The sequence below is a fragment of the Exiguobacterium sp. TDN 0502 genome, assembly GCF_050846835.1.
In the GTDB taxonomy this organism is placed as follows: Bacteria; Bacillota; Bacilli; order Exiguobacteriales; family Exiguobacteriaceae; genus Exiguobacterium_A.
Map to the genome: position 1 here is coordinate 114711 of NZ_JBOZGJ010000001.1, position 57671 is coordinate 172381.

Consider the following 57671-nt stretch of genomic DNA (forward strand, 5'->3'; position numbering starts at 1 on the left):
TCCGGAAGCGTGACCTACTACTTCCTTGACGACGGCGTTTCCATGAATGACATCAACCATCCGTTTGGCTTCCGTATCCGTCATTTTCATGAATTCCGGATCAAACGCATTTTTCAGTTCCTCGAATGGTTTTTCTTCCACCCACATGCCTTGCATGAGGTATATCGGTTGTTCCGCCCGTTCATTGTATGCTTTTAACGCATCATAGAAAGCAGGCGGGTGTAACGTATAGATCCGAATCGTATTAACGCCCATCGCTCCGATTTCCTTCAGCCAACGGTCGTATTCATTCCGGCTGATGGCATGTTCCCCAGGAAATGCACCCGGTCGTCCAAGTCCAACGTTGACACCCTTGACGAAATACGGTTTCCATTCGCCATCCTGATACATCTCGAGTGTGTCCTGTCCTTCGCGTGCCCGGGTCCGTAACTCCTGCCCATCGACTTTTGTTTGAGCGAGCGGTTTGACCTTTGCTGCTTGAGTCGAGACACGTTTTGTATCCTCAAGGATTCGCGTCAATGTCGGGGCATAAATTTTCCAAAAGAATGCTGATTCACTGTCTGCACTATCGAGGATGAACTGTTTGCGGAACCAATCGAGTCCACTGTATCGGTAATAACGCGGAATATCCGCGACGTCCGTATAGTCACCGGCAAAATAGTGACCGCTCCCTTGTGTGACGTATGCCGGGAATTCCAGCGGCAACTGGTATTTCCGAAGCATCGCTTGTGTCTGTTTCGACGGTTTCCAAGAGAAATGGGCTTGTTGCTCGCCACCATCTAGCTCTAAAATCTCAAACCAGTAGTTATACCGGACCTCATCTTTTGCACTGCCCTTGTTTTTATCCCATTTATAAAGTAATGGTGTGTCATCATTAACAAAGAATGCTTTTTCCGTTGAGTCATTGATGAAGACATAACCTGGACCAGATAGTTTGAATTCTTTTTCTTTTGCCTGCGCTTTTAATTGAGCTACGACGTTCTTCTCAAGACCTTGCAACTTTGTTAAATCCGGGAAAAAACGACCAATCCATCCTGTCCAAGCCGTTCCGAACAATTGACGAAACGCATTGGATCGTTCGACTGACGTCGGACTTGCCGCCGTATTGAACTCCGCCACGACGGTTTTTCCTTGCGAAATCGCTTCAGTCGCGAGCTCGACGTCTTCCGTCGTCAAGCCACCACGATGTTCTTTTTTCCCGTTGACGTCATATGACTTTCCATACGTATCCGTAAACAACAGCACATCTGCTTTCGAGGCTTGTTGTAACATGTTTTCGCCTTGTGTACCGTCATAACGGTTGATGTAGTCCGAATATGCATAATCCTGCCCTTGCGTATTTCGGATCTTTAAGTGATTCAATAACCACGTTGTTCCGGCGTGCTCCCGCTCTTCCGTTCCGTTCGTGTAATCAAATAATGCAATGTTTAATGTCTTTTCCTGCTTCAAGAACCAAATGGCAAATGGTGTCAGAATGAGCAGGACGACGATCGCGAATGTCCATTTATACCGCCTCATATTGGCATAGCCTCCCACTAGAACAATTTGTTCCTATCATTGTAACGTGAATCAAATGATGTTCATATAATGGAAATCAAAAAGGATGGAAGGAAATGATTAGATGATACTTATGGATTATTTTACCCTAACAAAAAAACGTTCCGCTCTCCTATTGCCGGAGAACAGAACGTTTCGTTATTTTACAGGAGACGATAAATCGCTTCCCATGCCGCATCGACGCCTTCTCCTGTCTCAGATGAGAAAGGAATCAAGGTATCTTGACCATCAAATTGCAACTTACGTTTGATTGCCGCGATGTGTTTATCGCGTTGACTCTTTTTGATTTTATCGAGTTTTGTTGCCACGACGATGACCGGTAGGTCGTAATACTTCAAGAAATCATACATCGTCACATCATCCGCAGACGGATCATGACGGATATCAACGAGCTGTACGACACCTTTCAGGATTTCGCGTTGTGTGAAGTACTTCTCCATCATCTTGCCCCACGCTTCGCGTTCCGTCTTCGAGACTTTCGCATAGCCATAACCAGGTACGTCGACGAACATGACTTCATCATTGATGTTGAAGAAGTTCAAGGTTTGTGTCTTACCTGGTTTTGAAGACGTCCGCGCGAGCGCTTTACGCTGGACCAGTTTGTTGATGAACGAGGACTTTCCGACGTTCGATCGCCCTGCGAGTGCCACTTCCGGCAACAATGGTTCCGGATAATGTTCCGGATTGACGCCACTCGTAATAAAATCAGCTTTATAAATTTTCATGTTACTCTCCTTTTAATGCATGTTCGAGCACTTGCTCCATCGTCGCGACCGGAATGAATTCTATTCCTGCGCGGACGCTTTCCGGGATATCATCGATGTCCCGCGTATTGTCTTGCGGTAGCAGAACAGTCGTCAAGCCCGCACGGTGTGCTGCGAGTGATTTCTCCTTTAGTCCACCGATTGGTAAGACACGTCCACGCAACGTGATTTCACCCGTCATTCCGACGTCTCGGCGAACCGGACGTTTTGTTAAAGCGGAAATCAATGCCGTCGCGAGTGTGATCCCAGCAGATGGACCATCTTTTGGTACGGCACCCTCAGGAACGTGGATGTGGATGTCTTGCGTTTCGTAGAAGTTCGGTTCGATGCCAAGGGACGTCGCATTCGCTCGGACGAAGCTGTACGCGGTCTGAGCCGACTCTTGCATGACATCCCCGAGTTTCCCAGTTAACTGCAATTTCCCTTTACCTGGAGCAAGGCTGACTTCGATCGTCAACGTATCGCCCCCAAAAGCAGTATACGCTAAACCAGTCACCGCGCCAATCATATCTTCGAGCTCGCCTTGACCATAGCGGTAGATCGGTTTGCCTAGGAAATCGTCCAGATTGCGCTTCGTCACCGTCACCCGTTTCTTCTCACCCATCGCGATTTGTTTCGCTGCTTTCCGGCAAAGTGAGCCGAGGACACGTTCGAGATTCCGGACACCGGCTTCTCGTGTATAACGACGGACGACTTCTTCTAGCGCGTCTGCTTTGACCGTCAATTGACTCTTTTTCAGACCGTGTTCAGCCAGTTGCTTCGATAAGAGATGACGAACGGCAATTTCCGTCTTCTCTTGTTCCGTATAGCCACCAATTTGAATCAGTTCCATCCGGTCAAGCAATGGTCCCGGAATGTTCGAGACATCGTTCGCTGTCGCGATGAAGAGAACGTTCGATAGATCGAATGGTTCTTCGATATAGTGATCCGAGAAGCTGTTGTTTTGTTCCGGATCGAGGACTTCAAGCATCGCGGACGACGGATCGCCACGGAAGTCGTTTGACATCTTATCGATTTCATCGAGTAAGAAGACCGGATTGTTCGTTCCTGCTTGTTTTAAGCCCCGAATGATTCGCCCTGGCATCGCTCCGATGTAAGTCCGGCGATGTCCACGAATCTCTGCTTCGTCACGTACACCACCCAGTGAGACGCGGACGAATTTCCGTTCAAGCGCTGTTGCGATCGAGCGTGCGAGTGATGTTTTCCCGACTCCCGGAGGACCAGACAGACAAAGAATCGGACCACGTAGCGAATCCGTCAACTGACGCACAGCAAGATACTCAAGAATCCGTTCCTTGACCTTTTCTAAACCGTAATGGTCCTTTTCGAGCTGTTCCGAGGCGGCAGAGACGTTCAAGAAATCGTCCGTTGCTTCGTTCCAAGGTAACGAGAAGAACCATTCGAGGTAGTTGCGGATGACGCCATGTTCCGGACTCGTCGCCGGTACGACAGCTAAACGACTGATTTCCTTCTCGACGTTCGCAACCGTCGTTTCCGATAAATCAAGCATTGCCAGTTGCTCGCGGTATTTCGCAGCATCACTTTCAACAGAAGCCGACTCGCCACCAAGTTCTTGTTGAATCGTCTTCAATTGTTCCCGCAAGTAATACTCGCGTTGTGATTGTTCGATCGTCTTCTTCGTCCGCTCACGCATCTCACGTTCGAGTTCGACGACTTCATATTCATGTTTCATGACGTCAAGCAACATCAATCCCCGTTCGACCGGGTCCTGTTGTTCAAGGAACTCCTGTTTCTTCGAGATATCAATCGGTAACTTCGACGTGATATAATCCGTCAATGAATCGAGACGTTCGTATGTCTCAAAGCGGCGACGCTCATCCGTGCCGATGCCTTTGATGCGAGAAACGAGTTGACCGAACTGTTCTTTAATCAGGCGGACAAGTGCTTCTTGTTTTGCCCCTTTGATGTCCATCTTTTCAATCAGTTCGATGACGGCTTGATACCCTTCGTCTGTCTCTTCGACGTTTTCAATCCGGACGCGTTCCTTCCCGATGACACGGACACGAACCGTATCATTCCCCAGTTCACTCATCTTCGCGATTTGAACGAGTGTACCGACTTGATGCAGTCCGTCGACAGATGGTTCTGCTTCCGGGTCACGTTGCGTGACGACGACGAGATCAATCTCGTGTTCCTTTGATGCTAGCAAGGCTTTTAAGGATACGGGACGCCCGACATCGATCGTCAACCCGATCAATGGATACGCGACGACACCACGTAACGGTAAAAGTGGATATTGTTTTTTCTTCATTCGAATTCCTCCTAAACAAAAAGGCTCGGAAAGGCGTACAAGTAGCCTCCGAGCCGATTTGTCACGGTGTTACGCCGTTTCTTTTTCTTTCCCATGTTCAATTGTACCATCTTTCAACTCAAGCGTTGGACCACGTTTACCAGTCAACGTTTCTGCTGTAATGATGACTTTCGCGATGTCTTCACGCGATGGGATTTCGAACATGATATCTAGCATCGTTTCTTCGATGATCGAACGAAGACCACGCGCACCTGTTTTACGTTCGATTGCGAGCTTCGCAATCTCAAGAAGTGCATCTTCCGTGAAGTCGAGTTCGACATCATCAAGTTGAAGCATTTTCTTGTATTGTTTCACGAGGGCATTTTTCGGTTTCGTCAAGATTTGAACGAGTGCCTCTTCATCAAGTGGCTCGAGTGTCGCCATGACTGGCAAACGACCGATGAACTCAGGAATCAAACCGAACTTTTGAAGATCTTCTGGTAATGCAGCTGCTAGAATTTCTTTTTGTGTGAGGTTTCGGTTCTCTGAATCGTTTCCGAAGCCAATGACTTTTTTACCGAGACGACGTTTGATCGACTGATCGATCCCATCGAATGCGCCACCAACGATGAACAAGATGTTCGTCGTATCGATTTGGATGAATTCTTGATGCGGATGTTTCCGTCCACCTTGTGGCGGTACACTCGCAACCGTTCCTTCCAAAATCTTCAGCAAGGCTTGTTGAACACCCTCACCAGAAACGTCACGTGTGATTGACGGATTTTCTGATTTACGAGCGATTTTATCGATCTCATCAATGTAGATGATGCCTTTTTCAGCCTTCTCGACATCGTAATCCGCTGCTTGGATGAGTTTCAACAGGATGTTCTCGACGTCTTCACCGACATAACCTGCTTCCGTCAAACTTGTTGCATCTGCAATCGCAAACGGTACGTTCAAGATACGTGCCATCGTTTGGGCAAGAAGTGTCTTACCGCTACCTGTTGGCCCGATCATGACGATGTTCGATTTTGAGAGCTCGACATCATCTGCGCGACCACCAGCATTGATGCGTTTGTAGTGATTATACATCGCTACAGACAACGATTTTTTCGCTTTCTCTTGACCGATGACATAATCGTCAAGTGTCGTACGAATTTCATGCGGTTTCGGAACATTCTTCAGCTCGACTTCTTCTTCTGTACCGAGTTCTTCCTCTACGATTTCATTGCAGAGTTCGATACACTCGTCGCAAATGTAAACGCCAGGTCCAGCAACAAGTTTGCGTACTTGTTCTTGTGTCTTTCCACAGAAAGAACATTTTAGCTGACCTTTTTCTTCGTTGAATTTAAACATAAAGGTCCACCCCTTTAACGTGGAAATTGTATGGACGCCCGTAGCATCCCGTCTCACGTTTTACTATTTATGATTGTAGCATGAACAAGGAAAGTCTTTCAAATCCTGGACGAACGATTTACAGTTTGATGTCCTGAACCAAGGATTGTTTGTCCTTGTTTGACCTATCGTACAAAAAAATCGACTCCAAGACCAGAAATTGGGCTTGAAGTCGATCGAAAACCATGGAATGGCTTATTTTGCTTTTGCGTTGTCGACGAGAACATCGATAGCTTTACGGAATTGAAGATCGCCTTTAAGCGTTTCAAGACCGCCTTGTGGTGCAAGCATCGTTTCAAGTTGATCTGCAGGAATGTTGTAGAGTTCTGACATGGATTGAAGTTCAGTTTGAGTTTCCTCGTCTGTTACTTCGATTTTTTCGTCAGCAACGATTTGCTTGAGGACGAGACGTGCTTTAACGCGCTCTTCCGCTTGCTCTTTCATTTCAGAACGCATTGCCTCTTCTGTCGTTCCAGTCAACTGGAAGTACATGTTGAGGTCGATACCTTGTGATTGAATACGTTGTGTGAACTCTTGAACCATACGCTCAACTTCGTTTTCGACCATGACTTCTGGAAGATCAACTGTCGCGTTTTTCGTAGCCGCTTCGACTAACTCATCGCGCATTGAAGCGTCCGCTTCTTGTTTGCGTGTGTTTTCGAGACGTGTACGGATTTTTGTTTTCAACTCGTCGAGTGAAGAAACTTCTTCATCCATCTCTTTAGCGAACTCATCTGTCAATTCAGGGAGCTCTTGCGCTTTGACTTCATGGATTGTTACTTTGAATGTAACTGGTTTTCCAGCGAGTGATGCTTCGTGGTATTCCTCAGGGAATGTCACTTCAAGATCTTTTTGCTCGCCAGTTTTTAAACCGACCATTTGCTCTTCGAATCCAGGAATGAAGTTTCCAGAACCGATGACGAGTGAGTAGTTCTCAGCAGTTCCGCCGTCGAATTGGTTTTCCCCATCGAAACCTGCGAAGTCGAATACGACTGTATCGCCATTCTCGATGACGCCATCTTCTTTAACGACGAGTTCCGCACCGCGTTCTTGTAATGTTTTGAGTTCAGCGTCGACGTCTTCGTCAGTAACATTCGTTTCAACTGCTGTGTACTCAAGACCTTTGTACTCACCGAGTGTAGCTTCTGGCTCGATGACGAACGTGATTTTGAATTCTACTGGTTTGCCTTTTTCGAGTGTTTCGACGTCGATGTTTTCAAGCGCGATTGGCTCGATTCCTGATTCGACGACTGCACCTTCGATTGTGTCCTTATAAAGGATATCGAGTGCATCTTGGTACAGTGCTTCTTCACCGTACATTTTGTTGAACATTGCGCGTGGCATTTTTCCTTTACGGAAACCAGGTGTGTTCAAAGTCTTAACGACTTTCTTGAACGCTTGGTCTACCGCTTTATCAAATGCTTCAGCAGGCGCTTCATACGTGAGGACGCCGAGGCTACCTGATTGTTTTTCCCATTTTGCAGTCATGCTGAGTCCCTCCAAAATTGTCAATTAGCGTACATGTGTGTACAACAAGTCACATTATAGCACAATCGTTCCGACGATTACCACTGTTGAACGAATCGTTTCCAGATGTCTCAATCGAAGTAAATCTGTTCGAATGCGATGACTTCCGGATAGAGGATATGCGACGCTCGATATAGCTGCTGTGCTAGCGGGCTTAGGTCGCGTTCCGTTTCTTCCTTCTCAAACGTCAGACCCGCGAGTTCTTCGCACGCAGCGAACCATTTCTCCATATCTGACCCGATTGCTTCTCGTTCTTCAAGATGAATCAGTTGATCCGACCGTAAGACGAGCAATGCCCGAAACGGGTCCATTCGTTGTAGCATGTGCATCGATGCGAGTAACGTTTGTTGCTCCTGTTGATGGACAAGCAACACTTCGTCTAAATCTTGGCGTGATGAGATCGTCCAGTACACGTCTACGTGTGGCACCTGAATGATTGTCGGATAGGACAAATGATCAAGTACGCTTCCTAATAACTGATCGATGACAAGTAGACTTTGATGTGCTGTCTCTTGAGCACGCAGATACTTGTCTGTGATGTATTCCATGAGCGCAGGTGTCCGTTCGAATTCAGCTCCTGTCAGATAGCGCATCTGTTCAACCCAATTCCCGTGTCGTAACACATGCATCAGCTCTGTTCCTGGCGCTACCGGCCGCTCTGTCATAGTACTCGTCTGAACCGTAGACGTCTTTTGTTCTCGGACACTCATCTTTTTTTTGATTTCGTCCAGTCGAAGCGCAAGGCCATACGGTAAATAAGGCGACGCCGAGCGCAATGCAAGCTTCATTGGATAGCGTTCTCCCAGTTCATAAAGAAAGAGTGCGAGCACCTGCTCGACACCCTCGATTTCAAGAAATCGTTCTGCGACAGTTTCATACCGCTCACGATCATGCAATAAGAGCGGTTGAATGACGTAGAGCCGGTGTAAGACATCTTCTCCTGTCAATTGGTCCGTCTCTAATTCGACAATCAATCGTTCTTGTTCAGAAGCAGGTAAGCGAAGAATCCGTGCTTGTTCTGTTTCTAGTTCATACTCCATCCAGCGGGATGCCCCCATCTTCCGACACTCCTTCTTTAGTTTGTAAACGGATCAAGCAAGGACGTCCAGTTCGTAATCGCATCCTGTAGTTTACCCGCTTGTTCAATACCTAATCGATTGAATGATTCGAGCGAGACATCCGTTTCAAGCAGCCGTGTGATCTCTTCCGACTGATTCACGTACTGTTTGAGTTTCGCACTTAAATTCTGCAACTCTTGCGGTGGATTTTCAAGCCCCGCCAAGCGTTGATCAATCTGATCCAGTTCCTGATTGAACCGGTCGATCGTTCCATTTTCCTTCAATTTTTCGATTTGCTGATCGAGGGCCTGCTCCGGGTTCGCCGATTCGCGTGCTGTAGTAGCCGCTTCGTTCAAAGAAGTGGATAGATCTGACGTGACTTGCGCCGTGTCTTTCGCAATGCCTTGGAGTTCACCAGCATAATCGACACGATTCTTCACATCGTGGACTTGTTGTTTCGCATCATCGACTGTATTGGAAATCTCACTACATCCTGCAAGAAACGTACTGAGTAATAGGACTGTTCCGACTTTCTTCCACATCATAATCATCCCTTTCGAGTTCATGATACCTTAATTATAATCGAATACCGGAATAAAAAAAAGAGACCACCCTCGTAAGGGCAGTCTCTATTTTAATTATAGCGTCCCAAGAGGGATTCGAACCCCCGACCGACGGCTTAGAAGGCCGTTGCTCTATCCTGCTGAGCTATTGGGACGTGTCAACACGAATAAACTATACTAAAACAATTCTTTCGTGTCAATCACATTACAAAGATTGCATTTATTTTATTACGAAAATGTTCCGTCAATATGGAGGGCATTGACTCGGTCCCCGTTCACGTCAAGAAAATCAACGGAATAACGTTCCTGATCTACTTCAAGAATCGCATAGGTCTTATCTGGACGATGTCGCGGCATCCGGATCGATCCTGGATTAATGAATAACACGCCATCCCGATGTTCCGCCTTGGCAACGTGAGAATGACCGTATAATACGATGTCAACCCGCTTTTCGTTTGCATGGTGTTGCAAGACGTCTAGGCTATACTTAACGTCCTGGCGGTGTCCGTGGACGCAGAGCACCGTATGACCGTCCATTTCCGATATGACTTCTTCGGGGAAGTCATGGCCATAGTCGCAGTTCCCTCGTACAACACGATATGGATATAATGATTCGATGTCGCGCGTCAATTGGGAGTCCCCACAATGAAATGCCACATCCACGTCCTGATGACGTTCGAATATCGTAAGCAGTTCTTGTTCTAGTCCATGGCTATCACTAACGATCAACGCTCTCATCTTCATCACACTCCTAAGAAAGTAGTTAAGTCCTGTTCGAGTTTGCGTAGTGCATTGCCGCGATGACTGATCATCGCTTTTTCTTCCTTCGTCAACTCAGCGGTGGTTTTCCCACTCCCCGTGACGAACAATGGATCATACCCGAAACCGTTCGAACCGGTCGCTTCAAACCCGATTCGCCCTTCCATCGTGCCGCGAACCGTGAGTGTCTCACCCGTTGGTTTCGCAAGCGCGAGTACACAAACAAAGCGAGCCGTCCGCTTGTCTTCCGGTACATCGTGTAATTTTTCAAGTAACAAAGCATTGTTTGCGGCATCGGATTTTTCAAGTCCCGCGAATCGTGCCGAGTAGACACCTGGTGCGCCGTCTAAGGCATCAACTTCAAGACCTGAATCATCAGCAAGTACCGCGTGACCAAAGTACGCAGCAGCCTCTGTTGCTTTCAAGAGTGCATTCTCCTCGAATGTCTCACCTGTTTCGTCTGTTTCCGGAGCATCGGTGTGATCGAGTAATGATTCGACCGTATAACCGAGACGCCCGAGCATGCTTTCGAGTTCCTTCACTTTACCGGCGTTATGTGTTGCGACGATGACCTTCATCTCTGCTCCCCCACTTCTTCTCCTACGTACCACCATGACACACCGAGCGCCTCACGACCGGCTTCAATCAGTTCCTTAATACCTTTTTCCCCAAGTTCGAGCATATCGAGCATCTCTTGACGAGAAAATGTCGACTCTTCCCCTGTCGCCTGCATCTCGACGATTTTACCGGACGACGTCATGACAAGGTTGAAATCGACTTCCGCCGCCGCGTCCTCCTCGTAACATAAATCGAGTAAGACATGTGCGTCGACGATTCCGACCGAGATCGCTGCAATGCCCTCTTTGATTGGCGTATCCGTCAGTTTCCCGGCTTGAATCAATTGGTCGACCGCTCGGACAAGTGCTAAGAAACCACCCGTGATCGATGCCGTCCGTGTCCCACCATCTGCCTGAATGACGTCACAATCGATCCAGATCGTCCGCTCTCCAAGTTTTTCTAAATCGACGACCGCCCGAAGCGCACGGCTGATCAGACGCTGGATTTCCATCGTCCGTCCCGTCTGTTTCCCACGGACGGCTTCTCGTGCCGTCCGCTGAGCCGTTGCCCGCGGTAACATCGAATATTCTGCGTTGATCCAGCCCTGGCGTTTACCGCGCAGGAACGGTGGTACTTTTTCCTCGACGGTTGCCGTACAGAGAACTTTCGTATCACCGAGTTCAATCAAAACTGAACCTTCCGCGTGTTTATTGATATCAATCGATAACTGAACAGGTCGGAGACGGTCCGCCGTTCGTTGGTCTATCCGCATTTAATCTTCCTCCGTTCCAAGCACGATGCGCTCCGCATGGATGGTCTGATCGAGCCAATCCGTTGCAATCTGATCAAATGAGCGGATATCGCCTGTCGCGTAATAACGATGTTCCGGAATTTGTGTCACATCTGCTGAAATAGTATTGTAGTCAAGTAGTGCTGCGACCTCAAGTGCCGTCTCGTCTCCTGAAGAGATTAGCTGGACGCCTGGTCCGATGACCCGTCCAATCACGTCTGCTAGAAGCGGGTAATGGGTGCACCCGAGGATCAATGTATCCATATCGTAATTCATCAATGGTCGTAATGTATTGGCGACGACACGTTCGACGTACGCACCATCCGTCTGCATCGACTCGACGAGCGGAACGAACGGTGGACAGGCTAATGATTCGACGACGACTTGTCCTTCTACGTGGCGCAACGCCTTCTCGTAGGAATTACTTGTAATCGTCATCTTCGTCCCGATGACACCGATCCGTTTCGTACGCGTTACTTTGACGGCTGCTCGCGCACCCGGATCGATGACACCGATGACAGGTATAGTTAAACGTTCTCGCGCTTCTTTTAAAACAACAGCCGTGGCTGTGTTACAGGCGATCACGATCAATTTCACATCTTGTTGCACGAGATAATCAATCATCTCCCACGTAAACTCACGAATCTCCTCTTCTGGACGAGGACCATACGGACACCGTAATGTATCCCCGACATAAATGATTCGCTCATGGGGTAACTGTCGCATCAATTCACGTGCGACCGTCAAACCCCCGACTCCGGAATCCAGTACTCCAATCGCTCGATTCACTCTTCTCCACCTCTTTCTCTCTACCTTATGGTAACAAAAAAGGACGACGGTGCAAGACCGGCGTCCGAGAATGTACGATTACAGGATTACTGAGCAAGACCTTCGCTAGTCAGCATATCTGAAAGAGTCGTGATTGCTTCAGAAGCATCGTCACCGTTTGCAACGATTTTGATATCTGAATCTTTCGCGATTCCGAGTGAAAGAACACCCATGATTGACTTCAAGTTGACAGTCTTCCCGTTGTATTCCAAGTTGATGTCTGATTGGAATTTAGAAGCTGTGTTGACGAGCTGAGTAGCCGGACGAGCGTGAATGCCTGAATCCGCGATGACTTTGAATGTTTTTTCCATGATTAAGAAATCTCCCTTCACTAATAACGTACTAGTGAGTCGTTTTCGAATATGTGAACTCATTATCAAATGATAACGGATTCGAATCGATTCTGCAAGGAATTTTTATACGCTTCACTCCACGGGAATGCTTTCCCTGAGCGATCGATTTGGACCATCGATGTCCGTCCTGTGAACATCAGTTCCTCCTGTTCATCAAACGCTGCGTAATGGACGTCACACGATGCGCTACCGACGTGTACCGGATACGCATAGACAGCGAGACGCGCCCTTGGATAGACTTGGCGAATGTAGTTACACTGGGCATCCGCAACGACGATGATCCCGTCGTCTGCAAGCGAATATCCGGTTTCTTCTAACATCAACGTCCGAACATCCTCGAAATAGACGAATGGTACCCGGTTATTCATATGACCGTAGGCATCAGTCTCTGCGAACCGGACGGCGACGTCAAGCCGCGTGCCGTGTTTCATCTGTTCAAGCCATGACTCGAGTTCTGGAATATAAGCTGGTACGCGCACAATGAGTTCCTCCTGTCTGAATGAAAAAAGAAGGAGCAAGCTCCTTCTTTGATAAATCATGAACTAACGGCTTCACCTGTCCGTCCTTCATCACTACCGAAGAACTTCTTGAATGAGTGAAGTGTCGTCTGACGGTTCATCGCTGCGATCGAAGTCGTCAGCGGAATTCCTTTCGGACAAACCTCGACACAGTTTTGAGCATTACCACACTGCATGATCCCGCCGTCTTCCATCAATGCCTCAAGACGTTCTTCCTTGTGGAAGGCACCTGTCGGATGCGAGTTGAATAGACGGACTTGTGAGATCGATGCTGGTCCGATGAATGTCGAACGATCGTTAACGTTCGGACATGCTTCGAGACATACGCCACACGTCATACATTTCGATAACTCATATGCCCATTGACGTTTGTTTTCTGGCATCCGTGGTCCTGGACCTAAATCATACGTGCCATCAATCGGAACCCACGCTTTGACTTTCTTCAACGCATCAAACATGCGCTGACGGTCAACTTGCAGGTCACGAACGATTGGGAACGTCTGCATTGGTTGAAGGCGGATCGGCTGTTCGAGTTTGTCAACGAGCGCCGTACATGACTGACGTGGCGTACCGTTGATGACCATGGAACAAGCGCCACAGACTTCTTCTAAACAACCCATATCCCAGTTGATCGGTGTTGTTTTTTCACCCGCAGCATTCACAGGATTCCGTCGGATCTCCATTAAAGCAGAGATGACGTTCATGTTTGGACGGTACGGAATTTCAAACGCTTCATCATACGGTTTACCATCTGGTCCATCTTGACGTTGAACGATGAATTGAACCGATTTTTGCGTAGTAGATGATTCGAGTGGTGTCGCCATTATGCTTTCACCTCTTTCTTCGACTTCTTGCTGTAGTCGCGTTTCCGTGGTGGAATCAACGACGTGTCGACGTCTTCATAGAAGATTTCCGGATGACCATTCGTATAACGTGCCATCGTCGTCTTCAAGAACTGTTCATCATTACGTTCCGGGAAGTCCGGTTTGTAGTGTGCTCCGCGACTCTCATCACGTTTTAACGCACCGAGTGTGATCGCTTCTGCTAAATCAAGCATGTGATCAAGCTGACGGATGAACGATGCCCCTTGGTTACTCCAACGCGCTGTGTCCGTTGCCGAGATGCGCGTGAACCGATCGCGGAGTTCCTTGATTTTTGTCAGTGTCTCTTCGAGCTTATCGTTATATCGGACGACCGTGACGTTATCCGTCATGATTTCTCCGAGTTCGCGGTGGATTTGATACGCATTTTCCGTACCTTCCATCGATAAGATATCGTTGAAACGGTTGATCTCTTCGATCTTGTGCGCTTCGACGACGTCTTCGTTCATCTCATGCACCGATGTCTCGAGTTCATTCATGTATGCAATCGCTGACGGCCCAGCGACCATTCCGCCGTATACCGCAGAGAGAAGTGAGTTCGCCCCAAGACGGTTCCCGCCGTGCATCGAGTAATCACATTCACCAGCTGCAAACAATCCGGGGATGTTCGTCATCTGATCGTAGTCGACCCATAGTCCACCCATTGAATAGTGAACAGCCGGGAAGATTTTCATCGGAACTTTTCGTGGGTCGTCACCGACGAATTTTTCGTAGATTTCAAGAATCCCACCGAGTTTGACGTCGAGTTCCTTCGCATCTTTATGCGATAGATCGAGATAGACCATGTTCTCGCCGTTGACGCCAAGTTTTTGGTTAACACAGACGTCAAAGATTTCGCGTGTTGCGATATCCCGTGGAACCAGGTTTCCGTATGCCGGATATTTTTCTTCGAGGAAATACCATGGTTTACCGTCTTTATACGTCCAGACGCGACCACCTTCGCCGCGTGCTGATTCACTCATGAGACGTAATTTATCGTCTCCAGGAATCGCCGTCGGGTGAATCTGGATGAACTCACCGTTCGCATAGATCGCCCCTTGGCGATAGACAGCTGCTGCTGCTTGTCCTGTATTGATGACCGAGTTCGTCGATTTTCCGAAAATGACCCCAGGACCACCTGTTGCGAGAATGACAGAATCTGCGGCAAATGCCTCGATTTCCATCGTCCGGAGGTTTTGACACACTGCTCCGCGACAGATGCCATTGTCATCGATGATGGCACGAAGGAATTCCCATCCTTCGTATTTTTCTACCAAACCTTGCGCTTCGAACTTACGAACCTGTTCATCTAATGCGTACAACAGTTGTTGTCCTGTCGTTGCTCCAGCGTATGCCGTCCGGTGATGCAATGTTCCTCCGAAACGTCGGAAGTCAAGTAAGCCTTCCGGTGTCCGGTTGAACATGACACCCATCCGGTCGAACATATGGATGATTTTCGGTGCTGCTTCCGCCATTTTTTGAACAGGTGGTTGATTTGCGAGGAAGTCTCCACCGTATACCGTGTCATCGAAATGTTGGTATGGTGAATCTCCTTCCCCTTTCGTATTAACTGCTCCGTTGATGCCGCCTTGTGCACAAACCGAGTGTGAGCGTTTGACGGGTACGAGTGAGAATAGCTTAACTGGTACGCCTTGCTCTGCTGCTTTTATCGTAGCCATCAGACCGGCAAGCCCTCCGCCGATGATGACAAGATTCTTGTTCGCCATGTTGTCAGTTCCCCTTTCCTTACAACACGCCTGCAAACGTTAAGATCGAGCGTACGCCTACAAACGATAAACCGATGAATACGAGTGCTGCCACGTAAGACATCGCCCGTTGAGATGCTGGTGACTGCGTGATTCCCCACGTGATACAGAACGTCCAAAGTCCGTTCGCCAGGTGGAATGTCGTCGCCAAGATCCCGACGATGTAAAACGCAAGCATGAATCCGTTATCGACGATGTTCTGCATCATGCTTGCATCGACTTCCGTTCCCATCGCAGCAGCAATCCGTGTTTCCCACACGTGCCACGTGATGAACACGACGAGAAATACTCCACTGAAGCGTTGCAAGACATACATCCAGTTCCGGAAGTATGTATACCGGCCCGTGTTCGCAGAACCTGTGAATGCGATGTACACACCGTAGACACCATGCAAGATGATCGGAATGAAGATGACAAAGATCTCTAAGAACAATCGATACGGAACGCTCCCCACGAATTCCGCGGCCTTATTGAAGTCTTCCTCACCACGTACGATGAAGTAGTTCGTCGTTAAGTGCGAAAGTAAAAATAACCCGATTGGAATGACGCCGAGCAGTGAGTGTATTTTACGACTCACGAAATCACGATGATTCGCCATCCAAATCCCCCCTTTTGTTTGCCAATCAACCGTTGGCGCATTTTGGTAGAAAAGCGCTTTCATAAGGAAATTCGTCTTTTCATCACTTATTCTACTCCTGTCCTTTTTAGAAGACAACCCGAGCCGTTGCATTTAACTGCAAATTTTTTCAGGAAAACAATGACCTGCAAGTATCATCTCGGTATAATGGTTGGCAGATAGGAGTGAATCATGATGGACGTTACACCAAACCAAGCACCACATTTCGGTATCGAATTGATCCGGGACTATGTACTGACGGATTTATTAGGCACCGATTATCGACAAGTCATCTACTGGGCTGGTAAACGCCTCGCCCGTCAGTTCCCTGTACTGGATGAGTCCGAACTCGCTTCGTTCTTTGAACAAGCTGGCTGGGGAACGCTCGAAATCAAGAAACGCAAAGGAACGGTCATCTCGTTTGTGCTGTCTCCTCCTGATACGACGAGAGACGAACGTCCGCAAGGCTACTTTCAACTCGAAGCTGGCTTCCTCGCTGAACAGTTTTCCCGGTTTAACGGATGTGTCGCGGAAGGCTACGCTGAACTAAATAAGACGCTGGTACAAATCACGGTGCAGATTGATCCAAAAGATCCACTGGATCCGACCATTTGATTTTCTACATAGCTGAAACAGGAGACATCCTCTCTTTCATCGAAACAGATATGTGAAACCTTTTTCATCAAGCGGTCGTAACATCGTACGTACACCAATCGCGAGGAGGAACTCTACATGTTCAAAAAATTAGCAGCAGATTTAACGGGATTCAGTGATATCGGACAGGTCATCCATCCTGATGATTTCGACAAGGCAGCCGCTGACGATTATGTCTTACATGAAGACGGCGAGAAAATCTATTTCTTGATCAAATCCAAATCTGATGAGTATTGCTTTACGAACTTAGCCTTGATTCATCTCGATGGAGAAAGTGCCGTCAGTTCAAAACGTGTCCTCTACCGCTATCCGTATGCACATTATCCGATTCGCCATGTCATGTTCGAAACGGCCGGAACAGTCGATCTCGATGTCGAGATCAAGTTCGAGATCGGTGGAAAACACTATTCGATCGATGTTGATAAAAAACAACTGGAGCATGTAAAGGATCTCTATAAGACACTACTTGCCATCGCCGAAAAGCAGTATGAAGGTCAAAAGATGCTCGAGTTCGCGAACAGCTCATTGAATCATTCGGTCACGATTCTCGGTGGTCTCCGCCAAGGTGATATGAATGTACCGCAAACATTCAAGGAACTGTCTGAACAATCATTCGAGTGGCTTCAAGGTCACTACCATCAATGGAACCAGCGCGATTTCGGCTCATACTATGAGAAGTACATCAATAACTAATCGTTTGAAAATGCCGCCCTCTTCATGAGGACGGCATTTTTTCATTCTTCATTCGCTTGGCTTAAATATTCAGCGACGGTCTCCGCTAGTTTCACAGGTAACCCTGCCTCTGCCAACTGTTCGATCGTCGCACGGCGCAGACTGCGCATCGACCCGAAGTGACGGATCAACTGCTGGCGTCGTTTCGGTCCGACTCCCGGAATCTCGTCGAGTAAGGAACGTGTCATTCCTTTCGAACGAAGCGAGCGGTGGAACGTGATGGCGAACCGGTGGACTTCATCTTGCATACGCTGAAGTAGATAAAACGCACTCGAGCGAGGGCTGAGTTCGATTAAGCGTGCATCTTCTCCAAACAACAACTGACTCGTCCGGTGTTTGTCATCTTTTTTTAATGAGCCGACCGGCAGGGATAGGCCGAGTTCATCTTGAATGACTTCTAAAGCAGCATTCAATTGTCCGACGCCTCCGTCAATCAGGACGAGGTCCGGAAGGCGCGCTCCTTCGAGTAACAATCGGCGATACCTTCGACGCACGATTTCCCGCATCGATTCATAGTCGTCCGGTCCTTGAACCGTCCGAATCTTGAACTTCCGGTACTCCTTTTTGAGTGGTTTGCCGTCTTCAAAGACGACGAGCGCCGAGACGGCATCCGCTCCTTGGATGTTCGCATTATCGATGATCTCGATTCGTGACAATGGATGGACATCAATCGCATCGGCGAGTTCTTCAACGGCCTGAACGGTCCGTTTTTCATCTTTTGCTAACAATTCGAAGCGTTCTGAGATCGCATTTTCAGCATTTTTCGTCGCTAGATCAAGTAATTTTCGTTTTGATCCTCGGACCGGAACGTGAATTTTGATCGAGAGTGCTTCTTTGAGTAAAAGTTGATTGACGAGTGGTGGTACATACAGTTCACTCGGCTTGATGTTTTTTTCATAGAACTGGACGATGAAACTTTCAAGTTCTTCTGCAGGCGTACCATAAATCGGGAAGAGCGAGACATCCCGCTCGATCATCTTTCCTCCCCGCAGGAAGAAGACTTGGACGCACATCCAGCCTTTATCGACATGAATCCCGAATACATCACGCGACGTCAAATCCGCTGTAATCATATTCTGTTTGTTCATGATCGACTCAATCGCTCGCACTTGATCGCGCAACTCTCCCGCACGTTCGAATTCCATCGCTTCGGACGCTTCTCCCATCTTAAGGTTCAAGCTTTCGACAAGTTCCTTCGTGTCCCCGGACAAGAAACGCCGGATTTCCGATACGAGCGCCTTTTGTTCCGATTCGAGATTCGGGATTTCGCATGGACCGAGACACTGGCCGATATGGTAATAGAGACACAGTTTTTTCGGCATCGGTTGGCATTTGCGTAACGGATATAAACGGTCTAACAGACGCTTCGTCTCGTTCGCTGCATAGGCGTTCGGATACGGACCAAAATAGTGACCGCCATCCTTTTTTAACTTACGCGTCGTAATCAGGCGCGGATACGTCTCATTCGTAATCTTCAGGTAAGGATAGGATTTATCGTCCTTCAGCATGATATTGTACTTCGGATCATGCTTTTTGATCAGTGTCATCTCAAGCAACAACGCTTCTAGTTCACTCGCTGTGATGATGTATTCAAAGTCACGGACTTCCGCGACGAGACGTTCCGTCTTGATATCATGCGCCCCTGTGAAGTAGGAGCGGACACGATTCTTGAGATTTTTTGCTTTTCCGACATAAATGACTTCGCCGAATTCATTTTTGTGCAGATAACATCCCGGCTCATCGGGTAAAAGGGATAGTTTTGCTTTGATATGTTCTTGATGTCCCAAATAAATGTCTCCTTTCACCGTTTTTAGTTTTGTTCGTTCGGGTAAATACCATACATTGATTATGACATACGGAGGATGAAAAATGCGTACATATGATTGCATCGTCATCGGAACAGGTTCAGCCGGAAACCAAGCAGCTTATAAATTTGCCGAAAAAGGATTACGCGTTGCCATCATCGAAAATTTCACGCCAGGAGGCACTTGCGCCCAGCGCGGGTGTGACGCCAAAAAAATCCTGCTGACGGGGAGTGAGACGAAAGACGCCGTCGAACGCTTACTCGGATATGGCGTCAAAGGATTGATTTCAATCGATTGGCGTCAGTTGATGGAGCGAAAGAATGAATATACACGTGCCATTCCGGAGCAAACGCGAAAACGATACGCGGAAACGGACATCGACTATTTCCACGGCGAGCCGCGTTTCGTCTCATCACACCGCCTCCGAATCGGCGAAGAAGAAATCGAAGGAAAACAATTTTTAATCGCAACCGGTCTACGTCCTCGCGAATTATCTGTACCCGGTAGTGACCGTTTTATAACGAGTAATGAATTTCTAGAGCTGAAGAACCTTCCCCGTCGACTCGTCTGTATCGGTGGCGGCTATATCTCGTTCGAATTCGCACATCTCGCCCGAATTGCTGGAGCAGACGTCACGATCGTCTTACGTTCTGAACCCTTAAAACAATTCGAGCACGAATTGGTCGATGTGTTGATGGAAGCGACACGGGCACTCGGTATCTCAATCATTAAAGAGGCGGAAGTCGTGGCTTTTGAAGACGAATCGCTCCGTCTATCAAACGGCGACGTCTTAAAGACGGACGTCGTCTTGAATGCAACCGGACGTGTCGCAAGTATCGATCAGCTCGGACTCGAAGCGATCGGTGTTACCCATAACGAAAAAGGAATTCATGTCAATGAATTCCTTCAGTCTTCGGTTGATCACATCTATGCTGCAGGTGACGTCGCCGTCAGCGGAAATCCGGCGTTGACACCGTTTGCCGGAACAGAAGGACGACTTGCTGCCGATAACATGCTCGAAGGCAACAATCGGAAACTGGAACTTCTCCCAGTACCTAGCGTCGTCTTCACTGCCCCGAATCTAGCCCTCGTCGGCGAGACGGAAGCTGCTTTGAAAAAAGCGGGTATCCCGTATCGTGGTCGATTGATTGACACGTCTTCTTGGCAAACGAACGCGCGGATCAAAGACGGATTCGCACGGGCGAAAGTACTCGTTGGCGAGGATGATCAAGTGCTCGGCGCTCACTTCATCGGTGTACATGCAGCGGAACTCGCGAATTACTTCTCGTTTGCGATGCAACACCGGATTCCGAGTACGTCGATGCAACAGACCGGATTTGCATACCCGACACCCGCTTCAGATATTGCTTCGTTATTTGAAGACTGATAGGAGGTCTCCCAATGATTCAGTACGGCTATACGATTCTCTATATCGAAGATCCTGCCCGGACGCTGACGTTTTACCGAGACGTCCTAGGTTTATCCGTCAAGGCAGAGCATGGAAGCTATATCGAGTTCGACACCGGTCTGACGACACTCGCCTTCAATACGCGTAAAGACGTGCAGCAGCTGATTCCGGATTACACGATACCGAGCGGAAAAGCACAACAGACGTTAGAGATCGGTTTCGTCACGGATGACGTCCATACGCTTTTTCAGAAGGTCGAAGCCGCAGGATACGAAACAGTGCTCGCTCCCGTTGAAAAACCGTGGGGGCAAGTCGTTGCGTATATCCTGGATCCGGATGGTCATCTGATTGAACTCTGTACGCCAATGTAATCTAAAAAAAAAACAGACCGTTCTGCCTGTGCAGAACGGTCTGTTTTGATATGCAGGAAAGAATTAGTTAGATGTTTCAACGAATTCTTTGAGTGCGTCTTTTGGCATGAAGCCCATTGTTTTGTTGACAGGTTGTCCGTCTTTGAAGAGGACGAGTGTCGGAATACTTTGAACTTGGAATGCTCCAGCTACTTCTGGGTTTGCATCGACGTCAACTTTGACGATTTTTACATCTTGCATGTCAGCATCGAGTTCTTCAAGAACAGGTGCGAGCATACGACATGGTCCACACCATGTTGCCCAAAAATCAACAAGGACGAGTCCTTCTTGTGTTTCTTCTTTAAATGATTGGCTAGTTGCGTGTACGATTGCCATTGATCATAACCTCCTAATGAGTAGATCGACCCGGTAAAATAATGGGTGATCTCTTTATTGATTCGAGTATATCATAGCAGTCTCTTCCAACAAACGAAACTGCTCACGTGACATATTTCCTAAAAAAAGTACCGGTGCCTTTGAATCAGCACCGGTATATTCCTTATCCGTGGACGAGCATTTTCTTGAATTCAGCTGTCAAGAGTGGCACGACATCGAACAAATCGCCAACGATACCGTAATCGGCAACCGAGAAGATGTTTGCTTCCGGATCTTTATTGATCGCTACGATTACTTTTGCATTCGACATTCCTGCCAAGTGCTGGATCGCACCCGAGATTCCGCACGCGATATAAAGGTCCGGCGTTACGACTTTCCCCGTCTGTCCGATTTGAAGTGCATAATCACAGTAATCCGCGTCACAGGCACCACGCGAAGCACCGACTGCTCCTCCGAGAACGTCTGCTAGTTCTTGTAACGGTGCGAATCCGTCCGAACTCTTGACGCCTCGTCCACCTGCGACAATGACTTTTGCCTCTGATAAATCCACGCCGCCTGTTGCTTTACGAACGATGTCTGCGACGATCGTCCGTAAATCTTTCAGTTCGACTGTGACCGACTCAACCGTTCCTTGTGAACTACCTGCTTCGAGTGGATCGATGTTGTTCGGACGGACCGTAAAGAGCGTCTTGCCTTCTGCTACTTTGACTTTCTCAAATGCCTTCCCTGAGTAGATCGGACGGATGAACGTTGCGTCCGCACCTTCCCCTTCAATCGCCGTCACGTCACTGATTAGACCCGCTTGAAGTTTTGCCGCGATTTTCGGTGATAGATCCTTGCCGAGCGACGTATGCCCGAAGACGAGCACATCAGGTGATGTTCGGTTCATCAACTCGAGGAAGACTTGTCCGTATCCGTCTGGTGTGTAGTGCAACAGGCGTTCATCCTCGACGACGAGTACCTGATCTGCCCCGCGTGACGCCAGTGCTTCCGCATCCTTTGCGACATCGTGTCCAATCAGGACCGCGATGACTTCGTCAGCGACACGCCGTGCTGCTGCGATTGCCTCAAACGACACATTCCGTAAACTGCCATCCCGTGATTCTGCGAGTACTAATGCTTTTGTCATTCGTTTCTCCCCCTTAGACCACTTTTGCTTCGTTGCGTAATAATGATGCGAGCTGTGCGACTTGCTCGTTCAGTTCACCTTCAAGGATCTTACCGGCTGCTTTGTTCGGTGGTAAGAAACGTTCGATCGTTTCTAGACGTGGTGCGAGTTCGTCTTCATCAAGTTCGAGATCATCGAGTTCGAGTTCTTCAAGTGGTTTCTTCTTCGCTTTCATGATCCCCGGAAGACTTGGGTAACGTGGTTCGTTCAACCCTTGTTGCGCCGTCACGAGTAACGGAAGTGTCGTTTCAATCGTTTCCGTGTCCCCTTCAGCGTCGCGTGTGACGACAGCTTTTGTTCCGTCGAGCTCGAGTTTCGTGATCGTCGTCACGTAAGGAATATCGAGCAGTTCTGCGACGCGTGGTGCCACTTGACCACTTCCGCCGTCAACTGCGACGTTTCCGGCGATGATGAGATCGACTGTCTGTTCCTTCAAATAACCAGCGAGTACTTCAGAAATCGTGAAATGATCTGCTTCTTCGATATCATCTTCGATCGAGATCCGAACTGCTTGGTCGGCTCCCATTGCGAGCGCTGTTCGTAATTCCTTATCTGCATCTTCCGGTCCGACCGTCACGACCGTCACCGTTCCCCCTTGTGCATCCCGGACACGAATCGCTTCTTCGACAGCATATTCATCATATGGATTAATGATGAACTCTGCGCCATCCTCATCGATTTGACCATTCTCGAGTTGGATTGCTTCTTCCGTATCAAACGTGCGTTTCAACAGTACATAGATTTCCATCTCATGCTCCCCCTTATCGTCTATTCACCATCATTCTTTGTATCCGCTTACATGATTACTGTCATGAAAAGGGCTTAACTCAGCCCTTTGACCAACATCTGATGAATACCGCTCCGCGTCTCAAGCAAATCATACTTAAATCCGCTTGCCATCCAACTCGTGACGACTTCATCGATCGTTCCGAATACCATTTGACGTGCCAGTCGGTAATCGAGTGTTTCTGAAAACTCCCCTGTCGTCATTCCGTGCTTGACGACGCGATCTATCAGGTGCAGATACGGTTTCAAGACAGTTGCAATGTTTTGACGCATCTCCTGATTGGATTGCCGAAGCTCGATTTGCGTGACGACAGCTAAATCATAGTCAACGGACAGTTGTTCAAGATGTGCCTCGATTAATGCCGCCAGCTGCTCGATCGCTGACGTATGATTCGCGATTTGTCCTTCAGAGTATTCGATGAAACTTCCCATTTTCGCCTGGAACAACGAAATCAGAAGATGCTCCTTATTTTTGAAGTACAGATAAATCGTTCCGTCTGCGACACCTGCTTCTTTGGCAATAGCTGTCACCTTCGCTCCATGATAGCCGTTTTTAGCAATGACTTTGACGGCAGCATCAATGATACGGTCACTCTTTGATATTGTTCGCTTCATTCCACTATCTCCTAACGCATAAAATGAATGATGGTTCATTCATATTTATTCTATCATGTCATTTTATCATGTCAACTGCTTTCTTCGAGTTGTTTGGCACGCTCCTCTTCAACGAGAACACGGCGGAGAATCTTCCCGACGAACGTCTTCGGTAGTTCTTTTCGGAATTCATATTGTTTCGGTACTTTGAATGACGCCAGCTGTTTCCGACAGAATTGATCGAGTTCTTCTTCCGTGACCGTCATCTCATCCTTGACGACGATGAACGCCTTGACGGTCTCACCGCGATAGGCGTCTGGGACACCGATGACGACGGCTTCCTTCACTGCTGGGTGTTCGTAGAGGATTTCCTCCACTTCACGTGGATAGATATTGAAACCGGAGGCAATGATTAAATCTTTCTTCCGGTCGACGATCCGGAAATAATGATCTTCTCCAATATAACCGAGATCTCCCGTGTGTAGCCAACCGTTACGTAAAACGGCTTGTGTGTCTTCTGGTCGCTTCCAGTACCCTTTCATGACTTGCGGACCTGTTACGAGAATCTCACCGATCTCACCGGGAGCAGCCGGCGTCTCACCATCTGCCTGGACGATTTTCGCTTGCGTATCAGGTACCGGAATCCCGACTGTTCCGGGAATACGCCGATCCCAGATGCAGTTCGTATGCGTCACCGGACTTGTTTCAGACAGACCGTATCCTTCAACGATCCGCCCTCCCGTCAAGGCTTCGAATTTTTCCTGCACTTCGACCGGGAGCGGGGCTGAACCGGATATACAGGCTTCGATCGACGAGAGATCATATTTCTTCAACTTCGGGTGATTCAACAGCCCGACATACATCGTCGGCGCACCGGGGAACAGATTCGGTTTTTCTTTATGAATCGTCTTCAGCACTTGTTCGATATCAAATTTCGGTACGATGATTTGTTCATACGCATTAAAAATACCGAAGTTGAGGTTACACGTCATGCCGTAGACATGGAAGTAAGGAACGACTGCCAACAGCTTTCGTCCGTCTCCCCGCTCATATTTATAGAACCATTTATCAATCTGTTCGACGTTCGCACTCAAATTGAAGTGCGTTAACATGACACCCTTGGGAGCACCTGTCGTTCCACCCGTATATTGCAAAACGGCGACGTCTTCCTTCGGTTGAATCGCAACTGGTGTAATGGATTCATATCCACGTAACGATAAAAATGGAACTGAACCTGTCGTATCAATGATGATATTATTATCTTTCCGTGCTTTAATGGGATACAGTTTATTTTTAGGGAAGGGAAGGTAATCCGCGATGCTAGTCGTCACGACGGTCTTCAGTGCCGTCGCTGCCTTGATACGGGAAGCTTTCGGATACAATAAATCAAGCGTCACGAGCAGATGCGCCCCTGAGTCGACGAGGATTTGCTCCAGTTCTCGATCTGTATAGAGAGGATTGACTTGGACGACGATGCCACCCGCATACAGAACGGCATAGTAACTGATCATATATTGCGGACAGTTCGGTAACATCAGTCCGACGCGATCCCCTTTTTTAAGTCCATGTTCTTGTAGCAGACTTCCGAGTGCTCGTGCTTCGTCACATACTTCACGAAACGTCATTCGTTTTCCTAAGAAACTCAAGGCACGCTGTTCCGGAAAATCAGCTGCCGCCTCATCAAGTGCCTGATAAAGTGGGACTTCTCGATAATCAATTGATGCAGGTACATGCTCGGGATAATCAGATAACCAAACGGATTCCATACGTTTCCCTCCCTGATAATGAATTACTATTCATTTTCATTATACGTTGATTTCAATTCGACATGCCAGTGAAATCCAAAAAAAGTAATCGAATCTGCTTGTTTTTTTGTTGCTCTCACGCAGGAATCCTGCCACAAAAAAAAGTAATGTGTCCTTTCTCGTTTCCGAAAAAGGGACGCATTACTTTTGAATCCGCATTACCGGGATGGATACGTGAATCCTTCTCCGATGACTTCCCGGACTTTATGAATGACGACGAAGGCGCGGGGATCCGCAGCTTCGACGATCTGTTTCAGTGGTGCTAGTTGTCGTTTATCGACGATCATATACAACATGTCATTCTTTTGTTTCGTGAAGTGACCATGGCTATGGATGACCGTCGCACTACGACCGAGTGTCTCTGTCAGGATCGTCGCAATCTCTTCTTGGCGATGACTGATGATCGTGACCGCTTCACGGACATTCAATCCTTCGCTGACGAGATCAATCAAGTACGAGCCGATGATGATCGCAATCAACGTATACAGCATCGTCTCTTCCCCGAAAAGAAAACCCGAGGCACCGACGACGGCGACATCGATGATGAACATCGAGACCGCGATACTGAGATTCAAGTATTTATTCATCAGTCGGGCGATGATGACGCCGCCGCCCGTCGTTCCTCCGGCTCGAATGACGAGTCCGATGCCGACACCAATCAGGATGCCCGCATAGACCGTACCAATCAAGCGGCTATCAGATGATGTCGCAAGACTTGCTGTTGAGGAGAGGACAAACGACGTGACGGCGACCGAGATGACCGAATAGAGCATCGTCTTCCGACTGAGGAATCGATAACCGACGACGAATAGCAAAGCGTTCGCAATCAGTGACACAAGTCCTGTATCCCATCCATACAGATAGTAAAAAATGACCGTGATCCCGATCAATCCACCTTCGGATAAGTCATTTGGAATCGTAAAGTAGTTGATCCCAAAAGCGAGAATCGCCGATCCGACGATGACCCAAAAAATATCCTTCCAAGAGATCAGTTGCATCGCTTCAAAAGCACGGCGTCTCGTTTCTGCCGTTGTTGTTTTTCGTACGTTCATATGCGTTCCTCCTTTTTTGATTAGGCGTGGCTCAATAAAAATTCCGTACTGAAACGATGTCAGTACGGAATGATCACACGGTAAGACCGGTTCTTTTAATTAAATACGATCCAGAGGATACCGACGACCAAAAAGGCAATCGAAACCCCGAACATGATTTTCGCTAAACGTTCTAACACGGATTCACCCCACTAACGCTGATCCGATGACGTAGGACATGCCGATCGATAAGGCACATGAAATGATGCCGACAGCAATATTGCCATTCTCGATTTCACGGTCTACCGGCAAATTCGGTGTCAGGAATTCAAAGATCCAGTATGTCGATATCAACAGTAAGAAGCCAAAGGCACTTTCAAGAAATATCGACCCGACCCGTTCTTCCCCCTGTACAGCGAAATGAACGATATTGGCGAGTCCGATGATTTTTCCTCCTGTTGCTAACGCAACAGCGATGTTGCCACTCTTGATATGTTCCCAGTTTTTATACCGGGTTGTCAACTCAAAAAGTGCCAGTCCTAAAATGATCAATAAACCCGCGACCGAATAGAGTGCTGTCGTATAGACATAGACGTTCTCAAAAATGTTCATCTTACTTTCCTCATTTCAGTTCGATGATCGTCACACCGTGTCCGCCTTCACCTTGACCACCTAAGCGGTGACCTTTGACGTGACGATGACCTTTCAAGAAATCTTGGACACCTTGACGCATGGCTCCCGTACCTAGACCATGAATGACACGAATGTGATCGTAGTTCGATAACAAGGCTTGGTCCATGAAACGTTCAAGCTTCGACAGCCCTTCTTCGACACGCACGCCGCGTAAATCCAGTTCCGCCGAAGGCGCGGATTGTTTCGTCACACTCGTGCCACCAGAGCGTCCTTTCGTTTGCGGACGTTTTGGTGTACTGCCGATCTTCGCGAGATCTTCCGGCTTGACGTTCACCTTCATGATGCCGACTTGGACCGTATACTCGCCGTTCGCCTGTTGATTGATGATGTAGCCTTTTTGATTGAAGGTCGTGACTTTAACTTCTTCGCCTTTATCAAAACGTGGCGTTTGGTCGTATTTCGCTTTCACTTTCGCAATCCGCTTCTCTTGCAGACTCGGTTTCGCGTCTTCGAGTCGTTTCCGTGCCTCGATCAGTTCATGCTCCTTGACGGCACCGGCGTCTCGTAATTCCTTCAGACGTTTGATGACACCTTCTGCTTCTTTTTGGGCACGTTCGACCGCACGTGTTGCTTTTTCTTCCGCTTTGGCCAGAATCTCATTCTTCTCTTCCTGGATCTCCGCTTGTTCTTGTTCGAACTGCTCCCGCTCTGCAACGAGACGTTTCTTCTCTTCTAACAACTGCGTCTCTAACGTTTCAGCCCGTTGTTTCGCTTCTTCCAATCGTTCAATCATCGTCTCGACGGACTGGGCATCGCTACCGATCTGACCACGTGCCGCGTCGATGATCCGGTCTTCGAGTCCGAGGCGTTTTGAAATCTCGAACGCATTCGAGCGTCCGGGTACACCGATGAGTAAGCGATAGGTCGGACTGAGTGATTCGACATCGAATTCCATCGATGCATTGACGACTCCTTCCCGGTTATAGCCATATGCTTTTAACTCCGAATAGTGCGTCGTCGCTGCAACACGCGCTCCGCGGCGTTTCACTTCATCAAGAATCGCGATCGCGAGGGCAGCCCCTTCTGTCGGATCCGTTCCGGCACCTAACTCGTCAAACAGGACTAGGCTCATAAAATCGATTTTCTCCATCATCGAGACGATGTTCGTCATGTGCGAACTAAACGTCGATAAGTTTTGTTCAATCGACTGTTCATCCCCGATATCGGCATAAATCGCATCGAAGACACTGAGCTCTGTCTCGTCCGCTGCCGGTACATATAATCCTGATTGGACCATCAGTTGCAGCAGACCGATTGTTTTGAGGGTAACCGTCTTACCACCGGTGTTCGGACCGGTGATGACGAGTGATGTAAAATCACCACCGAGCGAGACGGTAATCGGCACGACTTCCTCTTTCGGGATGAACGGATGTCGGGCTTCCTTCAAGATGATATGACGGTTTTCATTCAAGCGTGGTTCGACCGCTCCAATCTGGTGACCGTATAACGCTTTCGCCATGATAAAATCGAGTTCTGCTAATACATCGAGGTTAATGCGCAGCGAATCACCGACACTACCGACTAGCGTTGACAGTTGGGCAAGGATCCGTTCGATTTCCGCCCGTTCTTTCAAACGCGCTTCTTGGATCTCGTTGTTCGCAGAAACGACGGCTTGCGGTTCGATGAATAACGTTGCACCGGACGCCGATTGATCATGGACGATTCCGCCGAACGCTTGTCGATATTCTTGTTTGACCGGCACACAGTAGCGGTCATTTCGCATCGTCACGATGGCATCAGACAGCATCTTCGCTTTACTGCGTAAGACGTTATCGATTTTCGAACGGACCTGTCCTTCGAGCGAGCGCAGCTGACTGCGTAACGCTCGTAATTTATCACTTGCCGAATCTTGGACCGTTCCTTGATCGTCGATCGCATGACGGATCCCTTGTTCGATTTCAACGAGCTTCGTGATCTGTTCGATCCGACTATCAAGACGTGGCAATCGTAAATCCGCATGATCTTCATGCAGACGTTCCTGGAATGCCTTCACTTGACGTCCTGAATAGACGACATCCGCTACGGATAGCAGCTCACTCGTCGAGAGGACAGAGCCAATCTCAGCCCGTTTGACCTCACTGCGGACATCTGTCAATCCACCGAACGGGTAACGATCACGCAAACGATAGACCGTCGTCGCCTCTGTCGTGACGGCTAGCAGTTCTTTGACCTGTTCGAATTCTTCTGCCGGACGCATCGCTCGGACGAACTGTGCCCCTAGCGAGCTTGCCGTGAAGGCGAGCATGTTTTCTTTTAATTTCTCATATTCTAATACGCGTAATGCGTTAGCATTCATTTAATCCACTCCTAGACGTTTTCGACCGAAGAACGCAAGCGCCTCTTCAGCAGTCCACGTATTGATGACATCAGACGCCTCCAAATAGGCTTTACGTGCATGGAGGACACCAAGTTTCATATCTTCCAACATTTCTGGTCGGTGTGTATCCGTATTGATTAAAATCTTCACGCCGGCAGCCTTCGCCTTCGCAAGCGAACTTGCCGTCAAATCGAATCGTGCCGGGTTCGCATTCATTTCAAGTGCTGTCCCTGTCTCCGCCGCTAGTTCGATCAAGCGATCGACGTTGACGGCATATCCTTCCCGTCTGCCGATGATTCGTCCCGTCGGATGGGCGATCAAGGAGACATACGGATTACGACATGCATTCTCGAGTCGTTGCATGATTTCTTCTTCTGACTGATCAAACTTCGAGTGGATCGAGGCAATGACATAATCCATCTCTTTTAGGAAGTCATCTTCGTAATCGAGTGAGCCGTCCGGCAGGATATCCATCTCGACACCACATAAGATCGTCATTTCGGGATGTTTCTTGCGGGCAGCTTCAATCTCGACGCGTTGCGCACGCAGACGCTCTTCCGTTAATCCATTGACGAACTTCATGTATTTGCTGTGATCCGTGATCGCCATCCACGTATATCCGCGTGCGGCACAGGCATCGACCAGTTCTTCGACGGACAATGTGCCGTCCGACCATGTCGTATGCATGTGAACGTCTGCCTGAATGTCGTGTTCAATCAAGAGTTTTGATAAATCTTGTTCGAACTCGTGACGTCCCGCCCGTAATTCCGGCGCGATGAACGGTAAGTCGTACCGCGCAAACAATTCTTCTTCCGTCTTCGGCTGGACTAATCCTTGTTCAGTCTCGACACCGTATTCAGAGATACTCTCTCCCCGCTCTTTCGCAAGTTGACGCATCCGGACATTATGATCCTTCGAACCTGTGAAGTGATGTAACGTCGACGCATATGCGGCGTCATCGACGATCCGGAAATCAACGGCGATATAATGAACGTCTCGTTTTAAAACGAGCGAGACTTTCGTACTCCCTGCCGCAATGACTTCATCAATCAAGGGTAACTCGAGCAGTTGCTCCTTAATCCGTTCCGGTACGTTCGTCGACAGGATGAAATCGAGATCCTTACACGTCTCCTCTGCCCGCCGGAAACTACCACCGACTTCAAAGCGGATGACTGCATCGAACGATGCCAACGTCTGATTCAATTCCGCAACGACCTTACGCATGACACCGTACGGAAGTCGTTCTGGTCGAGTTTCAAACGTTTCGAGTGCTTTAACATACTTCTCGACCGTCTTCTTGCCGAATCCTGGCATCGCCTCGACTGTACCATCTGCCAATTTCTCTGCAAAGGAATCCGCATCGATGACCCCGACATCATGTAATTTAGCGAGTTTTTTTCCACCAAGACCAGGAATCTTTAGTAAGGCAATCAATCCTTCCGGTACTTCCTGTTCAAGTTCCACTAACGCGGTACTTGTTCCCGTATCACGATATTCTTCAAGAACAGCAGCCGTGCCCTTCCCGATTCCTTTCATCGCCGTGAAATCCTCAATCGTCATGAACTCCGCATCTGAAGCCTCAAGGATACTTGCTGCTTTTCGAAAGGCATTGATCTTAAATGGATTTTCCCCTTTGACTTCTAAATAGACGGATATCCGTTCCAAATGACGCATCGCATCTTGAATCGTACGCATCTGCAATTCTCCCCTCAAAAAAAGCTCCCATTGAACGGGAGCATGTTTATTTTATCAATCCAACCTGCTCCATCAACCAGTTCGCAAGGAGCGGTGTGTGCTGAATGATGAAGCTTGCTAAACTCGAGTTGGCAATCGCATCCTGAATCGATTGAATCGGCGCAAAGGCTGCCAGGAACAAGAGTAAAAAGACGAAGATGTACATCTCAATGAACCCGAAGACACCACCGAGTAACCCTTTGACTTGTTTTAACAATGGAACGTTCGTCAATGAATCAAACATCGATAACAAAATCGATAAGATGATTTTCGTTCCGAAGAACAAGACGACGAACCAAAAGGCTTTGTAGAATACTTCATCGAGCCGCGCTGAGCTCGGAATCGAAAACATCGTCAAGTCGATTCCCGCATCGTCGAGCGTCGACGGATACGGTACCCAAAGACGAAACTTCGTCGCTAGTTCTTCATAAAACGATAACGCGACGATGAAGGAAATGATCAGGCTGAGCAAATGTCCTGCCTGTAACACGATTCCTCGCCGAACACCTGTCATAACGCCTAAGGCGAGAAGTAATAAGATAACGAAGGAAATCATAGTTTATAGTTCACCCAAATTCTTTTTAATTTTTACGTAATCACTACCAATATTAAGCGCCGCTAGGACGGCAATTTGACGAACGTCGAGTTGTGGTGCTTGTTCTCGGATTTCTCGAATCTTCGTATCGACGAGGAGACCCACTTCGCGTACGTGTTCTGGCGACTCCGTTCCGACAATCGTATAATCATTGCCTGCGATATGAATCGTCGTCCGGTTCAACCCTTCTGAATCAGCCATTTTTCTGTCCTCCTCACACTTTGCTTCTTTCATATAGTACCATCATTTTCGTTTTAGGAAAAGAAGTCCCCCATCGGTCTTAAGGATGGTATGCTTAATCCCGGAAAGGGAGGTTATCTCGTGGGAACTACCGTTTTACGCTTATCTAAAGAAAAACAGGAATTAGTCATACAGAACTTCAAACAGAACGAGACGAAGCATCCTCCGTATGCCCGTTTTGCCGCTAAAGTACCTGGATGTGTCATCACGATTTATAATTCTGGAAAAGTGATGTTCCAAGGAACCGAAGCAGAAGCCATCGCATCACGATATGGTACGGCTACACCGAAGAAATCAAAAGAACCCGTTGTATCCACGTTACCAGATGGTTTTGCTGAATGGTCTGTCGCCGGCAGCGATGAAGTCGGGAAAGGTGATTTCTTCGGTCCGCTTGTCGTTGTTGCCTCGTTCGTCGATCGACAGCAGATCGCACTCCTTCAGGAACTGGGTGTACGTGACTCCAAGCATTTGAATGACACGGAGATCCGAAAGATTGCCCGTGATCTTCATGCCGTCATTCCATATACGTATCGTATCTTGCACAACCCTGAATACAATCAGATGCAACGAACGATGACACAAGGAAAGATGACCGCATTGATGCATAATGATGTACTCGAGCGACTGCTTGATCAACTGGAGACGCCTCCGCAAGCCATCCTAATCGATCAGTTCGCTGAAAAATCGGTCTACTATAAGCACCTGTCCGGTGTGGTAAATCCTGTTCGAGAAAATGTCTATTTCTCGACTAAAGCGGAACAACTCCATGTCGCAGTCGCTGCCTCCTCGATCATTGCCCGTGCGATCTTTTTGAAGGAAATGGATCGATTGAGCGAAACAACGGGTGTCGTCATCCCAAAAGGTGCAGGTGCAAAAGTCGATCAAGTCGCCGCTTCCCTGATTTTGCGTTACGGTGCCGACAAACTGCGTGACTGGACGAAGGCCCATTTTGCCAATACAAAAAAGGCGCAACAACTAGCAACAAAACGAAACCGACCATGACCTTGACGGACTGGTCGGTTTTCATATGACGGATTCACCTTCTGATAATCGATCGATTTCCGCCAAGAGAATATCTTTTTCGTTAAATGGTATTAACTGTGTTCCGATGCGTTCCACATCATCGTGGCCTTTCCCGACGATGACGATGCGCGCTCCTTCATAAGCGAGGGAAGCGGCTTTAATTAACGCTTCATGACGTAAAGCATAACATCCGACCAACTGTTCGCTCGGAATATCTACCGTCAGTTCATCGATGATTCGAAGCGGGTCCTCAGAGCGTGTATCGTGAACGGTAACGATGATTTGGTCGCAGTATCGACTAGCAATCCGTCCCATATCTGCACGTTTCGTCCGATCTCGTTCTCCTGCTGCACTTAAGACGATCGATAACGTCTCTCCTACAGAGGTAAGGGCTTGTAAGCATTTTTCCAGCCCGTCTGGCGTATGCGCGTAGTCCAAGTAGATTTCGCATCCTTCTCGTTCAATGCGTTCTAGACGCCCTTTAGGTAACTCCAGTTCCGGTATATGACGAATCAGTGCATAAAGATTCGCTTCACCTGCTCGCAATAATCCCATTGCCGCTGCCAAATTGGCAGCATTGAATTCACCAAGTAAAGCCGTCGGTACGCGTGTCGTCGTCTCATCAATTCGCACATTGACGGTGTCTGTCAACCACTCGACTGCGATTTGTGACGTCCGGTTCGGCTGCGTCGTATACCAGATGACGGGTTGTAAAGGAGCTGCTTCCCGCATGACACGGCTAAATCCGTCCTCGCGGTTCAAAATGATTGCTCGACCGTTTGACGCAGCGACTTGCTTGAACAACAAGGCTTTTGTCTCGGCGTATTCCTCCATCGAGTGATGGTAATCGAGATGATCGTGCGATAAATTCGTAAAAGCCGCCGCATGAAAAGCTACGCCTTCCACTCGTCCTTCTGCAAGGGCATGGGAGGACACCTCGATGATACAGTCCGTCACGCCCTGTTCAACCATTTCATATAAAAGACGATGCAAGATGACCGCTTCCGGCGTCGTATTCGGTGTTTTAATGAGTACTTCATCGATTCGCGCACCGACCGTGCTGATCATACCCGCCTTCACACCGGTTGCCCGAAAGAGATCGTAGGCCAGTTTCGTCGTCGTCGTCTTTCCGTTCGTCCCCGTCACGCCGTACACCCGCATTCTCCGACTCGGATGATCGTAAAAGGCAGCTGCTACTTTTCCGGCAGCACCCTTCGTATTTTCGATTAGAATGACAGGAATCGTCACGTCCTTTAAGGCTTCTTCTGCTAAAATGGCAGCTGCTCCGTTGCGTTCAGCTTCCCTTGCATAGCGATGACCATCTACCGTATAGCCGCGAACACAAATAAATAGACTTCCTGGTATCACTTTTCGTGAGTCTGTCTCAATACTCGTAATCATCGGATTTGAATCTGTTTGCAAGTTGAAAAGTGATACTAATGATGATAAAGATTTCGGGTGTGACCTCATGATGTTTGCTTCCCTTCCTTGTTCCAAGATTCACTTTGTTTTGATCAAATATAAATGACTTGATGCATCATGTGTATATCTTCAGCTAAACTTCAGATGAACATGTTACAACTAACGATGAGGTGAACGATATGACGCATATTTTAATTGCAGAAGACGAATACGATATCCGGGAATTACTGACGGAATTATTAAACTCCAACGGATACATAGTATCTAGCGCAGCAAATGGCATGGAAGCCTTACAACTTTACCAATCGAGCGCATTTGATTTAATCATCTTAGATATCATGATGCCTTTCTTCGATGGTTTTGAGGTCGCACGTCATATTCGTAAAGAATCACGTACTCCGATCATTTTTTTAACCGCTTTACAGGATGAGGAAAACCAAGTGAAAGGGTTTGACCTCGGGATTGATGATTACATCGCAAAACCGTTTTCCCTTCGCATCTTACTCAGACGAATCGAAGCCATCATTCGACGTATCCAATCGAATGAAGAAGAATCACTCTCATTTCGAGAGATTACCCTTTTTCCATCAAGCTATAACGTGTTCATTTCCGGAAATCCGACGACATTAACGCTTAAGGAATTTCAAATCCTTCATTTATTACTCGAGCATCCCGGTCGCGTCCTTGAACGCGAACAGCTGATTCAGCAGCTTTGGGGTTTTGATGCGTTGGGGGATACACGTTTTTTGGATACACACATCAAGAATCTACGAAAGAAAATAAATGTGCCTTATATTCAAACGGTGAAAGGAGTCGGCTATAAGCTTGAAACATCTAGCTAAACGGCAACGAATCACTGCTAAGTTATTTCTTTTGACGATGAGCTTACTCATCGTCGCCGTCCTCTCGACGGTCGGGTTTTTATACGCTACGTTGCCTTCTTACTATCAATCCTATCGGGAAGAACAATTTCATTCTACGATGGCATCCATTGAACAAAAGAGTAAAGAACGCTCCATCGAAGACATCATTCCATTGCTTGATCGACTGACAGACAAAGGAATTCGCGTTTCCTTGTGGACGGAGGACGATCAACTCTTATACGCTCCCGGTTTTGGTCGTGGACCGATTCGCCGCACTGCCGATCATTCTCCTGCCGGGACGATCCAGGCTTCGATTCCACTTCAACTGAATAATCAAACAGTCATTCTCGATGCCGATCAAATGATTCAACCGATTGATGAGGTGAAAGCCGTTTTGTTGAAGTTAGCTCCCTATATCGTTTTTCCGCTTCTATTATTAGCCGGTCTTGCCGCTTATCTTTACTCACGCACCATTTCCCGACCGCTACTCTCGATCAATCAAGCGACGAAGGCATTAGCGAATCTCGACTTTTCTGTCCGGACGCATCACCACTCGACGGATGAACTCGGTGATCTATCCAGAAACATCAATCAGCTTGCTACTAAACTCGAGGTGACGATGGATTCTTTACACGCCTCGAATGAACGCCTTCGTTTAGAAGCAGAAAAAGATCGGCAACGTGACGCTGAGCGAAGACAGCTATTTCTCGCCATCTCTCATGAGTTAAAAACACCTGTTACGATCATCAAAGGGCAAGTGGAAGGGATGCTCTTGAACCTCGGCGTCTATCGCGATCGTGATTATTACTTGGAACGGGCTGGTCAAGTGATCGAAAACATGGAGCGTCTGATAGCGGCGTTGCTTGAAGTTGCACGTGTCGAACAACTGGCACTCCACTTTGAGGAGACGAATCTTCGTCTTATACTCGAACAGCAACTCGAGCAATTCGGGCAACTCGTTCACGATCGCCAGTTGCGTGTGATTTCACCTGAGGACGACTGGAACGTCACTACGGATCGCCACTTGTTGGAGCGTGCTTTTCATAACGTATTAATGAATGCCATTTCGTATACGGCTCCGGGTGGAACGATTCTCATCGAATTGACGCGCGAACGAAACGGTGTAGCGTTAACGATCACTAACTCTCCGACCATTCAGGATTCAAGTGACACTGCGGCGTGGTTCCATCCTCTTACGCGCGCCGAACAATCGCGAAATCGTATTCATGGCGGCAGTGGTCTGGGTCTTTATTTAGTACATCAGATCATGGATCGGTTAAATGTAAAGACGACCTTGACGGGAACTACCGATCACGTACGATTCACGACCTTTTTTGAAACGACTTCCTGATTTCTACTTGCCAAAAGCGTAAGAAATACTCTATACTCCTTTAAGTTAACTAGTTAACTTAAAGGAGGTTTTTTATGTCATCCCAACAAGAAGACATTCTTGGACAACTGTCAAAAGTGGCTCGTCTCGTCAAACGAGAGATCGATGCCACATTAGCTCACTATTCTTTACACACCGGACAATGGGCACTCCTAAAGGCAGTATCCTTACTTGAACCTGTCTCACAAGTCACCCTTTCGAAATACTTAGTCATCGAAAAACCGGCTGTCACGAAAACCGTTGCCCGATTAGAAGAATTAGGATTCATCCATCGACAGAACTCGGGACGTCATCGTCTGGTCGAATTGACAGCGCAGGCGCGCGATGCCTTTCATACGATTGATGCATCCGTCAAACAAGCACACCGTACATTTCTAGATGAATTATCGCCAGAAGACCAATCCATCCTGGAGCGTCTGATGACTCAGCTACTCGATACTCATCGTCCCGTCGAACAGGAGGAATCATCGTGAACCGTCTATTTCATCGGCATTATATGACGACATTGCTCGTTAATCTCTTATTATTCATAACGTTTTATTTATTGAATGCCTCCCTGCCTCTACTTGCTGCTCAAAAATTCGAAATTTCGAAGAGTTCGCTCGGATGGGTCGTAACGGCATTCGTTTTAGCAACCGTCTGTTCACGTCCATTGATTGGTCATTGGCTTGACCGGTATGAGCTGAAACGGATGTTACTCGTATCAGCGAGTCTCTTTACTCTCTTTAGCTGTCTGTATTTAATCATCCTGCCGATTGAGTCGTTCGGTCTGTTACTCATCATCCGTGTGTTACATGGATTCAGTTTCGGCATGATTTCTTCTTCACTCAGTTTAAGTGTCACGACGTTGATTCCTAAGCAGCGCCAGGGTGAGGGAATGGGCTACTTCGTCCTCTCGATGAATCTCGCTTCCGTCCTCGGTCCCGTCATCGGATTGACATTGATTGCCCATGATGTCATGGTCTGGTATTTCATGACGGTCGCTGTACTCGCCATCTGTTCATTTCTGCTCATGATCCGATTGCCACTTACGAGCAGTCACATCCCGCACACAACACCATTTCGACTTCGCCAATCGCTTTTCTTAGCCAGTCCCGTCTTACTGCTAGCGACGAGCTTTGCCGGAGTTGCGATATCGAGTACGTCTGCCTTCATTTCCTTATATGCCGATTCCATCCATCATGTGACATATGCCTCTTACTTTTACGGGCTGGCCGCACTCGGTATGGTCGCCATTCGTCCATTAGCAGGTAAACGGTTCGACCGGAAAGGACCGGCTTCCGTACTTGTTCCGTCCTATGGTTTGTATGCGGTCGGATTCCTAGTGCTCGGATTCTTTCCGACACTTTATGGTTTGTTGTTTGCGGCTCTCATCATCGGTATCGGCTCTGCCTCTATTTTCCCGGGATTGCAGACAGTTATGTTGACGTCTGCCGCTCCTGAACAAAAAGGAAAAGCCATCTCTACATTTTTCCTCGCCTATGATAGCGGTTTTGGCATTGGCGCCTTCCTCCTATCGGGTATCGCGGCAAAGACCGGATACTCGAATATGTTTTTGATCTGCAGTCTCGTCGTCGTCAGCAGTGGACTCTTATACGGGTATTCAAGAAAATCCTCCACTACAGCAACCAATCAGGACATCGCCTCCTAAAAGAAGGGACTCCACATCATCTGATGGGAGTCCCTTCTTTTCATACGTCAAGCCGTCACCTCAATGAGCAGGTATGACCTGCCCATTAACGATTGGTTTTTTCTCGACGAATCGTTGTTTCTTCAGTTCGATGATTTGATCGGCAGCACGTGCGACTTCTGCTGAATGTGTCACTGCGATGATGCAACGATTGGCATCATGTGCGAGGCGTTGAAACAAACGGATGATTTCCGTTGCTGTTTTTTCATCGAGTGCGCCTGTCGGTTCATCTGCCAATATGATCGGGGCTTCGGTTGCTAGTGCCCGGGCAATGGCCACCCGTTGCTGCTGACCGCCACTCAACTGCAATACATTCTTTTTCGCATGTGATTCATCGATTCCAACCTGCTCCAACAATTCAAGAGCTCGTTTCTTTTTCCCTTTCATCCGTTGCCCACTCAGTTCAAGTGCAACGATGACATTGTCCAGTGCATTCATGTAAGTCAACAAATTAAAGGATTGAAAGACGGTCGCTGCGTGACGCGACCGATACGTCGTCAGTCCGATTTTTCGCAAGTCTTGTCCTTCATACTGTATCTGTCCTTCTGTTGGCGCGTCCAATCCGCTGAGTAAACTCAGTGCAGTCGTCTTACCGGAACCCGATTCTCCGAGAATCGCATAAAATCGCCCCGCCTCGAACTGCACCGAAACCTCGTTCAAGATTCGTTGTTGTTTTCCTGCTGATAGATAAGCATACGAGACCTGCGTCATTTCTAGAGTCGTCATCTGATTAATCCTCCCGTAATAAAATCTCTTTTGGATTCATTCGTAATAGCATAAGTGACGGTAATAAGACGGATAAAAAGACAATCACACTACCGATTTGAACGACTTGTACCAATGTGGTCCAGTCAATTTTCGTCGTCATCTCCGTAATCTGAGGAATGGTAGCGAGGAGTTGTTGTCCTCGACCACCCGGACCTCCGAATCCATCCGTCGTAACCGCACTCGCCGCTTCGGTCACTTCACGATTCAACAGTTGATCGGTCATGAATTGTGATGTCATCCCTCCCGTTGCATACGTGATGAGAAACGCAATTGCCGCAATCACAAATGTTTCCACTAGTAATTGTCCCATCAGCTTCGAACGTTTTTCACCCATTGCCATCAGGATGCCCATCTCTTTGCGGCGTTCTCGAACAGATAACAAAATCAGGAGTGCCAGAATCAAACCGCCTGCGATACTGACGAGATAGACGACAGATTTAGAGAAGGAAGCAACTTGTTCAATTGGTCCGACCATTTTCTGATAGGCTGCATCATTTGCATCCAACGTGAATGTATCCCAGTCCACTGATGAAACCGCTGTTGCTTTTTGTTTGAACGCCTCGATTTCAGACGGATCCTTTAAGGAATAGACGACACTTGACGCGCTTACCGCCCCGTCCTCGTTTGCAAAACCGGCAAGCGTCTCATTTGAAACGTACATTTGATTCATTGGATCCATGAATCCTGCAGCTCGGAAACTCGCATCCGAACTCGCGTCTGACGATGCCGAAAGCCCGATGATCGTCAGTTTTTGTGTCTCGTCAGTCGTCGTCGATTTCAGTTTGAATGTATCTCCTACTTTAAGATTATTTTCAGTAGCTAGATTTTCATCAATGACCACACTATTTTCCTTTGCTTCAGTCGTCAACGCCTCACCATCAACGATTTTTAATGTTCCGTTCGAAAAGGAATCAAGTAACTCCATGTTCGTCACACCGTTCAATGAAAAATCGGGCATCGTCATCCCTTCAGGCATCTCACCACCTGCCCTACCACCAGAATTCGTTGATTCACTTTCGATCGGTTCAATATCGCTCGCCGTCGCTGTCGCTTGCGAAAGATAATTGATTGACTTTATTTCATCCAGTTGTTCGATTGCTTCGACATCTTTCATCGAAATCTTGACTTCCTCCGGTCTTCCCCGTTCTCCAGAAGCTTGTCGCTCCTGCATTTGTTTTTGACGGTCGACTTGTAACGTCACGGTAGCCCCCAGTTCCTTCCTTGCTTCTTCTCCAGCTGATTTTGCAGCATTCTGGATTGCGAATCCTGATAGAACCAGCGATCCAATCACCGTCAAAATAATCAACATGATCATCGTCTTGCCCTTTCGAGCGACGATACTCTTTCCAGCCCGTTTCAAAAAATTCATGTGTGCTGTTCCTCCTTTTATCATCTGCATTCATCGTATGAAACGAATCTGTAGGTTGGCTGTAGTTTGACTGTAGCTTGAACGAAGAAACACTCTTAAACAAAAAAACATGCAATTCTTTTCGGTTAAGAAAAGAATCGCATGTCGTCTTCACTCTGAAAAACCAGGTTGTCATGGTCCCTTCAGAATGCTTCATCTCTCATTCAATTGTTTCGATTACGCGCGCAGTTCCGCATTAAACGTTTCTTTCACTGCATCGACGACACGTTGTTGTGCCGTCGTCACCTCTTCATCGACGAGTGTCCGCTCTTTGTTTTGATAACGAAGCGAGAAGGCGAATGATTTTTCATGTTCGCCAACATTATCCCCTGTGTAGACATCGAATAATTCGATTGCCTGCAGGAGTGGACCGGCCGCTTCCGTCATGACGTCGATGATGGCTTGAGCCGGGATCGCGCGTTCGACGACGATCGCTAAGTCACGTGTCATTGATGGGAACCGCGAAATCTCTGAATAGACGCGTTCTTCCTTCGAATGGAGTGCCTTCGCATCTACTTCGAAGACATATACCTCTTTCAGACCATATTGTTCTTTTGATAGACCAGGGTGAACCTGTCCAACAAAACCGATTTCTTCACCATCTAACAGGATCCGTGCAGTTCGTCCCGGGTGCATCGACGGAATGTTTGCTGCTTCAAACGTCAATGTGATACCAGACACTGATGCAAGAGTCTCGACGATTCCTTTCATGACGAAGAAATCCGTCTTGACGAGCGTTCCGTGCGCGCGGTGTTGTTCTGATACACCGACAGCGATGCCACCGACCATCTCTTGTTCGATCGGGAGTGTTTCAAGTGAGGCATCCCGTTGTAGATACACACTGCCGAGTTCATAGAATGCAACATCAGCATGTTGTCGTGCGACGTTATGTTGTGCGACTTCGAGAAGCCCTGGAATGAGGGAGGTCCGAAGTGTCGAACGGGCTTCACTGATTGGCATCGCCAGTTTGACCGGATGCAGATCTTCCCGTTCATTGAATTGCATCGCCCGTTGTTCGCTCGTCAATGAGTACGTGATCGCTTGCGAGAGACCCGCCCCCTGTAATGTCCGGCGTAAATGACGACGATGGATATTCCGTTTCGGCAAGAATCCACGGCTTGCTTCTGAAGGCAGGCTTGAAGTCAATGCCTCATACCCATAAAGACGCGCCACTTCCTCTGATAAATCAGCCGGAATTTTTAAATCCTGTCGACGTGTCGGTACGCTGACCGTCAACGCATCACCCGACAATTCGACTTCAAGACCGAGACGTTCGAGTAACGTCTGCATGACCGTTCCTTCAATCTCCATCCCTAGACGGTGATTGATGTACGAGACACTTGCTTCAATCAGATGATCGTCAAGCTCGAGCGTTCCAGCTTGAGCGATACCGGCTTGAACCGTCCCACCTGAGAGTTCAGCGATCAACGCTGCTGCCCGATCAAGGGCTAATAAAACGCGACGTGGATCAACGCCCTTTTCGAAGCGCGCGCTTGAGTCTGAACGGAGTCCAAGAACACGGCTCGTCTTCCGAACAGAAGTCGGTGCGAAATAAGCAGACTCTAGAATGATCGATGTCGTATTTCCGTCAACTTCGGTATTCGCTCCACCCATGACACCAGCAAGCGCGACCGGACGTTCACCGTCTGTGATGACGAGCATCGAAGGATCAAGTGTCCGCTCGACTTCGTCTAACGTCGTGAACGCTTCACCTGCACGGGCTTGACGCACGACGATTTGTTTGCCGAGTTTTTCCGCATCGAATGAATGAAGCGGTTGACCGGTCTCAAGTAAGACAAAGTTCGTGACGTCGACGACGTTGTTGATCGGACGAATGCCATTTGCGATCAAGCGGTTTTTCAACCACGTCGGTGATTCTTGAATCGTCACGCCTTGAATTTCCCGTGCTGCGTAGAACGGGCAGTCTTCTGAATCAAGTGTCACGTTGATTGCCGTCGCAGGTTCTGTTTCTTTGACTTCAACAACCGGGAAAGTTGGTGTTGTATCATAAAGCGCCGCCACTTCGTGTGCGACACCATACATGCTGAGGCAATCCGAGCGGTTCGGTGTCAAGCCAAGTTCGAGGATTTCGTCACGTAGACCGAGTACTTCTAAAACATCTTGTCCCGGTGTGACTGGTTCACGGAACGTATGGATCCCGTCTTGCTCATCTTCTCGGATATATTTCTTTTCAAATCCGAGTTCTTCGAGTGAACAGATCATCCCTTCCGAGACGACACCGCGTAATTTGGCACGCTTGATCTTAATACCCGGTAACCGAGCTCCGACACGTGCAACGATGACATCTTGTCCGGCTTCGACGTTCGGTGCCCCACACACGATTTGGACGGGTTCTTCTTGTCCGATGTCAACCGTCGTGACGTTTAATTTATCTGCTTCCGGATGTTTTTCTTTCGTTAACACACGACCGACGACGATATTGTTCAATGCTTCATCCCGGACATCAACGCCTTCGACTTCGATCCCGCTCTTCGTAATCAAATCAGCCAAGTCTTGCCCTGATGTGTGACTGACATCGACAAATTCGTTCAACCATTGTTTTGAGACTAACATCTGCGTTCCTCCTTAAAACTGTTCGCTGAAGCGAACGTCATTCGTATAGAAGTGGCGAATATCATCGACACCGTATTTCAACATGGCAATCCGTTCGATTCCCATACCGAAAGCGAACCCTGACATTTTCGTGCTATCATACTCAGCCATTTCGAGTACGTGCGGATGAACCATTCCCGCACCCAAAATTTCAATCCAGCCCGTTTGTTTACAGATGTTGCATCCTTTACCACCACATTTGAAACAAGAAACGTCAACTTCGACGGACGGCTCCGTGAACGGGAAGAAACTCGGACGTAAGCGGACTTCACGCGCTTCTCCGAACATCTGCTTCGCAAATGCTTCAAGCGTCCCTTTTAAATCTGCCATCGAAATCGATTCCCCGACGACAAGCCCTTCGACCTGCATGAATTGGTGTGAATGCGTTGCATCATCTTCATCCCGACGATAGACTTTACCCGGGCAGAGAATACGGATTGGTTCACCTTTTGAAGCGAGCATCGTCCGCGCTTGGACCGGTGACGTATGCGTTCGCATCAAAATTTCTTCCGTGATATAGAACGAGTCCTGCATATCACGTGCCGGGTGATCCTTCGGGAGATTCAACATTTCGAAGTTGAACAGGTCTTGCTCCACTTCCGGTCCTTCCGCGATCGTATAGCCGAGTCCGACGAAGATGTCTTCAATCTCATCTGCCACTTGTTGCAAGAGATGCGCGTGACCGACTTTTTTCGGACGTCCCGGTAATGTGACGTCAATTGCTTCCGCTGCCAATTTCGCATCCATTTCTTGCTGTTTGACAGCTGTCAGACGTTGTTCGAGTTGCTCCTGGATCGCTTGACGGACCGTATTCGCGATCTCACCGACGACTGGTCGTTCTTCCGCTGATAACTTGCCCATTCCTCGTAATACTTCCGTAATCGGTCCCTTTTTCCCGAGATACTTGACTCGGACATCATTGAGTTCTTTTTGTGTCGTTGCTTGATCGACTAATGTCAACGCTTCATCGCGTAATGCTTCTAATTGCTCGCGCATCTTTCCCACTCCTTTAACTGAAGATATAAAAAAACGTCCCTCCGGCAGATGCCGAAGGGACGATGTAAACACCGTGGTACCACCCTTGTTTGACTTTTCAAACGAAAAGTCCTCCACTTGCGCGATAACGGGCGCATCCCGTCACGATCTCTCGTGCGACTCCGGAGTGAATTCGGTTAGCAGATTCACGAAGCAGTTTTCAGTCTACGACCGCTTCTCCCTGATTGAATCGTTCCCTAACGTACTCTGTTCCATCAACGTCCATGATGTATTCCTGATGTTCACTTTAGCATGAACGCTTGTCGGTTTCAATCCACGCTTGCAAAATGATAGAGCAGAATACCTGCTGCTACTGCCGCATTTAACGACTCTGCCTTACCACGGATCGGGATGTAGGCACGCTCATCACAGAAAGAAAGTAACTCTGGTGAAACACCTTGTGCTTCGTTCCCGACGATTAAACCGAGTGCATCCATTGGTGAAATCGCTTGATAAGACGTCGCTCCTTCTAACGCCGTTCCGATTACCGCAATCCCTTGTTCATGTAAGGCATTAACTGCCTCTTCAAGTGGCATTGCGATGACCGGTAAGTGGAACAACGATCCTTGTGTCGCACGGATGACTTTTCCGTTATAGACGTCAACCGTTCCCGGTCCGACGACGACACCATCGAATCCAGCCGCGTCAGCTGTCCGGATCATCGTCCCGACGTTTCCTGGATCCTGCAGACGATCAAGTAACAAGTAACGTCCGCGTTCTAGTTGTGCCGACGCTTGTTTCATCTCACAGACAGCGAAGATGCCTTGGGAGGTTTCCGTCTCAGCCAGTACTTTGATGACGGCTTCATCAATCGTAAAGACATCGGCATTCCGTTTCCATGAACCTGGTACTTGATACGATTCACGGACGATCAATTCCTTGACGATTCCGGCACGGACAGCTTCTTCAATCAGGTGTTCGCCTTCGATTAAGAAACGGTTCGTCTGCAGACGCCCTTTTTTCGTTAAGAGTTTCTTCCATTGTTTAACGATTTCGTTCTTTGCTGATGCGATGTGCTTCATTGTTTTATTACCCCTCGTAGATCGCTTGGACAGTCTCCGCATCAAGACGTTTCGTGACAGCGACGACTAAATCGACGGCTGCTTCAAAATCGGCTTTATGCATGATCGAGACATTCGTGTGCAGGTAACGGATCGGTACAGTCAATGCAAGTGATGGAACACCTGTATTCGATAAGTGGAACTTCGCTGCATCCGTTCCGCCACCCGGTGTCAAGTCCAATTGATACTTGATATTTTCTTCTGTTGCGACTTTCGTCACGAAATCGATCAATCCGCGATGGGCGATCATCGACGCATCGAACATGATGACTTGAACGCCTTCTCCTAATTTCGACAATGCTTCACGATCGGTCATTCCTGGCGTATCACCTGGAATACCTGTATCGACGGCAAAGGCAATCGATGGTTTCAGCATGTGTGCGACCGTTTGGGCACCACGTAATCCGACTTCTTCCTGAACAGTTGCTCCTGCGAAGATCGTGTTCGGATGTCCCTCTGCTTTCAAACGTTTGATCGCTTCGATCGCGATTGCACAACCAATCCGGTTGTCCCACGCTTTCGCCATCAAGAAGTTCTCATTTTTCATCACAGTAAATTCGCAATGTGGAACGACCGTATCACCCGGGCGAATTCCCCAGCCGTCGACCTCTTCTTTCGATGATGCCCCGATATCGATGAACATCTCTTTGATGTCGACCGGTTTATTGCGCGCTTCCGGTGGTAAAACATGAGGTGGTTTTGCACCGATTACACCTGGAATGACTTCACCAGATGATGTCACAATGTTCATACGCTGTGCCAAAAGGACCTGCCCCCACCATCCACCGAGTGGTTGAAAACGAAGGAATCCTTTATCATCGATCTTCGTGACCATGAAACCGACTTCATCCATGTGACCGGCAATCAAGACGCGTGGTGCCTCTTCACCCGCCCCTTTATGTTCCGCAAACAGACTACCGAGACCATCCTGATGAAACGTTTCTGCATGGGGTTCCAAATATTCACGCATGAGTGCCCGGACTTCCTTTTCGTTTCCCGGTACACCTGTTGCGTCCGTAAGACGTTTTAGCATATGTAATTGTTCATTCATCTGATTTCCTCCTTAGTAACCGTTGTCTTGTCGCACATGGTTCGCTTCATTTTTAGAAATGTAAGCCTTGAAAATCATATCCTGTGTAAAGCCTAGTGTAGCACCTAATGCAAGGTATGCACCAATCAGAACGTCATAACTTTGTTCCGTCCGCGAAATCGCAAAGACGTTCGTCTTGTTATAGACATCTAAAAAGGCATCCGTTGCCGTCAAATAAAAGTCACCTTCTGCAAAGTGACGTTTCTTATATTCGAGTGCTAAACCTAGTGAGAGTAGAAAATGGACGCCATCGACATATTCCTCAAGAATCGTGACTTGAGCGGATGGTCCCTTCTTCGACCAGAACTTGAAGCAGCGCGTCTCGTTCGCAAGTTCACCGAGTTCGACCAATAAGGCGAGCAGACGCTCGTCGAATTGATTGCCTGTCAATTGGTGTTCTGACTGAATCCGTTTATCCAACTGTTCTTGCATCTCAAAAAGTGTCAACCAATCCATCTTTAATTCTCCTTCTATCCAAAAAAATCATGTGACCGTCATAACGACGTGTCTTTTCATTTTATCACTAAAAAATCCAAAAAAACGTCGGAGAATTAAATTCCCCGACGAATTGTAGAACTTAAGCGTTCAATTTTGCTTTTGCTGTGTCAGCAAGTGAAGCAAATGCAGTTGCATCTGTAACTGCGAGGTCAGCGAGCATCTTACGGTTAACGTCGATACCTGCTAATTTAAGACCATGCATCATGCGGCTGTAAGAAAGACCGTTGATACGTGCTGCCGCATTGATCCGAGTGATCCAGAGGCGACGGAAGTCACGTTTCTTTTGACGACGGTCACGGTAAGCGTACATGAGAGATTTCATGACTTGCTGTTTCGCAACCTTGAAGAGTGTATGTTTCGAGCCGTAGTAGCCCTTAGCTAATTTGAGTTGTTTTTTACGACGTTGACGAGTCGTATATCCGCCTTTTACGCGTGGCATATAAATTCCCTCCTAAATCTGTATACGATTGGATAAATTACTTCGCGATCATGTGACGGATGCGTTTGAAGTCACCCGTAGATACCATGCTAGCTTTACGTAATTTACGTTTCGCTTTTGTTGATTTGTTACCGAACAAGTGGCTTGTGTAAGCACGACCACGTTTCAATTTGCCAGAAGCAGTACGTTTGAAACGTTTAGAAGCACCGCGGTGCGATTTCATTTTAGGCATGAGAGATTCCCTCCTACTTCGATTCGATTAGTCTTCTTTCTTAGGAGCAAGCACGAGGAACATGCTGCGTCCTTCCATCTTCGGTCTCTGTTCCACAACACCGAACTCACTTAAATCCGTTGCGAGGCGTTCGAGAACGCGTTTACCGATTTCCGAGTGAGTGATGGCACGACCGCGGAAACGAATGCTCGCTTTCACTTTGTTACCATTCTCCAAGAATTTCTTCGCATTACGGAATTTCGTTTGGAAGTCGTTCTCCTCGATCGTCGGGCTAAGACGAACTTCTTTCATCTGAATCACTTTCTGATTCTTCCGAGTTTCTTTGTCCTTCTTTTGCATCTCGAAACGGTATTTACCGTAGTCCATGATCTTACAAACTGGCGGCGTCGCTTGTGGAGCGACCATGACGAGGTCAAGTTCCGCTTCCTCTGCGAGACGTAGCGCTTCGTTGCGTGATTGGACACCTAGTTGAGCACCATCCGCTCCGATAAGACGAACTTCCCGGGCACGGATGCTTTCATTGATTAACAGATCTTTGCTAATGGTTAGCACCTCCATCGTGCATGGCACGAAAAATGAATGATAGAAAACGCTATAAAAAAAGCGTCGGCAGTTCTTCCCGCCCACACTCATAAGGAACGCCATGGCACAGCATAAGCCATCCATTGCGTATCTTCATGATGAACCAGTACGAATCGTCATACGTGGTGAGAAGCGGGATGCTTCTGCTTTGTTGTCATTTCACTTTGCTATCATAGCACTTGTTTTCCCGTGATGTCAAGCCGCTTTCTATGTTCATACAGAACGTTGCTCACATACTTGATTATAATAGCAATCCTTTAGCGGATAAGCAAGAAGTTTCTAACCTGTTTTTCGAGGGTACACTCTTAACATGTTAAAAAAGATTCAGAACATTCGTAAGCAAAATTGTTTATTTAGAATGATTATTGTTTTATAATTAATTTAATCTTACATAAGGGGGAGAATAACAGATGAATGAAAAACGATTAACGACCAATCAAGGTGTACCGATCGGAGACAATCAGAATTCACGTACAGCTGGGCGACGTGGACCAACATTACTTGAAGACTACCAACTGATTGAAAAGATTGCCCATTTCGACCGGGAACGTGTCCCTGAACGGGTCGTCCACGCTCGCGGCTTCGGTGCCCACGGTGTCTTCACCGTCAAAAACTCGATGAAAAAGTACACGAAAGCTGCGTTTTTACAAGAAGAAGGGACAGAAGTTCCGGTCTTCGCCCGTTTTTCAACAGTTATTCACGGCACGCACTCTCCAGAGACACTACGTGATCCACGCGGTTTCTCCGTTAAGTTCTATACAGAAGAAGGAAACTGGGATTTCGTCGGGAACAACCTTCCTGTCTTCTTCATTCGTGACGCCATGAAGTTCCCGGACATGGTGCACTCGCTTAAACCAGATCCACGGACGAACATTCAAGATCCTGACCGTTACTGGGATTTCATGACACTTCGTCCGGAGTCGACGAACATGCTCATGCATCTGTTCAGCGACGAAGGCATCCCTGCCAGCTACCGTAAAATGCGTGGCTCTTCCGTCCACTCCTTTAAATGGGTGAATGCACACGGCAATACGGTTTATGTAAAACTCCGCTGGGTACCAAAAGCAGGAATTCATAATCTCTCGGCTGAAGAGGCAACAGAGGTTCAAGGAAAAGATTTCAACCATGCTTCAAATGATACATTCCAAGCAATTGAAGATGGAGATTATCCGGAATGGGATCTGTTCGTACAGGTACTCGATCCGGCTGACGTCGATCAGTTCGATTTCGATCCGCTCGACGCAACAAAAGATTGGTTTGAAGACGTCATTCCATTCCAACACGTCGGTACGATGACGCTGAATAAGAATGTCGACAACTATTTCGCTGAAACGGAATCGGTTGGCTTCAATCCGGGTGTCTTGATTCCAGGGATGTTACCTTCTGAAGATAAGTTGTTGCAAGGTCGTTTGTTCTCTTACTCGGATACACAACGCCACCGTATCGGAACGAACTACCAACAACTTCCGATCAACTGTCCGTTCGCACAAGTCAACAACTACCAACGTGACGGTGCAATGCCGGTCGGTCAACAAACGAGTCCGGTGAACTACGAACCGAACCGTTACCAGGAAGAACCAAAGGAAACAGCAGAGTATACGGAAGAAAATCAACCGTTGCTTGATGATAAACACGGTCGTCTCGAAATCGAAAAGACGAACAACTTCGGTCAAGCGGGGGAAGTCTACCGCCGGATGACGGAAGAAGAACAAGCCGCTCTCTTGAAGAACCTCGTTAATGATCTCGAGCAGGTTCGCCATGAGAACACCGTCTTGCTTGCAATCTGCAACTTCTACCGTGCTGATGCGTCACTCGGTCAGAAACTATCAGATGCGCTTCAAGTCGACATCGAACCGTTCTTACAACAAATGCGTTCATAATACAAAACAAGCACCCTCGACTCTAGTCTTGGGTGCTTTCTTATGGTCTTAATATGGGATGAAATCGTATCGCTCTGCCGTCTTATACGTGAACTCATTGAGCTTCGTGAACAAAACGATTTGATCTAATCCTACCTGCTTGACTGTATTTTGTTGCATGTAACGTTTTTGTTCGGACGTAAACGTATTATAGATCGGTGCATAGCCGTTACTTTGGAACGGCTGCATTTGAATCGCCCGATCTGCGTCTTCGAACCGGTTATACCGAATCGTCCCTCCGATAACTCCTCTACCGAGAATCGTCATCGCTTTTCCGTCTGCCCGGTGGACATTACGAATCGTATTGTAGCGGACCGTCGGGTTCTTCCAATTCATCATCGAAATGGCATAATCCTTCGTGCCGTCTATCGTATTTTTCTCAATCCGGATATTTGTATGAAGTCTTTTTTCAGTATATTGATGCGTTCCAATCGCTACGTTAATGTTTCGGAACAGATTATTACGAATCGTAATCTCTTCATTTGGTGTTCCGTCCTGTTTCGACCATTTCCAGTTGAATCCTTTTGTGATTGGATCCGGTGTATCCAGATTAATTGATTCGTTCGGTCCTGTATTCGGAATCATCGTAGCATCGACGAACTTCATATTTTCGATGACGCCCTTCTTCGTTGCATCGAGTTCAATGGCATGTGATCCTTTTTGATTGAGAATCGTGATGCCACCGATATACAAATTTTGATTATGGGCAATGGCGAAAGCCGAGCCGCGTGTGTATCGATTTAAGTCGATTCGGGCGTTCCCTTTCCCGATGACTTTGACGTTTTGTGACCCTTCATACTTTCCGACCTTTTGATTCAGGCGTAAGGCGGATGGTGCAACTAAATCAAAGACACTCGTCGTTGAACTGATCTTTGTCGTCCCCGTCTCCGTCGTCTTTTTAATGACAACACCATCCTCTAAAATCACTGTCGTGTTCGAAGGTATACCTACACGCAAGGGTGAGAGATACGTTCCTTTTGTTAAAACAAGTGTACCGCCCCCTTCTTTTTCAAGACGTTCCAAATAAGAGCGCATCGTGTAATGGTTGCGTGTTTTCGCATTATACGTCGAATAGTTACGGATTGCCGGGTCAATCGCTTCTGTTTTTGGTGTGATGCGGTATGTTTTTTTAGTCGTCGCGTTCGCTTCACCCGGATGAATACCGATTACAAGTGAAGAGGCGATGAATACTGCAAAGGCTGTCTGCTTCATTTCGTAACTTCCTTCCCATTCTTCAAAACATGTCATCCGCTGAAGATTTATTATAGCAGTTATCCAATTAAAGGAAAATTTATATTCTGTCGATTTGTATAGACTCAGCTGGAGGTTCTATCTGTTTCATCGGCATGAACGTGGCTTCTTTCAAGCATCCCGTTACAAAACCTGCTAACATGGGACATACTGTCAGTAGGAAGTCCTCCTTCTTCTCTATTTTTTATCTCCAAAAGAAAGAAAAGAGAAGCGTTTTGTTCACTCGAAATCGCTTCCTAGGGAAAAACAAGCGGGAGCGACCCTGCAACGAAGTGAAGCGGCGCGATGCTTGTCCCAGGAAAACGATTCGAGACGAACAAAAAAGCGCAATCCTTCTCGTTAGAGAAAAATTGCACTTTGTCTTCAGTCTGACAGTTCGTTCTACTAGCGTAGGACGGACTGTTTCACATACATGAATTATTTTGAACGGTTCGCGATTTCTTGCTCTAAATCTGAAACGAATTGTTCGAGTGATGCATTGCTCGAGTCTTTTGAACCGTAGCGACGAATGTTGACTTCGCGCGCTTCCACTTCTTTATCACCTAGAACGAGCATGACCGGTACTTTGTTGACTTGCGCTTCACGAATCCGGTACCCGAGTTTCTCATCACGGAAGTCCGTTTCGACGCGGATTCCTTTCTTGAGCAAGATCGCTTTGATTTCGCGGGCGTAGTCCTCATGAACACCGGAAACCGGAATTAATTTCACCTGAACGGGTGCGAGCCATGTCGGGAACGCTCCTTTGTATTCTTCAATCAAGTAAGCAACGAATCGTTCCATTGTCGAAACAACACCTCGGTGTAAGACGACTGGACGGTGATCTTGACCATCATTGCCTTTGTATGTCAATTCGAATCGCTCTGGTAAGAGGAAGTCGAGTTGGACTGTTGAGAGCGTCTCATCTTTACCAAGTGCAGTTCGAACTTGAACGTCAAGCTTCGGTCCATAGAATGCGGCTTCGCCTTCTGCTTCGAAGTATTCGAGTTCGAGCTCATCCATTGTTTCTTTCAGCTCACGCTGTGCCATTTCCCAAATTGCATCGTTATCGAAGTACTTCTCTTTATCCGCTGGGTCACGGTACGACAGACGGAACTTGTAATCAGTAATCCCGAAGTCGGCATAGACTTCTTGAATGAGATGAACGATGGCTTTGAACTCGTCCTTCATTTGGTCAGGACGGACGAACGTATGCCCATCGTTAAGGACCATGTAACGAACACGCTGAAGACCAGTTAAGGCACCAGACATTTCATAACGGTGCATACCACCAAGCTCCGCGACACGAAGCGGTAAATCACGGTACGAACGCGGTTCGTTCTTGTAGACCATCATGTGGTGTGGACAGTTCATCGGACGAAGAACGAGTTCTTCATTGTCCATCTCCATTTTCGGGAACATGTCATCTTGATAATGATCCCAGTGACCCGATGTTTTGTACAAATCAACTGAACCAAGAACCGGTGTGTAGACATGCTCATAGCCAAGTTCGAGCTCCTTATCGACGATATAACGTTCGACTGTCCGGCGGATCGCTGCCCCTTTTGGTAACCACATCGGAAGTCCTTGACCGACTTCTTGAGAAGTAAAGAACAAACCGAGTTCTTTCCCGAGTTTCCGGTGATCCCGCTCTTTTGCTTCAGCGAGGAAGTGAAGGTGTTGTTTCAACTGATCTTTTGTCGCCCAAGCTGTACCGTAAATCCGTTGCAACATCTTATTTTTCGAATCGCCCCGCCAGTAAGCACCAGCGATGCTCATCAATTTGAAGACTTGTAACTTCGCAGTCGCTGGTACGTGTGGTCCACGGCAGAGATCGAAGAATTCGCCTTGACGGTAAATTGTCAAATCCTGATCCGCAGGAATCGATTCGATCAATTCCACTTTCAACGGATCATTGAGTTCTTTATAAATCGCGAGTGCTTCGTCACGTGAGACGACTTCGCGTTCGATCGGCAAGTTTTCACCGGCGATTTTGTTCATCATCTTCTCGATTTCCGGAAGATCTTCTTCCGTCAGGCGACGTTCCATATCGATATCGTAGTAGAAACCATTCTCGATTGTCGGTCCGATCCCTAGATGAATCGTTTCATCCGGATACAGGCGTTTGATCGCTTGCGCCATCAAGTGAGCCGATGAGTGACGAATCAAGTCGAGTCCTTCTTCTGAATCCGGCATGATCAATTCGATTGTGCCATCCTCTTCGATTGGTCGACGGTAATCAATGGCTTGTCCGTTTAGTTTGGCAGCAAAGGCTTTTTTACGAAGTCCTGGGCTGATTGAAGCCGCAACCTCTTCAGCTGTCGTGCCGGCTGCGAATTCCTTTACGGCGCCATCTGGAAATGTAAGTGCGATGTTTGACATGACTGTTTCCCCCTTTTACAAAATAAAAAAGACTCATCCCTAAAAAGGGACGAGTCTTAATCTCGTGGTACCACCCTCGTTCCCGGACCAGTCCTGCTGGTTCGGCTCGAACACGCGTTAACGGGCGTGAGACGCAAACGGATTAGCCCCGTTCGTGCTATGAGGGAGTAAAGACATGAATGATGCCATGAGAAGCTTCCACCGTTCTTCTCTCGCTAGTTCGGTTCATTTCATACTTCATATCCTCAATCGTTGCATCGTCTATTGACGTGTCATTAGTATAACGAATCTGCCGCTTCCTTGACAAGGAAAATTAGTAGCGGCGTCGATTTTCACCGAGGAACTCGATTTGCTGCGTCGTCGTCCGGATCCGTTCCATCAGTCGCGCTGCCTTTAACTTATCGCCTTGATCGTTCGTAATCCCGAAATGAAGTTCGAGTTCATCATACGATAGGTTCGAGCTGAACAACGTCGGCAGACGATGCATCATCCGGTATTGCAGGATGATCCCGAACAATTCATCCCGTACCCATGGACTGATTGACTCCGCGCCGATATCATCAATCAATAAGACCGGAATCGTTTGGAATCCTTCTAGGAACGTATCGAACGAGTCGGAGCGAATCCGTCGTTTTGCTTCAGCGACGAATCCCGGGGCATGGACGAGAATCGTTGCAATCCGTTCTTTTTTCAATGCATTCCCGATCGCAGCCAAGAGATACGTTTTTCCGACACCAAAGCTACCATGCAGATAGAGTCCTTTCACTTGCTCTTTTGAGCGGAGGTGATTCAGGAACTGGGAAGCTGCACGTAAGGCAAGCTTCCGGTCCGTCGTCGATAAGTCAAAATCACTGAAGTTCGCGTCGCGGACTTCATCCGGCAGGAACAGGCTCTTGAATTTTTTCTCAAGTGCGCGTTCATCTTCCCGGTCTTTTAACGCTTGCGATTTCTCATACGAGACGACGATCTGTCCTTTTTCTACATGCAGGATCGGCTGATAGCCTTCGATGACAGCTTTATTTTCAATCAGTCGATTCCCGTCCATCTGTTCTGCATATTCATTCAGCTTCAGCATCCCGCGCTCGATCATCCGTTGATCGATTTCCGGATGCGTCCGTAAGAACATGACGACTCCCGGATGAGACAACACCCGTTGTTGGATCGCTCGAACGGATTCTGCGACATCCGGTCGACTTAATATTTTTTCAATAGATGATTGGATATGTTCCATGTCCCGACTCCTTTAGTTCCCCTTCAGTTCCCGTAAGATCCGTTCCATCTCCTCATCGTCCGGAACATCTGCTTCGAAACTCGCTTTTTTAGAGGCTTCATACTGTTGTTGTTTTGCCTTCTCTTCTTGCAACCACTTCGGATTCGGACCACCGTTCGAATTGCTTGTCCGTCCCCGACGTCCACCAACGGTCTGACGCGCACGCTCTTGTTTTTGTTCCTGTTTTTTCACAATCAAATCATCCTGCTCTTGCGTCTTCGCCAGGGCTTCCGATGCCGTGACGTACCCTTTTTGTTTCCAATCATCGACGATCGATAAGAGGAAGTTCTTACTGAAGCGGTTGTCTTTTTTGATGACGAGCGCATAGTAATACGCGGCATTGACGATTCCAGATGACATCTCATAATCGATGATCAATTGTTGAATCAATTCTTCATCCCGTTCGGACAACGCTTTGACCTTCCGCAACTTCGCGACATAGTGTTTCGGATGGGTGCTTTCCATCGTTTCCGTCGCTTCGATGTCTCCGACCTCGATCGTGTCTAGTGAGGCGACCTTTGCTTTTTTCTCTCGGCTGAGTTTTTGCTTCGCGGACAACATCATCTGTTTGCAGCGTTCCTGTTTCTCAGCATCGGTCATCGGCAAATACGCTTCGTGGCGGAAACGGGCATTCAACAGCTCTGCCATCAAGGCTTCGTTCGACTGCGTGACGTAAGCAAGTTTGATCAGCAGATGGTCGATCGCCTTTGAATAAAACGACCGCGGCAGGAACCGGTCCGTCTGGCGCTTCATCTCTTCTAAATCAAACGAATAATCAAATTCATACACTGCACGTTCCTGTTTAGCGTAAGCTTTCGGTTGGTGCGCGGACGCAAGCCCCGCTTTGACATCAAATACCTGGTCAAACCGCACCGTCCGATCGACGATGTTTTTCGGTAATGGCTCCGTCCGGAAACGATGCTGCAAAGACCGGAAACGGATTTCACCAACGCGGTAGAACAGCAGGCTCGATAATACTCCATCATTTAAAAAAGTATTTGGTGCGAGGGGTACCCGGATTTGATAGATATAGCGATACGCAGCTTGCCGCGCTTCGAACGTCCGAATCAAACCGATGCCTTCAAGCTTGAAGAGCTCTTCCTTGAACTCATCGACGGAAAAACCGAGCAATGTTCCGAGTTCCGCATGGGAGATGTATTGGGATTTTGTTTTCCCCGGAATCATCTCGCTCCAAAATGTTTGATAAAGCCCAAGCGCTTTGACACCGATGATCGGTTGGTACAAATAATATAAAGATTGATAGGCTTCACGGTCGACGACCCCATTGCTCATCACTAAGCAAAGATCGGTACCGGAAAGTTCACGTTCCATCATCTGACTCGTCCTTTCCTTAGGGAGAAAAAGAGAGGTGCGCTGACCGGACAGACGACCTCTCTTGTATCACGTTAAATTCTCATGGTCCGTTTCCTGATGACGCTCCATCAGTTCAGAGAGCTCTTGGAAAAAGACATTGATGTCCTTGAATTGTTTATAGACACTCGCAAAGCGCACGTATGCGACTTCGTCGACAGATGCTAATTCATTTAATACGAGGCGCCCGACCTGTTCGCTCGGAATCTCATGTTGTGCTGTCGCACGTAATGCTTTTTCGACCCGGCTGACGACGGTTTCGAGTTGTTCAATCGAAATCGGACGTTTCTCACAGGCACGCACTAGTCCACGTAAGATTTTTTCACGATTGAATTCATCGCGTGTTCCGTCTTTCTTTACGATGATTAATGGGGTCTGCTCGATCATTTCGAATGTCGTAAAGCGATAGCCGCAAGACTCACATTCGCGTCTTCTTCGGATGGATCCGAAATCCTGGACTGGTCTTGAATCCAGTACTTTCGTTCCGTTAAAATTACAGGCTGGACAGCGCATGCCATACCTCCGTTCACGTGATTTCTTTTGTTCCGATCATTTTCAATCGGTACCCGGCATCGAGTGATGCGTAGATGTGTTCGATCTGCTTCTCAAGGTCTGGTCCGAGTAGACTCTCCCGATGTAAGAAGAGATCGACCGCTGTACGTCCACCTGCGACCATGATGACGGTCGCAAGTCCGTCAATCTCTTTCAATACAAAAGCCAGCTCTCCGCGTTCTGCATCAATCCGGCGAACCGTTCCGCCTGCTTGTGTCAGAATATCTTCTAAGCCCTTAAACAGCATCTCGACTGTTGCTGCGTAATAGTGCGTCCGTAATGCTTCATTTTTATGTGTATCGGATGTCTCTAGCTGTTTTTGCAAACGTTCCTTCAGTCCCATGGTCATCCTCTTTTCTTTGTTT

At 47.8% G+C, this 57671-nt stretch carries 55 protein-coding genes and 1 tRNA gene (1 of these 56 only partly in view); 10 read left to right on the top strand and 46 right to left on the bottom strand.

Annotated elements, in window-relative coordinates:
- From ACRPK8_RS00555 to ACRPK8_RS00635, 17 genes are all read right to left on the bottom strand, one after another.
- Positions 1-1518 carry the start of a hypothetical protein gene (locus tag ACRPK8_RS00555; RefSeq protein ID WP_432236452.1) on the bottom strand. The gene continues 1530 nt to the left of window position 1, outside the view, so 1518 of the gene's 3048 nt are visible here — the first part of the coding sequence; its start codon is at positions 1516-1518; its stop codon lies beyond the left edge, outside the window.
- Between the two features lie 182 nt (positions 1519-1700).
- The gene (yihA, locus tag ACRPK8_RS00560; RefSeq protein WP_023468975.1) at positions 1701-2282 is read right to left on the bottom strand and encodes a ribosome biogenesis GTP-binding protein YihA/YsxC; all 582 of its coding nucleotides are present in this window, start codon (positions 2280-2282) and stop codon (positions 1701-1703) included.
- A gap of 1 nt (position 2283) precedes the next feature.
- Positions 2284-4593 (bottom strand): endopeptidase La, encoded by a 2310-nt coding sequence (lon, locus tag ACRPK8_RS00565; protein ID WP_432236453.1) that lies wholly within the window; start codon positions 4591-4593, stop codon positions 2284-2286.
- A gap of 69 nt (positions 4594-4662) precedes the next feature.
- A complete protein-coding gene (clpX, locus tag ACRPK8_RS00570; protein ID WP_023468977.1) occupies positions 4663-5928 on the bottom strand; it encodes an ATP-dependent protease ATP-binding subunit ClpX in 1266 nt (421 codons plus the stop codon).
- Positions 5929-6162: 234 nt separating this feature from the next.
- Positions 6163-7455: a trigger factor gene (gene tig, locus ACRPK8_RS00575; RefSeq protein WP_023468978.1), complete on the bottom strand. Its 1293-nt coding sequence runs from the start codon at positions 7453-7455 to the stop codon at positions 6163-6165.
- Positions 7456-7565: 110 nt separating this feature from the next.
- Positions 7566-8552: a hypothetical protein gene (locus ACRPK8_RS00580; RefSeq protein WP_432236454.1), complete on the bottom strand. Its 987-nt coding sequence runs from the start codon at positions 8550-8552 to the stop codon at positions 7566-7568.
- A gap of 17 nt (positions 8553-8569) precedes the next feature.
- Positions 8570-9094 (bottom strand): hypothetical protein, encoded by a 525-nt coding sequence (locus ACRPK8_RS00585; protein ID WP_432236455.1) that lies wholly within the window; start codon positions 9092-9094, stop codon positions 8570-8572.
- Positions 9095-9196: 102 nt separating this feature from the next.
- A tRNA-Arg gene (locus tag ACRPK8_RS00590) sits at positions 9197-9270 on the bottom strand.
- A 73-nt stretch (positions 9271-9343) separates the two neighbouring features.
- Positions 9344-9853, bottom strand: coding sequence for a metallophosphoesterase family protein (locus ACRPK8_RS00595; protein ID WP_432236456.1), 510 nt, complete (start codon positions 9851-9853; stop codon positions 9344-9346).
- 5 nt (positions 9854-9858) lie between these two features.
- The gene (locus ACRPK8_RS00600; RefSeq protein WP_432236457.1) at positions 9859-10452 is read right to left on the bottom strand and encodes an XTP/dITP diphosphatase; all 594 of its coding nucleotides are present in this window, start codon (positions 10450-10452) and stop codon (positions 9859-9861) included.
- A complete protein-coding gene (rph, locus tag ACRPK8_RS00605) occupies positions 10449-11204 on the bottom strand; it encodes a ribonuclease PH (protein ID WP_432236458.1) in 756 nt (251 codons plus the stop codon). Before rph ends, ACRPK8_RS00600 begins: the two co-directional genes overlap by 4 nt.
- Positions 11205-12011, bottom strand: coding sequence for a glutamate racemase (gene racE, locus ACRPK8_RS00610; RefSeq protein ID WP_432236459.1), 807 nt, complete (start codon positions 12009-12011; stop codon positions 11205-11207).
- Positions 12012-12097: 86 nt separating this feature from the next.
- On the bottom strand, positions 12098-12361 hold the full coding sequence (locus ACRPK8_RS00615; RefSeq protein WP_012371023.1) for a phosphocarrier protein HPr: 264 nt from the start codon (positions 12359-12361) through the stop codon (positions 12098-12100).
- 65 nt (positions 12362-12426) lie between these two features.
- The gene (locus tag ACRPK8_RS00620) at positions 12427-12882 is read right to left on the bottom strand and encodes an acyl-CoA thioesterase (protein WP_432236460.1); all 456 of its coding nucleotides are present in this window, start codon (positions 12880-12882) and stop codon (positions 12427-12429) included.
- A gap of 56 nt (positions 12883-12938) precedes the next feature.
- A complete protein-coding gene (gene sdhB, locus ACRPK8_RS00625; RefSeq protein WP_023468986.1) occupies positions 12939-13745 on the bottom strand; it encodes a succinate dehydrogenase iron-sulfur subunit in 807 nt (268 codons plus the stop codon).
- On the bottom strand, positions 13745-15508 hold the full coding sequence (sdhA, locus tag ACRPK8_RS00630; RefSeq protein ID WP_432236461.1) for a succinate dehydrogenase flavoprotein subunit: 1764 nt from the start codon (positions 15506-15508) through the stop codon (positions 13745-13747). Before sdhA ends, sdhB begins: the two co-directional genes overlap by 1 nt.
- A 19-nt stretch (positions 15509-15527) precedes the next feature.
- Positions 15528-16145, bottom strand: coding sequence for a succinate dehydrogenase cytochrome b558 subunit (locus tag ACRPK8_RS00635; RefSeq protein ID WP_035406385.1), 618 nt, complete (start codon positions 16143-16145; stop codon positions 15528-15530).
- Between the two features lie 213 nt (positions 16146-16358).
- Here ACRPK8_RS00635 and ACRPK8_RS00640 point away from each other — a divergent pair, with 213 nt between their 5' ends.
- Both ACRPK8_RS00640 and ACRPK8_RS00645 read left to right on the top strand, forming a co-directional pair.
- Entirely contained in the window at positions 16359-16778 is a 420-nt protein-coding gene (locus ACRPK8_RS00640) for a YslB family protein (protein ID WP_432236462.1), read from the top strand.
- A 117-nt stretch (positions 16779-16895) separates the two neighbouring features.
- A complete protein-coding gene (locus ACRPK8_RS00645; protein WP_023468990.1) occupies positions 16896-17510 on the top strand; it encodes a PH domain-containing protein in 615 nt (204 codons plus the stop codon).
- Between the two features lie 41 nt (positions 17511-17551).
- Here the strand turns inward: ACRPK8_RS00645 and uvrC are convergent, their stop codons facing one another.
- A complete protein-coding gene (gene uvrC / locus ACRPK8_RS00650; protein ID WP_432236463.1) occupies positions 17552-19336 on the bottom strand; it encodes an excinuclease ABC subunit UvrC in 1785 nt (594 codons plus the stop codon).
- An 82-nt stretch (positions 19337-19418) separates the two neighbouring features.
- Here uvrC and ACRPK8_RS00655 point away from each other — a divergent pair, with 82 nt between their 5' ends.
- Together ACRPK8_RS00655 and ACRPK8_RS00660 are read left to right on the top strand one after the other, a co-directional pair.
- Positions 19419-20741, top strand: coding sequence for a dihydrolipoyl dehydrogenase family protein (locus ACRPK8_RS00655; RefSeq protein WP_432236464.1), 1323 nt, complete (start codon positions 19419-19421; stop codon positions 20739-20741).
- Between the two features lie 14 nt (positions 20742-20755).
- A complete protein-coding gene (locus ACRPK8_RS00660) occupies positions 20756-21133 on the top strand; it encodes a VOC family protein (protein ID WP_432236465.1) in 378 nt (125 codons plus the stop codon).
- 63 nt (positions 21134-21196) lie between these two features.
- Here ACRPK8_RS00660 and trxA read toward each other — a convergent pair whose 3' ends face one another.
- From trxA to zapA, 11 genes are all read right to left on the bottom strand, one after another.
- Positions 21197-21508, bottom strand: a complete 312-nt coding sequence (gene trxA / locus ACRPK8_RS00665) for a thioredoxin (RefSeq protein WP_023468994.1) — start codon at positions 21506-21508, stop codon at positions 21197-21199.
- A gap of 163 nt (positions 21509-21671) precedes the next feature.
- Positions 21672-22637, bottom strand: a complete 966-nt coding sequence (locus ACRPK8_RS00670) for an electron transfer flavoprotein subunit alpha/FixB family protein (RefSeq protein WP_432236466.1) — start codon at positions 22635-22637, stop codon at positions 21672-21674.
- Positions 22638-22650: 13 nt separating this feature from the next.
- Positions 22651-23424 (bottom strand): electron transfer flavoprotein subunit beta/FixA family protein, encoded by a 774-nt coding sequence (locus ACRPK8_RS00675; protein WP_294750990.1) that lies wholly within the window; start codon positions 23422-23424, stop codon positions 22651-22653.
- Between the two features lie 74 nt (positions 23425-23498).
- On the bottom strand, positions 23499-24077 hold the full coding sequence (locus tag ACRPK8_RS00680) for a TetR/AcrR family transcriptional regulator (RefSeq protein ID WP_432236467.1): 579 nt from the start codon (positions 24075-24077) through the stop codon (positions 23499-23501).
- Positions 24078-24148: 71 nt separating this feature from the next.
- On the bottom strand, positions 24149-25822 hold the full coding sequence (locus ACRPK8_RS00685) for an AMP-binding protein (protein ID WP_432236468.1): 1674 nt from the start codon (positions 25820-25822) through the stop codon (positions 24149-24151).
- A gap of 197 nt (positions 25823-26019) precedes the next feature.
- A complete protein-coding gene (locus tag ACRPK8_RS00690; RefSeq protein WP_432236469.1) occupies positions 26020-26913 on the bottom strand; it encodes a YitT family protein in 894 nt (297 codons plus the stop codon).
- A 183-nt stretch (positions 26914-27096) separates the two neighbouring features.
- Positions 27097-27504 carry a DUF350 domain-containing protein gene (locus tag ACRPK8_RS00695; protein WP_023469001.1) on the bottom strand — a complete coding sequence of 136 codons (408 nt, stop codon included), beginning with the start codon at positions 27502-27504 and terminating at the stop codon, positions 27097-27099.
- Positions 27505-27514: 10 nt separating this feature from the next.
- On the bottom strand, positions 27515-29881 hold the full coding sequence (locus ACRPK8_RS00700; RefSeq protein ID WP_432236470.1) for an endonuclease MutS2: 2367 nt from the start codon (positions 29879-29881) through the stop codon (positions 27515-27517).
- A complete protein-coding gene (gene polX / locus ACRPK8_RS00705) occupies positions 29882-31597 on the bottom strand; it encodes a DNA polymerase/3'-5' exonuclease PolX (protein ID WP_432236471.1) in 1716 nt (571 codons plus the stop codon). It lies immediately after the preceding gene.
- Positions 31598-31643: 46 nt separating this feature from the next.
- On the bottom strand, positions 31644-32192 hold the full coding sequence (locus tag ACRPK8_RS00710) for a CvpA family protein (protein ID WP_432236472.1): 549 nt from the start codon (positions 32190-32192) through the stop codon (positions 31644-31646).
- 3 nt (positions 32193-32195) lie between these two features.
- On the bottom strand, positions 32196-32432 hold the full coding sequence (gene zapA / locus ACRPK8_RS00715) for a cell division protein ZapA (RefSeq protein ID WP_029342308.1): 237 nt from the start codon (positions 32430-32432) through the stop codon (positions 32196-32198).
- Positions 32433-32552: 120 nt separating this feature from the next.
- Here zapA and rnhC point away from each other — a divergent pair, with 120 nt between their 5' ends.
- Positions 32553-33473, top strand: a complete 921-nt coding sequence (rnhC, locus tag ACRPK8_RS00720) for a ribonuclease HIII (RefSeq protein ID WP_432236473.1) — start codon at positions 32553-32555, stop codon at positions 33471-33473.
- Positions 33474-33494: 21 nt separating this feature from the next.
- Here rnhC and ACRPK8_RS00725 read toward each other — a convergent pair whose 3' ends face one another.
- Positions 33495-34895, bottom strand: coding sequence for a UDP-N-acetylmuramoyl-L-alanyl-D-glutamate--2,6-diaminopimelate ligase (locus tag ACRPK8_RS00725; protein ID WP_432236474.1), 1401 nt, complete (start codon positions 34893-34895; stop codon positions 33495-33497).
- A 200-nt stretch (positions 34896-35095) separates the two neighbouring features.
- On the opposite strand from ACRPK8_RS00725, the gene ACRPK8_RS00730 reads away from it, so the two are divergent.
- The 4 genes from ACRPK8_RS00730 (at position 35096) to ACRPK8_RS00745 (ending at position 38820) form a co-directional block, all read left to right on the top strand.
- On the top strand, positions 35096-35758 hold the full coding sequence (locus tag ACRPK8_RS00730) for a response regulator transcription factor (protein ID WP_432236475.1): 663 nt from the start codon (positions 35096-35098) through the stop codon (positions 35756-35758).
- A complete protein-coding gene (locus ACRPK8_RS00735; protein ID WP_432236476.1) occupies positions 35742-37130 on the top strand; it encodes a sensor histidine kinase in 1389 nt (462 codons plus the stop codon). Before ACRPK8_RS00730 ends, ACRPK8_RS00735 begins: the two co-directional genes overlap by 17 nt.
- 74 nt (positions 37131-37204) lie before the next feature.
- A complete protein-coding gene (locus ACRPK8_RS00740; protein WP_432236477.1) occupies positions 37205-37642 on the top strand; it encodes a MarR family winged helix-turn-helix transcriptional regulator in 438 nt (145 codons plus the stop codon).
- Entirely contained in the window at positions 37639-38820 is a 1182-nt protein-coding gene (locus ACRPK8_RS00745) for an MFS transporter (protein ID WP_432236478.1), read from the top strand. Before ACRPK8_RS00740 ends, ACRPK8_RS00745 begins: the two co-directional genes overlap by 4 nt.
- A gap of 60 nt (positions 38821-38880) precedes the next feature.
- Here ACRPK8_RS00745 and ACRPK8_RS00750 read toward each other — a convergent pair whose 3' ends face one another.
- The 10 genes from ACRPK8_RS00750 to infC form a co-directional block, all read right to left on the bottom strand.
- Positions 38881-39585 carry an ABC transporter ATP-binding protein gene (locus ACRPK8_RS00750; protein WP_432236479.1) on the bottom strand — a complete coding sequence of 235 codons (705 nt, stop codon included), beginning with the start codon at positions 39583-39585 and terminating at the stop codon, positions 38881-38883.
- A 4-nt stretch (positions 39586-39589) separates the two neighbouring features.
- A complete protein-coding gene (locus tag ACRPK8_RS00755; RefSeq protein ID WP_432236480.1) occupies positions 39590-40996 on the bottom strand; it encodes an ABC transporter permease in 1407 nt (468 codons plus the stop codon).
- A 216-nt stretch (positions 40997-41212) separates the two neighbouring features.
- Positions 41213-43609, bottom strand: coding sequence for a phenylalanine--tRNA ligase subunit beta (pheT, locus tag ACRPK8_RS00760; RefSeq protein WP_432236481.1), 2397 nt, complete (start codon positions 43607-43609; stop codon positions 41213-41215).
- Positions 43610-43621: 12 nt separating this feature from the next.
- The gene (gene pheS / locus ACRPK8_RS00765; protein ID WP_432236482.1) at positions 43622-44644 is read right to left on the bottom strand and encodes a phenylalanine--tRNA ligase subunit alpha; all 1023 of its coding nucleotides are present in this window, start codon (positions 44642-44644) and stop codon (positions 43622-43624) included.
- A 308-nt stretch (positions 44645-44952) separates the two neighbouring features.
- Positions 44953-45738, bottom strand: coding sequence for a TrmH family RNA methyltransferase (locus ACRPK8_RS00770; RefSeq protein WP_432236890.1), 786 nt, complete (start codon positions 45736-45738; stop codon positions 44953-44955).
- A complete protein-coding gene (locus ACRPK8_RS00775; RefSeq protein WP_432236483.1) occupies positions 45713-46795 on the bottom strand; it encodes a M42 family metallopeptidase in 1083 nt (360 codons plus the stop codon). The genes ACRPK8_RS00770 and ACRPK8_RS00775 overlap by 26 nt, the downstream gene beginning before the upstream one ends.
- A gap of 12 nt (positions 46796-46807) precedes the next feature.
- Positions 46808-47290 (bottom strand): dUTP diphosphatase, encoded by a 483-nt coding sequence (locus tag ACRPK8_RS00780; RefSeq protein ID WP_432236484.1) that lies wholly within the window; start codon positions 47288-47290, stop codon positions 46808-46810.
- Positions 47291-47411: 121 nt separating this feature from the next.
- Positions 47412-47771 (bottom strand): 50S ribosomal protein L20, encoded by a 360-nt coding sequence (gene rplT, locus ACRPK8_RS00785; protein ID WP_012371057.1) that lies wholly within the window; start codon positions 47769-47771, stop codon positions 47412-47414.
- A 37-nt stretch (positions 47772-47808) separates the two neighbouring features.
- Positions 47809-48003, bottom strand: a complete 195-nt coding sequence (gene rpmI, locus ACRPK8_RS00790; RefSeq protein WP_023469015.1) for a 50S ribosomal protein L35 — start codon at positions 48001-48003, stop codon at positions 47809-47811.
- A gap of 27 nt (positions 48004-48030) precedes the next feature.
- Positions 48031-48561 carry a translation initiation factor IF-3 gene (gene infC, locus ACRPK8_RS00795; RefSeq protein ID WP_029342318.1) on the bottom strand — a complete coding sequence of 177 codons (531 nt, stop codon included), beginning with the start codon at positions 48559-48561 and terminating at the stop codon, positions 48031-48033.
- A 434-nt stretch (positions 48562-48995) separates the two neighbouring features.
- Between infC and ACRPK8_RS00800 the strand changes: the two genes are divergently transcribed.
- On the top strand, positions 48996-50465 hold the full coding sequence (locus tag ACRPK8_RS00800; protein ID WP_432236485.1) for a catalase: 1470 nt from the start codon (positions 48996-48998) through the stop codon (positions 50463-50465).
- Between the two features lie 48 nt (positions 50466-50513).
- Here the strand turns inward: ACRPK8_RS00800 and ACRPK8_RS00805 are convergent, their stop codons facing one another.
- The 6 genes from ACRPK8_RS00805 to ACRPK8_RS00830 form a co-directional block, all read right to left on the bottom strand.
- On the bottom strand, positions 50514-51716 hold the full coding sequence (locus ACRPK8_RS00805) for a hypothetical protein (RefSeq protein WP_432236486.1): 1203 nt from the start codon (positions 51714-51716) through the stop codon (positions 50514-50516).
- Positions 51717-52172: 456 nt separating this feature from the next.
- Entirely contained in the window at positions 52173-54113 is a 1941-nt protein-coding gene (thrS, locus tag ACRPK8_RS00810) for a threonine--tRNA ligase (RefSeq protein WP_432236487.1), read from the bottom strand.
- A 313-nt stretch (positions 54114-54426) separates the two neighbouring features.
- A complete protein-coding gene (gene dnaI / locus ACRPK8_RS00815; RefSeq protein WP_432236488.1) occupies positions 54427-55344 on the bottom strand; it encodes a primosomal protein DnaI in 918 nt (305 codons plus the stop codon).
- Between the two features lie 12 nt (positions 55345-55356).
- On the bottom strand, positions 55357-56718 hold the full coding sequence (locus tag ACRPK8_RS00820; protein WP_432236489.1) for a replication initiation and membrane attachment family protein: 1362 nt from the start codon (positions 56716-56718) through the stop codon (positions 55357-55359).
- A gap of 66 nt (positions 56719-56784) precedes the next feature.
- Positions 56785-57267, bottom strand: coding sequence for a transcriptional regulator NrdR (gene nrdR / locus ACRPK8_RS00825; RefSeq protein WP_432236490.1), 483 nt, complete (start codon positions 57265-57267; stop codon positions 56785-56787).
- Positions 57268-57280: 13 nt separating this feature from the next.
- Complete coding sequence (locus ACRPK8_RS00830; RefSeq protein WP_432236491.1) at positions 57281-57649, bottom strand: hypothetical protein; 369 nt, start codon at positions 57647-57649, stop codon at positions 57281-57283.
- Positions 57650-57671: the final 22 nt, after the last annotated feature.

Coding starts and splice junctions, on each gene's coding strand:
- ACRPK8_RS00685 (WP_432236468.1), bottom strand. CDS start 25,822: ATGGAATCCGTTTGGTTATCTGATTATCCCGAGCATGTACCTGCATCA.
- ACRPK8_RS00615 (WP_012371023.1), bottom strand. CDS start 12,361: ATGGAAAAAACATTCAAAGTCATCGCGGATTCAGGCATTCACGCTCGT.
- polX (WP_432236471.1), bottom strand. CDS start 31,597: ATGCGTACGATTCAAGATGCGATGCGTCATTTGGAACGGATATCCGTC.
- ACRPK8_RS00600 (WP_432236457.1), bottom strand. CDS start 10,452: ATGAAGGTCATCGTCGCAACACATAACGCCGGTAAAGTGAAGGAACTC.
- ACRPK8_RS00750 (WP_432236479.1), bottom strand. CDS start 39,585: ATGACGACTCTAGAAATGACGCAGGTCTCGTATGCTTATCTATCAGCA.
- ACRPK8_RS00635 (WP_035406385.1), bottom strand. CDS start 16,145: ATGGCGAATCATCGTGATTTCGTGAGTCGTAAAATACACTCACTGCTC.
- ACRPK8_RS00640 (WP_432236462.1), top strand. CDS start 16,359: ATGGACGTTACACCAAACCAAGCACCACATTTCGGTATCGAATTGATC.
- yihA (WP_023468975.1), bottom strand. CDS start 2,282: ATGAAAATTTATAAAGCTGATTTTATTACGAGTGGCGTCAATCCGGAA.
- ACRPK8_RS00805 (WP_432236486.1), bottom strand. CDS start 51,716: ATGAAGCAGACAGCCTTTGCAGTATTCATCGCCTCTTCACTTGTAATC.
- ACRPK8_RS00725 (WP_432236474.1), bottom strand. CDS start 34,895: ATGATTACGAGTATTGAGACAGACTCACGAAAAGTGATACCAGGAAGT.
- ACRPK8_RS00730 (WP_432236475.1), top strand. CDS start 35,096: ATGACGCATATTTTAATTGCAGAAGACGAATACGATATCCGGGAATTA.
- ACRPK8_RS00585 (WP_432236455.1), bottom strand. CDS start 9,094: ATGTGGAAGAAAGTCGGAACAGTCCTATTACTCAGTACGTTTCTTGCA.
- ACRPK8_RS00780 (WP_432236484.1), bottom strand. CDS start 47,290: ATGGATTGGTTGACACTTTTTGAGATGCAAGAACAGTTGGATAAACGG.
- rpmI (WP_023469015.1), bottom strand. CDS start 48,003: ATGCCTAAAATGAAATCGCACCGCGGTGCTTCTAAACGTTTCAAACGT.
- ACRPK8_RS00655 (WP_432236464.1), top strand. CDS start 19,419: ATGCGTACATATGATTGCATCGTCATCGGAACAGGTTCAGCCGGAAAC.
- ACRPK8_RS00675 (WP_294750990.1), bottom strand. CDS start 23,424: ATGGAAATCTATGTACTGTTGAAACGCACGTTTGATACGGAAGAAGCA.
- nrdR (WP_432236490.1), bottom strand. CDS start 57,267: ATGCGCTGTCCAGCCTGTAATTTTAACGGAACGAAAGTACTGGATTCA.
- ACRPK8_RS00820 (WP_432236489.1), bottom strand. CDS start 56,718: ATGATGGAACGTGAACTTTCCGGTACCGATCTTTGCTTAGTGATGAGC.
- ACRPK8_RS00830 (WP_432236491.1), bottom strand. CDS start 57,649: ATGGGACTGAAGGAACGTTTGCAAAAACAGCTAGAGACATCCGATACA.
- ACRPK8_RS00755 (WP_432236480.1), bottom strand. CDS start 40,996: ATGAATTTTTTGAAACGGGCTGGAAAGAGTATCGTCGCTCGAAAGGGC.
- trxA (WP_023468994.1), bottom strand. CDS start 21,508: ATGGCAATCGTACACGCAACTAGCCAATCATTTAAAGAAGAAACACAA.
- ACRPK8_RS00800 (WP_432236485.1), top strand. CDS start 48,996: ATGAATGAAAAACGATTAACGACCAATCAAGGTGTACCGATCGGAGAC.
- infC (WP_029342318.1), bottom strand. CDS start 48,561: ATGGAGGTGCTAACCATTAGCAAAGATCTGTTAATCAATGAAAGCATC.
- ACRPK8_RS00710 (WP_432236472.1), bottom strand. CDS start 32,192: ATGATTTCCTTCGTTATCTTATTACTTCTCGCCTTAGGCGTTATGACA.
- clpX (WP_023468977.1), bottom strand. CDS start 5,928: ATGTTTAAATTCAACGAAGAAAAAGGTCAGCTAAAATGTTCTTTCTGT.
- rplT (WP_012371057.1), bottom strand. CDS start 47,771: ATGCCACGCGTAAAAGGCGGATATACGACTCGTCAACGTCGTAAAAAA.
- sdhB (WP_023468986.1), bottom strand. CDS start 13,745: ATGGCGACACCACTCGAATCATCTACTACGCAAAAATCGGTTCAATTC.
- pheT (WP_432236481.1), bottom strand. CDS start 43,609: ATGTTAGTCTCAAAACAATGGTTGAACGAATTTGTCGATGTCAGTCAC.
- ACRPK8_RS00695 (WP_023469001.1), bottom strand. CDS start 27,504: ATGAACATTTTTGAGAACGTCTATGTCTATACGACAGCACTCTATTCG.
- tig (WP_023468978.1), bottom strand. CDS start 7,455: ATGACTGCAAAATGGGAAAAACAATCAGGTAGCCTCGGCGTCCTCACG.
- ACRPK8_RS00580 (WP_432236454.1), bottom strand. CDS start 8,552: ATGGGGGCATCCCGCTGGATGGAGTATGAACTAGAAACAGAACAAGCA.
- thrS (WP_432236487.1), bottom strand. CDS start 54,113: ATGTCAAACATCGCACTTACATTTCCAGATGGCGCCGTAAAGGAATTC.
- ACRPK8_RS00700 (WP_432236470.1), bottom strand. CDS start 29,881: ATGAATGCTAACGCATTACGCGTATTAGAATATGAGAAATTAAAAGAA.
- zapA (WP_029342308.1), bottom strand. CDS start 32,432: ATGGCTGATTCAGAAGGGTTGAACCGGACGACGATTCATATCGCAGGC.
- ACRPK8_RS00775 (WP_432236483.1), bottom strand. CDS start 46,795: ATGAATGAACAATTACATATGCTAAAACGTCTTACGGACGCAACAGGT.
- ACRPK8_RS00670 (WP_432236466.1), bottom strand. CDS start 22,637: ATGACAAAAGCATTAGTACTCGCAGAATCACGGGATGGCAGTTTACGG.
- dnaI (WP_432236488.1), bottom strand. CDS start 55,344: ATGGAACATATCCAATCATCTATTGAAAAAATATTAAGTCGACCGGAT.
- lon (WP_432236453.1), bottom strand. CDS start 4,593: ATGAAGAAAAAACAATATCCACTTTTACCGTTACGTGGTGTCGTCGCG.
- sdhA (WP_432236461.1), bottom strand. CDS start 15,508: ATGGCGAACAAGAATCTTGTCATCATCGGCGGAGGGCTTGCCGGTCTG.
- pheS (WP_432236482.1), bottom strand. CDS start 44,644: ATGCGCGAGCAATTAGAAGCATTACGCGATGAAGCGTTGACATTAGTC.
- ACRPK8_RS00690 (WP_432236469.1), bottom strand. CDS start 26,913: ATGAACGTACGAAAAACAACAACGGCAGAAACGAGACGCCGTGCTTTT.
- rph (WP_432236458.1), bottom strand. CDS start 11,204: ATGCGGATAGACCAACGAACGGCGGACCGTCTCCGACCTGTTCAGTTA.
- ACRPK8_RS00680 (WP_432236467.1), bottom strand. CDS start 24,077: ATGAAGCGAACAATATCAAAGAGTGACCGTATCATTGATGCTGCCGTC.
- ACRPK8_RS00740 (WP_432236477.1), top strand. CDS start 37,205: ATGTCATCCCAACAAGAAGACATTCTTGGACAACTGTCAAAAGTGGCT.
- ACRPK8_RS00660 (WP_432236465.1), top strand. CDS start 20,756: ATGATTCAGTACGGCTATACGATTCTCTATATCGAAGATCCTGCCCGG.
- ACRPK8_RS00645 (WP_023468990.1), top strand. CDS start 16,896: ATGTTCAAAAAATTAGCAGCAGATTTAACGGGATTCAGTGATATCGGA.
- ACRPK8_RS00595 (WP_432236456.1), bottom strand. CDS start 9,853: ATGAGAGCGTTGATCGTTAGTGATAGCCATGGACTAGAACAAGAACTG.